Source organism: Rhodosalinus halophilus, from assembly GCF_003298775.1.
GTDB classification, from domain to species: Bacteria; Pseudomonadota; Alphaproteobacteria; order Rhodobacterales; family Rhodobacteraceae; genus Rhodosalinus; species Rhodosalinus halophilus.
In genome coordinates this window covers 443,722-499,515 of the sequence record NZ_QNTQ01000006.1, presented here as the reverse complement: position 1 = coordinate 499,515, position 55,794 = coordinate 443,722, and the positions used below count along the sequence as shown (strand labels likewise).

Here is a 55,794-nt window from a genome sequence, read left to right as displayed (position 1 = left end):
TGCACCGCCGTCTCCGGGCGCTCAAGATGGCGCAGCGCCAGATAGCCCGCGATCCACTCGAGTTCGGCATGGACGTAACCTGCCGCTGGCAGGGTGAAATGCGAAGCCGCGACGCGATAGGCGAGCGCGTGCCGGCCGTCCTGCATCAGCCGGCGCGCGAGCGTGCGCCGCGGGCCCGCCCAGACTGCGGGCTCGCCCAGGCGCTCGGCGCTGGCGCTGCGGTCGAGCAGCAGCTCTGCCGCGTCGTCGTCGCGTCCCCGGCGCAGGCGCCAGGCGAAACGTTCGTAGGCCAGGCCCGGATGATCCGCGAGCGCGGCTGGCACCGCCTCGATCCGCGCATCGACGCCCGCCGCATCGGCGTTGAGCGCGATCCGTGCCTCTGCAAGCTTCTGCCAGCCCTCGGACACCAGCAGCAGCATGGCCCGGGCGTTGTCCTCCCACTCACGCCAAAGCGCCATGTCGAGGCGCGCGGTGTGATGCGGCGCGAGCAGCTCGCCGTGATCCGAGAGAAAGGCGGCATGTTCCGCTTCGGAGAGCGGCAGGGTCCGCCAGGCGAGCACCAGACCGGCCTGCGCCGCGCCCGTTTCCCCCGCCGCCTCGAGCGCCTCGGCGAAGGCGAGCGCGCCCTCGCCCGTCTGCGGCAATTCCTCTTCGAAAAAAGCGCGAATCGTCTCGTCGTCGGCCTCCGCGATCGCCGGCTCGGAGCGGCGGCGCAGCCAGTCGAGTCCGGGCCAGTCGGGGTTGCGCGCGAGAAACGCGACGACATCCGCCGCCGCGCCCCGGCCATCGCGCAAGCGATGCCATTCGACGATGTCGGCCGCCACCGGGCCTTCCTGCGCGGCGCGGTCCGCGGCGCGCGCCCAGTCGCCGCCGCGGATCGCGTCCATGGCCTCCCCGAGGGGCCGTGCCGTCGCCGGCTGCGAGAGCATCATGACGAGCACGAAGATCAGCAGGACGAGTCCGGACAGCCGCCTGATACCGTCGGTTACGGCTTGCATTCCGGTCTCCGGCGAAACATAGACACGCGAAATCTATCGCGGCCGCGCCGCGCATCAAGTCCGGCGCGCGCCCGCAGGCGGAGCGCCGCCGGCCCGTCCGGCAGCCCCGGACAGAGCAAGAGGAGCGCGTCATGTTCCAGGGATCCCTGCCCGCTCTGGTCACGCCCTTCCGCGACGGCGCGGTGGACTATGCCGCGCTGGAGCGGATCGTCGAATGGCATGTGGACGAAGGCAGTCACGGCCTCGTCGCCGTCGGCACAACGGGCGAAAGCCCCACGCTGACCCACGCCGAGCACGAAGAGGTGGTGGCGGCGGTCGTGCGCTACGCCGCCGGGCGCGTGCCGGTGATCGCAGGGACCGGCTCGAACAACACGGACGAGGCGATCCGCTTCACCCAGCACGCCGAAAAGGTCGGCGCCGCCGCGGCGCTGGTGGTGACGCCCTATTACAACAAGCCCACGCAGGCAGGGCTGATCGCGCATTTCCGGGCGCTGCACGACTGCGCGGAGCTTCCGATCATCATCTACAACATTCCCGGCCGCTCGGCCGTGGACATGTCGGTCGAGACGATGGCCGAGCTCGCCCGACTGCCGCGCATCATCGGTGTGAAGGACGCGACGGGCGATCTCGACCGCGTCTGCCGGCAGCGCATGCACTGCGGGCCGGACTTCCTGCAGATCTCGGGCGAGGACGCAACCGCGCACGGCTTCAACGCGCAGGGCGGCCGGGGCTGCATCTCGGTGACGGCGAACGTGGCGCCGCGGCTCTGCGCCGAGATGCAGGAGGCCTGCCTTGCCAACGATTACGCCCGCGCGCTCTCGATCCAGGACCGGCTGATGCCGCTGCACAAGGCGATCTTCGCCGAGCCGGGACTCGTGGGCGCGAAATACGGGCTTTCGGTCCTGGGCATGTGCTCGGACGAGACGCGGCTACCGCTCGTCGGGCTCACGGAGGGCACGAAAGCGCGCGTGCGCGACGCCATGCGCCACGCGGGCCTCGTGAACTGACGCTGTCCTGTCGCCGCGCCGCCTGACGGGCGCCCGCCCGATCACTGCGCGGGCTCGCCCACCGAATCCAGCCCCTCGGGCTGACCGGCCACCACGAAGGTCAGGCGCTCCGGATCGAAAAGCTCCGAGGCCACGCGATTGACGTCTTCCAGCGTGACCGCGCGCACGCGGTCGTTGCGGGTCTCGACGTAGTCGATCGGCAGATCGTCCAGCTGCATCGCCACCAGGATGTTGGCGATCGGACCGTTGCCGTCGAAACGCAAGGGATAGGCCCCGGTGAGATAGGTCTTGGCCGACTCGAGTTCTTCGGCCGTCACGCCCTCCCCGGCGACCTTGCGCCACTCGTCACGGATCACCGCGACGGCCTCCGCGATCCGGTCGTTGGCCGAGGCGACACGACCGAGATAGAGCGCAGCGTGGTCCTTGGGCGCGAGATAGGAATAGACGCCGTAGGTCAGGCCGCGCTTCTCGCGGACCTCCTGCATCAGGCGGCTTTCGAAACCGCCCGCGCCGACGATCTGGTTCAGCACGAAGGCCTCGAAGAAATCCTCGTGGTCGCGCGGGATGCCGGCATGGCCGAAGACGGCGACAGACTGGGGGGTGTCGAACTCCACGACCTCGACGCCGCCCGGCATCTCGACCGAGACGTCGGCGGGCTGCTGCGCGCCTTCGGCCGGAAGATCGCCGAGCAGCCGGTCGAGCAGCACGCCCAGCTCTTCGGGGGTGATGTCGCCGGCAGCGCCCACATAGATGCGGTCGCGGGCCAGCGCCGCGCGGTGCGCCGCGACCAGATCCTCGCGCGTGAGCGCCGCGACGCTCTCCGGCGTGCCGTCCGGCGAGGTGCCGTAGGGGTGATCGCCGAAGGCCAGCCGGTCGAAAGCGCGGGAGGCGATGACCCCGGGATCCTGAAGATCCGACCGGATGGCCGAAATCGCCTGCGCCCGCACCCGCTCGGTCGCGTCCGCGTCGAAGCGGGGCTCGACCAGCGAGGCCCGCAGGAGCGTCACGGCTTCGTCCCGCGTCTCGGTCAGGAAGCGGGCCGAGACCGAGACCGCATCGTCGCCCGCGTCGTAGTCGAAATCCGCGGCGATCCCCTCCGTCGCTCGCGCGAAGGCCTGCGCGTCCAACTCGCCCGCGCCCTCCTCGAGAAGCGCGGTCATCAGACGCACGGCGCCGCGCTTGCCGGGCGCGTCGAGCGATGTGCCGCCACGAAAGCGGATCTCGAGCGCGACGAAGGGGATGTTCTGATCCTCCACCAGCCAGGCAGTGATCCCGCCGGGGCTGGTCACCTCCTGGATGTCCACCGCGGCCCGCGCGGGCAACGCGGCGGCGACCGCGATCGCGGCGGCCGCGGCGACGCGGGCGAAGGTTCTGGCGATCATTGCGTCACCTCCTCGGGAGAAACCGCGCCTGCCTCGCGCGGCACGCCGTTCGCCCCCGGCGCCCCGCCCTCTGCGGTGGTCAGCCAGCCCGTCACCGATCGTTCGGGCACCAGAACCTCGCGCGCCGCGGCGAGCAGATCCTGCTCCGTCACCGACTGGAGCACCTCGGGCCAGGCCGCGACGTCCTCGAGCGTGAGGCCCGAGGCCAGCGCGCGACCGTAGCGGTTGGCGAGCGCCTCGACATCGTCCTGCTCGTAGATCCGCGAGGCGCGGAGCTGGAACTTGATCCGGTCGAGCTGTTCGGCGTCCACGCCCTCCTCCAGAAACGCGGCGAGCGTGTCGTCGAGGGCCGCCTCCGCCTCGCCAAGCGTCACGCCCTCGGCCGGCACGACGACGAAGCTGAAGCGTGCGTCGTCACGCTTCGTCGCTCCGTAGAAGGCGCCGGCATAGACGGCGACCTGCTCCTCGAACTGGAGCTTGCGCGTCAGCACCGAGGTCTGCCCCCCGCCGAGCAGCTCCGCCAGGATCACGAGCGCCGCCGCGCGCGTCTGGTCGCCCGGGTCGCGCTCGGGCGCGAGATACTGCCGCTGCACGTAGGGCTGCGCGACGCGCGGATCCTCCATGACGAGCCGCCGGGGCGCGAGATGCGGCGGTTCCTGCGGCCGGGCGCGGGGTCCGACCTCGGGATTGGGCGGGATCGGCCCGTAGTGCTCTTCGGCCAGGCGCCGCACCTCTTCGGGCGTGGTGTCGCCGGCGACGATCAGGATCGCGTTGTTGGGCGCGTAGAAGCGGCGGTAGAAGGCCTTGGCGGCCTCCTTGTCCAATCCTTCGATCTCGTGCCGCCAGCCGATGACCGGCGTGCCGTAGGGGTGGTTGAGATAGAGCGCGGACGCCGTCTGCTCGCGAAAGAGCGCGCCCGGCTCGTTCTCGACCCGCTGGTTGCGCTCCTCGAGGATAACGCCGCGTTCGGTCCGCACGTCCTCGTCGGCGAGCGCCAGATCGGTCATCCGGTCCGCCTCGAGCTGCATCATGCGGCCCAGCCGGTCCGCGGCGACGCGCTGGAAATAGGCGGTGTAATCGTAACTGGTGAAGGCGTTGTCGGATCCGCCCTGCGCCGCAACGGTGGCCGAGAATTCGCCCGGCCCGAGCTCGTCCGTGCCCTTGAACATCAGATGCTCCAGGAAATGGGCGATGCCGGACTGCCCCGGAGGCTCGTCCGCGGCACCGGCGCGATACCACACCATGTGGACCACCAGCGGCGCGCGGTGATCCTCGATCACCACGACCTCCATTCCGTTGTCGAGCGTGAAGCCCGTGACCTTTTCCGCCGCCGCCGCAGCGCCGGTCCACACGATTGTTCCGAGCGCCAGGAGCGCGACCGCCAGCCGCCGCATGTCTCACCTCCGTTCCGGTCTGCTCCATAGCTGGGCAGGCGGGGCGCCGGGTCAAGCGCTTCTACGTCTTTGTGACCTCGCTCAGCGCAGCTCCGGCGGGGCCGAGGGCGTCCGCGCACCCGCCGCGCGATAGCGCCGGTGCGCCTCGAAAGCGTCGAGCGACTGGCTGCGGTAGGCCTGATTGTAGCGGTCCACCCGCACGATCCGCAGATTGGTGAAACGCGCCTTGCCGCGGCGGAACTCCGCGTCCTCGGCCGCGACCAGCGCGCGGATGTTGTCGGGCACGCCGAACCGCGAGGCGGTCGCGACCAGCGCGGCGTCGGAGGCAGGGATGCCGGCGGCCGTCAGCCGGGACGGATCGCCGCCCAGGGCCGCCACGGCATCCGCGCCGGGCGTCAGGTCCGTGCGGTTCGCGCGCCCCGGCGCCGGCGGCGGAAGCTCCGCAAAGGAGGGCGGCGTCTGCAGCGGCTTGTTCGGCACGATGGCGAACTCCTCGGGCCCGCCCGGCGGGTTCGACAGGTCGCGCAGCCGGCCGTCGCCGCTGCACCCCGCAAGGCCCAGAAGCGCCAGTCCGAACACCGTCGCGCGCATCGCCCGCATCGTCACCTCCGTCTCTGCGCGCAGATGTAGCCGATCCTCCCGCGCGCGTCACGGGGCCTTTTTCCGCGTCCCGTCGCCGGTGAACAGCACCAGCCCGAGGGCGCCCGCGAAGATCGAGATGTCGGCGACATTGAAGGAAAAGGGATTGTCGATCCCGCAGCAGGACATGTTGAGGAAATCCGCCACCGCGCCATAGAGCAGACGGTCCACGACATTGCCCAGCGCCCCGCCGACGAGCAGCCCGGCCGAGATCAGGCCCAGGCGCCCCGGCGGGTCGCGCCACATCCAGACCGCGACCGCCGCCGAGATCGCCAGCGCGAGGCCGATCAGAACCCAGCGCGCGGCATCCGAACCGCCCGCGAAGAGCCCGAAGTTGATCCCCGTGTTCCAGGCCATGCGCAGGTTCAGGAAAGGCGGCCAGACGTCGATCGCCCGCACCTGCGCCAGCGCCAGAACATGCACGACGTAGTATTTCAGTGCCTGGTCGATCACGAAGACCGCCGCCGTCACCCAGGCCATCAGCCGCACCGTTCAGCCCCTTCTCGCACCTTTCGGTCCTTCCTCTTGCCAAGAATACCCCAAGGGGAGTCCGGCGCAGCCGGGCGGGGGCAGCGCCCCCTTTGCCCGGCGCTCAGTGACGAAAATGCCGCTCCCCGGTGAAGACCATCGCGAGCCCGTGCGCCTCGGCCGCCGCGATCACCTCGGCGTCGCGCATCGAGCCGCCGGGCTGGATCACCGCGGTCGCGCCGGCCGCGGCGAGCGCCTCGATCCCGTCCGCGAAGGGAAAGAAGGCGTCCGAGGCCACCGCCGCGCCCACGGTGGGCGGCTCCGCGAGGCCCAGGCCCTCGGCCATGGCGCGCGCCTTCTCCGCGGCGATGCGGGCCGAATCCACGCGGCTCATCTGGCCCGCGCCGATACCCACGGTCGCGCCGCCCTTCGCGTAGACGATCGCATTCGACTTCACGTGCTTCGCCACGGCCCAGGCGAAGAGCATGTCGCGCATCTCCGCCTCCGAGGGCGCGCGCGCCGTGACCGTCTTCAGATCGCCGGGCGCGACCAGCCGCGTGTCCGCGTCCTGAACGAGCCAGCCGCCCGCCACCTGCCGCACCGCGAGCGACGGCGCGGCGGGGTCGGCCATGCCCGGCGCGATCAGAAGACGCACATTGGGCTTCTGCGCGAAGAGCGTCTGCGCCTCGTCGTCCACGCCCGGCGCAATGACGACCTCGGTGAAGAGTTCGAGGATCGCCTCCGCCGTCCGGGCGTCGAGCGGGACGTTCAGCGCCACGATGCCGCCGAAGGCGCTCACCGGGTCGCAGTCGCGCGCCCTTTGATAGGCCTCGAGCGCCGAGGCGCCGCGCGCCGCGCCGCAGGGGTTGGCGTGCTTGACGATCACGCAGGCCGCGCCGTCCCCGGGCGGGAATTCGGAGGCGAGCGCGAAGGCCGCGTCTGTGTCGTTGATGTTGTTGTAGCTGAGCGCCTTGCCCTGCAACTGCGACGCCGAGGCGACGCCGGGCGCGGGATGCGTCTCGGCATAGAAGGCCGCTCGCTGGTGCGGGTTCTCGCCGTAGCGCAATTCCTGCGCCAGCCTGCCGCCGACGACCCGCCGCCGCGGCGCGAAGACGCCCAGCGTCTCCGCCATCCAGCCGCTCACCGCCGCGTCATAGGCCGCCGTGCGGCCGAAGGCGGTCAGCGCCAGCGCGCGGCGGAAGGCGAGCGAGGTGGCGCCGTCCTGCGCGTCGAGCTCCGCCAGAAGCGCCGCATAGTCCTCAACGTCCACCACCGCGGCGACATGGGCGTAGTTCTTGGCCGCGGCGCGGATCATCGCCGGCCCGCCGATGTCGATCTGCTCGATCGCGTCCGCGTCGTCTGCGCCGGCGGCGACGGTCGCCTCGAAGGGGTAGAGGTTCACCACCAGAAGGTCGATGGGCGCGATGCCATGCGACTCCATCGCCTGCAGATGCGCCGGATCCTCGCGGAGCGCGAGCAGCCCGCCGTGGATCGCCGGGTGCAGGGTCTTGACCCGACCGCCCATCATCTCGGGCAGTCCCGTCACCTCGGCCACATCGGTCACGTCGCATCCCGCCTCGCGCAGCGCCTGCGCCGTGCCGCCGGTGGACAGCAGCTCCACCCCGCGTGCGGCCAGCGCCTGACCGAGGTCGGCAAGGCCGGTCTTGTCGGAGACCGAGATCAGGGCGCGGCGCAGGGGGACGAGGTCGGACATGGGCAGGCGTCTCCGGACAGTCATTCAAGGGCGTCCGCCGCACCGAAGGCGAGGTCTCGCACCGCCAGCGCGGTGTCCTCCGTCTTGGCCAGCGACCAGCGGACGCGCGAGGCATACTCCAGCGCGCGGCCGGATAAAACGATCTGTTGCGTCGCACGCGGCCGGAGCCGTCCGCGCTCGAGATATACCGACGGCTCGAGGGACAGTCGCGCCGCCGCGTCGCCGCGAAAGACCCAGACTTCGCCCGAGCGCAGCGCGATGGAGACCGCGGTGCCGCCGAGATCGAGTTCGGCATCGGTGTCGGGATGCAGATGAAACCGCGCCTGCCAGGCGATGCCGCGCAGCTTGCCGGCGTCGAGCGCCCGGTCGAAGCGGCGCTTGTCGGCATCTTCGAGCGCGAGCAGGAGATCCTGACCCCGAAGAGTTCGCCCGTCGGCCGACAGTTCGAGCACGCGCGCGTGGGTGAGGCCGAACTCGGCGACATAGCCGTCGTGGCCCGCCTCGAACATCCAGCCCTCGGGGGAACGCGTGGTCACGGCCGGCACACGTGCCGGCGCCACCCGGAGCGGCGCCCTGTCCGAGCGGCCGTCCGGCGCGGAGGTTTCGAGCCGCGCGCTCGACAGCCCCTCCAGGGTCACCGTCGAATGCGACGGTGTCGCGCGCCCGGCGCGTCGCCATCCGGGGCCGAAGCTCGCGCCGGAGCCGCAATTCACGATGACCGGCCGGCGGCCGGAGGTCAGTTCGAAGGCCAGCGTCGAGGCATGCGCGCCGATGCTCGCGTCACCGCGGGGCGGCGGCGCGGCGTCTATGATTGCGGTCGTGCGGCCGGCGGACAGCCGCGCGTATCCCATCGCCAGCCCGTCGTCCCGCCACCGGCGCGAGCCCGACGCGGCCAGCGCGGCGTCGAGACGCCCCTCCGCGCCGCCTCCGCCCCCGTGAAACCGCGCGAGCGCTCCGTCCGCGTGGCGCAGGCTGCGGAGGGTCGGCGCGATCCGGGCGATGGCTCCGCGATGCTCGGGACCGGCCTCGCGGTGAGCGGCACGCAGCGCAGCGTCGGTCCAGGTCAGCAGGCTGAGCACTTCCATCAGCTCTTCTGGGTTGCGGGTCGCAAGCCCCCCATCGGCGTCGATCTGCGTTCGGCACGCGCGCTCTAGCCCGCCGACCGCCGGAGCGAGAAGCCGTTGCAGACCGTCCAGCGCGAGCCCCGCCTGGACCAGCCCGCAGAGCGCCTCGAAGCGCGGCAGGCCCGGCGGCGTCTTGCGCCAGCGCCGGGCCAGGAAGCGCGCATGGGTCGCGAGCGCGCGGAAATACGCCGCCTGACCTTCGGGCGACTGCCCGTGCAGCAGGAAAAGCGCATGATGCAGCCATCGCGTCATGCGTCGGGCGGCCTGCTCCGGGCTCCAGCCCGGCCCGCGCCCGCGCCCGTAGCGCGCGATCCAGCCGTCGAGCCAGCGCTGCGCCAGTCGCCGCGCCGCGGTGTCTCCTGTCGCCGCCAGGTCGTCGAGCCAGCCGAACCCGTGCGTTTCGTCGATGAAGGCCGCGTCGGGCACCTCGATATCCCACAGATCGGCCTCCGGTGCCTCGACCAGATGCCCGGCGAACATCAGGTTCCCCGCGATCAGCTGCCGACCGCGCGACGGGTTCCCGATGGTGCGCGGCTCCGGCTGCGACACGAACCCCGTCGCCGGCCGGCCGAGGCTCGCCCGCCAGGCATGATAGCGGTTCGCCAGCCGCGCATATCGCACGGCCCGGCGCCTTGTCGGTTGTCTGCTCGTCTGCCCCATTCCCGCCCGCGCGGTCCGTTCCGTGCGATGATAGCTGCGGCGCGGCATGAAGTCACCGTCAGGCGAGTCGCCGCGGTGGCGCTGCGCGCCTCAGGCCACGCGGCGAAACGCGGCGATGAAGAAGCCGTCGATGCCCCCGCGCTGCGCCCAGTGGTCGGGGCGCAGGCGCAGGCCCTGCGGCACGCGCCAGTCCGTCTCGATCCCAGGCAGGTCGAGCGCCTCCGGATCGGGCCGCAGCCCCGGATGACGCGCCAGCGCCGCCTCTGCCTGTGCCTCGCCTTCGGCCGGCAGGAGCGAGCAGGTGCAATAGACCAGCCGCCCGCCCGGCGCGAGCAGCTGCACCGCGTGATCGACGAGCTCCGCCTGCAACGCACACAAGGCCGCGACGCCGCTGCCGTCGCGGATATGGGGCAGTTCCGGGTGGCGGCGGATGGTGCCGGTGGCCGAGCAGGGCGCGTCGAGCAGGATCGCCTCGTAGGGGCCGCCTTGGTGCGCGCGCGCGTCCTCGGCCAGCAACCTGGCCGACAGCCCGGTGCGCGCAAGGTTCTGCGACACCCGCTCGAGGCGCGCAGCCGAGAGATCCACCGCCGTCACCTTCGCGCCGGCCGCGGCGAGCTGCATCGTCTTGCCGCCCGGCGCGGCGCAGAGATCGAGCACCCGCTCGGCCGGCCGTGGCGCGAGCGCCAGCGCCGGCAGCGCCGCGCCCGCGTCCTGCACCCACCAGTCGCCCTCGGCGAAGCCCGGCAGCGCCGAGACCTGCGCCCCGCGCGGCAGCCGCAGCGACCCCGTGGGCAGCAGTTCGGCGCCCAGCCGCGCGGCCAGCGCCGCCGGATCGCCCTTCGCGGTGAGGTCGAGCGGCGCGCCGGCGAGATGCGCCGCCTCGATCGCCGCGGCCGCCGCCTCGCCCCAGGCCTCCGCCACCGGCCCGCGCAGCCAGGCGGGCATCTCCGGCACCGGCAGGGTCTTCCATCTCTCGGGCGCTTCTGCGGCCATCTTCCGCAGCACCGCGTTCACCATGCCGCGCGCGGCGGCAGGTTTGCGGCCCGCGCCCGCGACGATCTGAACCCAGTCGTTGACGACGCCATGCGCGGCCCCACCCTGCGCGAGCTCCACGGTGCCCAGCCGCAGGGCCGCGAGCGCCGCGGCGGGCGGCCTGCGCCGCAGGTGCGGCGCGAGCAACGCATCCGCCCGAGCAAGCCCACGGAAGGTCTCGGCCACCAGACGCCGGGCCCGCGCGCGCGCCTCCGGCGCGAGGCCCTGCAGCGCCGGCTCCGCCTCGTCGAGCGTGCGGCGCTCCTCGAGCACGGCGAGAAAGAGCGAGAGCGCCGCGCGGCGGGCCGGCTGGCCCTCGCGGCCGGCGGGGCGCGGGCGTCGGGACATGGGTGACCTGCTTGGCGTCGGAGCGGAGCGGCGCTATATCAGCCGGAGCAGAGCAGGGGAAGGCCATGACGGACAATACCCGCGAAGAGCTGCCGCCGGCAGCCCAGCGCGCACTCGCCGAAGCCGAGGAGCGGCGCAGGACGGCCAGGGCGCTGGAGCTGCCGCCAGAACTCGGCGGTCGCGACGGCCCCGAGCCGGTGCGTTACGGCGACTGGGAACGCAAGGGCCTCGCCATCGATTTCTGAAATCGCGCGGGGCCGCTCGTCCGCCCTTACGGGCGTCCTCGCGAGGAAGGCCGCGAGGCCTGATCGAGCATGCCGCGCAAGGAGCTGAGATGACAGACCGCCCGATCCGCGTGGCGATCAACGGCTTCGGCCGCATCGGCCGCACGCTCGCCCGCCAGATCCTGTCGGGCTCGCCGGGCGTGGAACTCGTGCACGTCAACGACATCGAGGCAGGCGACCTGCTCGCCTATCTCTTCGCTTACGACAGCGTCTTCGGTCCCTGGCCCGACCCGGTGGCGGCGGACGGGGGCGCCTTCGTCACCGGCCCGCATCGCATTCCGCTCACGCAGGCCTCCGACATCTCAGCGCTCGATCTGTCGCGCGTGGACGTGCTGCTGGAATGCACGGGCCGCGCCACCACGCGCGAGGTGGCCGGGCAGGGCCTCGCGGCCGGCGCCGGGCGCGTGCTGATCTCCGGCCCCTCTCCGGCGGCCGACCTCACGGTGGTGCTTGGCGCCAATGAAGACGCGCTGGCCGATCAGCCCGTCGTCTCCAACGCCTCCTGCACCACCAACGCGCTCGCGCCGCTGCTGCGCCTGCTCGACGAGACATGGGGTGTGGAAAGCGGGCATATGACGACCGTGCATTGCTACACCGGCAGCCAGCCCACCGTCGACAAGCCGCGCGGCACGCCCGAACGGTCGCGCGCGGCGGCGCTGTCGATGGTTCCCACCACCACCTCGGCAGGCAAGCTCATCGGCACGGTCCTGCCCCATCTCGAGGGCCGGGTGGAGGCGCGCGCGCTGCGCGTGCCGACCGCGAGCGTCTCCTGCATCGACCTGACCGTGGCCACGAGCGCGCCGGTGACGGCGGAGGCCGTCAACGATCGTCTGCGCACGGCCGCCCGGGAGGGGCCGGTCTTCGGCTGGACCGACGCCCCGCTCGTCTCGTCGGATCTGCGCGGGCGCTGCGAGTCGGTCGTGATGGCCGGACCCGAAACCTCGGTCAACGCGACCGGCCTGCTGCGCGTCTTCGGCTGGTACGACAACGAATGGGGCTATTCCTGCCGGATGCTCGACGTGGTGCGCCGCATGGCGGCGCGCGGCTGAGGTCTCAGCGCAGCCGGAAATCCGCGTGATCCCCTTCGCCCGCGTCCGAGGTGAAGCGGACGGTGTCGCCCCGCACCTCGACGGTCTGGCAGTTGTAGCCCAGTTCGCGCTCGCCCCAGTAGAGATCGCGGCAGAACAGGCCGTCCTGCCACTGCCACTGGCCCGAGACCTCGCGGCCGGCGCCTGTGCCGGTGATGCGGCCATCCGGCGTGACCCGCAGGCGGACCAGCGGATAGGCGAGCGTGCGCCCCTGGACGACCTCGCGAAACTGGGTCTCGTTCTGGATCCGCGCGAAATCGGCCGCGGCGGGCGCGGCGGAGACCGTCGTGGCGGCGAGCGCGGCGGCGGCGAACATGCGCATGGCGGTTCTGTCCCCTCGGTTAGCTCCAGCGGGGGAAGATGCGCCGCGCCTGCATCAAATCAAGACTTTCGCTCGAATGCGCGGGATTTCGCCGATCAGAGGCCCGACAGCCCCAGCACATCGACCATGTCGAACGCGCCCGGGCCCTGCCCCTGTCCCCAGAGCGCGGCCTTGAGCGCGCCGCGGGCGAAGATCGCGCGGTCGGTGGCCACATGGCGCAGCACGATGCGCTCGCCCTCGCCCGCGAAGATCACATCGTGCTCGCCCACGATGTCGCCCCCGCGCAGGGCGTGAAAGCCGATGGCGCCACGCTCCCGCGCGCCGGTCATGCCGTCGCGCGCGCGATCCGCGACTTCCGAGAGGATCGCCCCCCGTCCCTCGGCCGCGGCCGCGCCCAGCATGAGCGCGGTGCCCGAGGGCGCGTCCACCTTGTGCCGGTGATGCGCCTCGACGATCTCGATGTCGAAGTCGGCATCGAGCGCCGCCGCCACACGCCGCGTGAGCTGCACCAGCAGATTGACGCCAAGGCTCATGTTGCCCGCCCGGATCACCGTCGCATGCCGCGCGGCGGCCTTGATCCGCGCGAGCTGCGCCTCGTCCATGCCCGTCGTGCCGATCACATGGACGAGCCGCGCCTGCGCGGCGATGTCGGCGTAACCGACCGTCGCCTCGGGGGTGGTGAAATCGATCACCGCATGCGCCCGTGCGAAGGCCTCGAGCGCATCGTCGGTGACCGTCACGCCGAGCGCCGCGCCCCCCATCGCCTCGCCCGGGTCGCGGCCGATCCAGTCGTGGCCCGGACGCTCCAGCGCCCCGATCAGCCGCGCCTGTGCGCTGTCGCGCAGGGTCTCGACGAGCATCCGCCCCATGCGCCCCGAGACGCCCGTCACCACGATTCCCGGCAGATCCGCCATGTCGATCCCTCCGTTCCCGGCGCCTGCAGTAGCGCAGCCGCCGCCGCTTGGCAAAGCCTGCGCGCGGCCTTAAGTGGGGGGTATGGCGCGACCCCGATCCTCCGGCCAGAGCGGCCCCAGCCAGCGACAGCTTCGCGTCGGCGAGCTGATCCGGCGGCGTCTGTCCGACGTGCTGATGAAGGGCGACGTGCACGATCCCGATCTCAACCGCCTGTCGCTCACCGTGGGCGAGGTGCGCACCTCGCCGGACCTGAAGGTGGCGACCGCCTTCGTCCTGCCACTGGGCGGGCGCGACCGGGAAGAGGCGCTGGAGCTTCTCGACCGCAACCGCGGCGAGCTGCGGCGCCAGGTGGCCAAGGGGTTGGAGCTGAAATTCGCGCCCGAGCTGCGCTTCCGCATCGACGAGAGCTTCGACCGCATGGACGAGACGCGCCGCCTGCTCGCGCAGCCCGACGTGCGGCGCGACATCGAGGAGTAGGGCACATGCTGCGCGCCCTGCTCGCGGCGGCGCTGGCGCTCGGCCTGGCCCTGCCCGCGGGTGCGGCCGAGTGCCGGCGCATCGCGCACGAAGGCCGCCCCTACACGATCTGCGACGTCTATCCGGCGCGCGACGCGCTGCGGCTCTTCCACACCGATGCCGAGGGCCGGCCCTACGGGCATTTCGGCACGCTCGACGCGGCGCTCGCGGCGCAGGGCCTGCGGCTCGGCGCGGCGATGAACGCCGGCATGTATCACGAGGACCGCTCGCCGGTCGGGCTTTACGTCGAGGAAGGCCGGCAGACGATGCATCTCGTGACCTCCCCGGGCCCCGGCAACTTCGGCCTGCTGCCCAACGGGGTGCTCTGCCTGCGCGACGGCCGCGCCGAGGTGATCGAGACGCGCCGCTTCGAAAAGGCGGCGCCCGCCTGCCGCTTCGCCACGCAGTCGGGACCGATGCTGGTGATCGACGGCGAATTGCACCCGCGCTTCCTGCCCGATTCGACCTCGCGCTACGTGCGCAACGGCGTGGGCACCAGCGCCGACGGCGATCGGCTGGTGATGGCGATCTCCGAGGTGCCGGTCACCTTCCACGAATTCGGCCGTCTCTTCCGCGACGTGCTGCGGCTGCCGCAGGCGCTCTACCTCGACGGCAACGTCTCGCGCCTGCACGCCCCCTCCCTCGGCCGGTCGGACTTCGGCCGCCCGATGGGCCCGATCCTGGGCGTGGTCGAGCCGGCGGGCTGAGCCGCGGGAGCCGCGCGTCGCGCAGACCCCTCGCGGCGACCGCACGACCCGGTCCTTCTTCTTGGAGCGAAATATCCTCGGGCGGTGAGGCGGCGAAGCCGCCGAGGGGGCAGACAGCCCCCCTGCCGCCCCCCGCTGCCTGGCGCCGGCGGCGGGTCAGGCGCCGGCCACGGCCGGCGCACCCCGCTCCCAGGCCTCGGGCGGGGTCAGCCGGTCGCGCAGCAACGCCACCGGGTGCGCGCGCAGCGTGAGCCGCATGGCGACGTAATCCTCCACCACCTCCTCGCCCAGCGTCATGGCGGGCAGATGGGCGGCGGGCTCGTCGATGCCCTCGCCCTCCATCTGGCCTTCGAAGAGCGGCAGCGGCGCGGGCGCGCGCAGCGCCTTGGCCTCCCACAGCGCCTCGCGCCGGGGGATCCCCAGATCGGCGAAGACATCGGCCTCGGCCAGCCGGGCCAGAACGCCGGGCGCCACGCCCGCCCGGCGCCAGACGTCCTCGACCGTGCGGTAGCCGTTGCCGCGCGCCGCCGCGATCCAGGCCGCGTCCTCCTCCCGCAACCCGCGGATCTGGCGGAACCCCAGCCGCAGGGCGAGGCCGCCCTTCCCGTCGGGCTCCATCGCGTTGTCCCAGTAGCTCATGTTGATGCAGACGGGGCGCACCTCGACCCCATGCTCGCGCGCGTCGCGCACAATCTGCGCCGGCGCGTAGAAGCCCATGGGCTGCGCGTTCAGGAGCGCGCAGGCGAAGAGGCCGGGGTGGTGCCGCTTGATCCAGGCCGAGGCATAGACCAGCAGCGCGAAGCTCGCCGCGTGGCTTTCGGGAAAGCCGTAGCTGCCGAAGCCCTCGATCTGGCTGAAACACCGCTCGGCGAAGTCGCGGTCGTAGCCGTTCGCCGCCATGCCGCGCAGGAAGCGGGTGCGGAACTCGCCGACGTTGCCGTGCTTCTTGAAGGTGGCGAGCGCGCGGCGCAGCTGGTCGGCCTCTTCCGGGGTGAAGTTCGCGCCCACGATGGCGATCTGCATCGCCTGTTCCTGAAAGAGCGGCACGCCCAGCGTCTTGCCCAGCACCTCGCCCAGCGCGTCGGAGGGGAAGGTGACGGGCTCCTCGCCGTTCCGGCGCCGGATGTAGGGATGCACCATGTCGCCCTGGATCGGGCCGGGGCGGATGATCGCCACCTGGATCACCAGGTCGTAGAAGCAGCGCGGGCGCATCCGCGGCAGGAAGTTCATCTGCGCGCGGCTCTCCACCTGGAAGAGCCCGAGCGAATCGGCCCGGCAGAGCATGTCGTAGACGGCCGGATCCTCCTGCGGCAGGGTGGCCAGCGTGTAATCCGCGCCGTGGTGCTGACGCATCAGGTCGAAGGCCTTGCGCAGGCAGGTCAGCATGCCGAGCGCCAGCACGTCCACCTTGAGGATGCCCAGCGCGTCGATGTCGTCCTTGTCCCAGCAGATGACGGTGCGGTCCTCCATGCTGGCGTTCTCGATCGGGCAGAGCTCGTCGAGCCGGCCCTCGGTGATGACGAAGCCGCCGACGTGCTGGCTGAGGTGCCGGGGAAAGCCCACGATCTCGTCGATCAGCTCCATCGTCTGGCTCAGGCGCCGGTCCGAAGGGTCGAGGCCGATCTCGCGCAGGCGCTCGGCTTCCGTGCCGCTCATGCCGTAGAAACCCCAGAGCTGCGAGCTGAGCGCGGCGACCGTGTCCTCGGAAAGCCCCATGGCGCGGCCCACCTCACGGATCGCGCGCTTGCCGCGGTAGTGGATCACCGTGGCGCAGAGGCCCGCGCGGTGGCGGCCGTAGCGCTCGTAGATCCACTGGATCACCTCCTCGCGGCGCTCGTGCTCGAAATCCACGTCGATGTCGGGCGGCTCGTCCCGCGCCTCTGACACGAAGCGCTCGAAGACCATGGTGCCGATCTCGGGCGAGACGGAGGTGATGCCCAGGCAGTAGCAGACCACCGAGTTCGCCGCCGATCCCCGCCCCTGGCAGAGGATGCCGCGCGAGCGGGCGAAGGCCACGACGTCGCGCACGGTCAGGAAATAGGGCTCGTACTTCAGCTTGGCGATCAGGGCGAGTTCATGCGCCATCAGCCTTGTCACCCGCTCCGGCGCGCCGTCGGGGTAGCGCCAGCGCAGCCCTTCGCGGGCGAGACGGGCGAGCCGCTGGGAGGCGCTTTCGCCCTCCGCCACCTCCGAGGGGTATTCGTAGCGCAGCTCGTCGAGTGCGAAGGTGCAGCGCGCGGCCAGCGCCTCGGTCCGCTCCACCGCGTCCGCGTGACCCCGGAACAGGCGGCGCATCTCGGCCGGCGTGCGCAGCCGCTGCTCGGCGTTGGCGAGTGCCGCGCGGCCCAGCGCATCGACCCGCGTGCCGGTGCGGATCGCGGTCAGCACATCCGCCAGCCGCCGGCGGCGGCCGTGGTGCATCATGGGCCGCGCGGTGGCGAGCGTGGGCAGGTCGAGCGCCGCCGCCTCCGCCGCCCAGAGGGCGAAGCGGCGGGCGTCCTGCCCGTCATAGACCGGCGCGAGGGCGAGGTGGATCTGCCCGGGAAAGCGCCGCGCGAGCCGGGCCGCCTGTCGCCGCCAGTCCGCGGGCCAGTCGAGCGCGCGGGCCGGCGGATGCAACAGAAGCTCCAGCCCCTCCATCCCCTCCCGCACGTCCTCCATGCGGAGCGCGCAGTCGCCCTTGGGCGCGCGCAGCCGCCCGCGCGAGATGAGCCGGCAGAGCCGCGCCCAGCCCGCCCGCGTGGCGGCGAGCGCGGTGAAGTCCGGCCCGTCGGACAGCACGATCCGCGCGGCGGGGATCAGCCGCGGCACGTTGCGGATGTTGGCCGAGGGGGGCGGCGGCAGATCGGGCGGCGCGGGCGGGCCGATGAACCGGCCGTCATGTGCGCGCGCCTCGATCTCCGCCACCTCGCGGGCGATCCTGCGCGCCTCCGTATGGGCGCGGACGATGCCGGCGACCGAGTTCGCGTCGGCCACCGCGATGGCCGAAAGCCCCATGAGCGCGGCGCGCTGCATGTATTCCTCGGGGTGCGAGGCCCCGGTGAGAAAGGTGAAGTTCGAGGTGATCGAAAGCTCTGCGACCATGGCGAGTCGCGAGTATATTCACCTTTTGTTCTCATGTGGAGTCGAGCATCGCGAGGACGCCCGACCCGCGCTCATGCGGCCTTCATCATCGCGTTCACCTCTTCGGGCGGCTGATCGGCCACATGGCCCAGCTCGCCCTTGTCCACATGCATCTTCAGCAGGGTGAAGACGCCCTTGACGGCGGTCTCGGGATCGACGCTGCTGCCGTCCTGATCGAGCTTTCCGCGGACAAAGTCGAGATAGGCCTCGCGCGAGCGCTCCTTGTGCGGCGTCGCGGAGGGCTTCCAGTCCTCGTAGTAGATTCCGCGAATGAGCAGCGGCAACTGCTGGCCGAGATGCACGGCCTCGTCCGGCGTCATCCGGTCGCGCAGCGCATGCAGGCCGCCGCGCAGCGCATGGTAGGCCTCCTGCTTGTCGCCGCCGGTGGCCTGGGCCAGTTCGTTGAGCCACTCGTGCGTCTCGTGCATCGTCCGGTCGAGGACGGAGGGGGTATTGTCGGTCATCGCTCGGCCTCCCTTGCGTTCCTGTATCCGGCAAGGGCAACGCCCGCGGCGGCGGGGCCGTTCCCGGCGATCAGCCGCGCAGCGTGTCCGAGAACTGCGCCAGCACCTCCTCGTAGACCTGACGCTTGAAGGGCACGATCACGCCCGGCAGCGCCTCGGGCGCGATCCATCGCCAGGCGGAGAATTCGGGATGCTCGGTGGCGATGTTCACCTGGTCGTCGGTGCCGAGGAAACGCATCAGCACCCATTTCTGCTTCTGCCCCTTGTAGCGACCGCCCCAGATCTTGGGGACGAGGTCGTGGGGCAGATCATAGGTTACCCAGTCGGGGCTTTCGGCCTCGATACGCACCAGGTCGGGCGAGAGACCCGTCTCTTCCCCGAGTTCGCGCAGCGCGGCCTCTTCGACGCTCTCGCCGGGGTCGATGCCGCCCTGGGGCATCTGCCACGCCGGGCCGGGATTGTCGATGCGCTGGCCGACGAAGACCCTGCCCCCGGCGTCGACGAGCATGACTCCGACGCAGGGGCGGTAGGGGAGGCGTTCGATCTCGTCAGGGGTCATCGCTCGCTCCGTTCGAAAAATCTCCTTCGAAGATTTTTCCGCGCGGCGGCCGCGGACCGGCGGTTTTCCTGCCGAAAAATCGCCGGCCCCGATCCGTCACTCCTGCGCCGGTTCCAGCGCGGTGAGCCCCTTGAGGATGTCGATCGCGTAGGCGAGCTGATAGTCCTCTTCGCGCAGGCGGGCCGCGGCCTCGGCGCGCGCACGGTCCTCTTCGATCTGGCGGATCTCGTCCTCGGACAGGCTGTCGTTGTCGAGCCGCCCGCGCAGGTCAGCCTCGGAGCGCGAGGGCCTGCCGGCCGCGTCCTCCTCGTCGTCGGCGGGACGGCGCGGCGGCTGCGCCACGAGGATGTCGGGCGAGATGCCCAGCGCCTGGATCGAACGGCCCGAGGGCGTGTAGTAGCGCGCGGTCGTCAGCCGCATCGCCGCGTCGCCCCGGAGCGGCATGACCGTCTGCACCGAGCCCTTGCCGAAGCTCTTGGTGCCCACGACGATGGCGCGGCGATGGTCCTGCAGCGCGCCGGCCACGATCTCGGAGGCCGAGGCGGAGCCGCCGTTGATGAGCACCACGATCGGCTTGCCCTGCGCCAAATCGCCGGCGGTGGCGTTGTAGCGGTCGCCCTCTTCAGGGTTTCGGCCGCGGGTGGAGACGATCTCGCCCTTCTCGAGGAAGGCGTCGGAGACGCGGATCGCCTGGTTGAGCAGGCCGCCGGGGTTGTTGCGCAGGTCGAGGACGATGCCGTTGATGTTCTCCAGACCGCCCGCGGCCTCGATCTGCTCTTCCAGCCCCTCCTCGAGATTGGGATAGGTCTGGTCGTTGAAGGTGGTCACGCGAAGCACGACGCTGTCGCCTTCGAGGCGCGAGCGCACGGCGGTCAGCGTGATCGTGTCGCGGATGATCGAGACGTCGAAGGGTTCCGCCTCGCCCTCGCGGACGACCGTGACGATGATTTCGGAACCCACCGGGCCGCGCATCAGATCGACCGCCTCGTCCAGCGTCAGGCCAAGGACCGATTCGCCGTCGACATGGGTGATGAAGTCGCCGGCCTCGATCCCCGCCGCGTCGGCCGGCGTGCCGTCGATCGGCGAGACGACCTTGACGAAGCCGTCCTCCTGCGTGACCTCGATGCCGAGGCCGCCGAACTCGCCCCGCGTCTGCACGCGCATCGCCCGGGCATCCTCGGGCGAGAGGTAGCTCGAATGCGGATCGAGCGAGGTGAGCATGCCGTTGATCGCCGCCTCGATCAGATCGGCCTCGTCCACCTCTTCGACGTATTGCGCGCGGATCCGCTCGAAGATGTCGCCGAAGAGGTCGAGCTGCTCGTAGACGCTCGAGGCCCGGGCACCCTCCTGCGCGAGCAGCGGGCCCGCGATCTGGGTGGTGGCCACGATCCCGGCGAGCGTGCCGGCCGCGGCGGCCATGATGGTCTTCTTCATGCGGAACCTTTCCCTAGTCTGCGCGGAACCAGTCGAGCGGATCGACTGGCGTGGTGTCCTTGCGTATCTCGATATAGAGCGTCTCGGAGCGATCGCTGCCACCCCCCTCACCATTCCGTGACAGGAACGCATCGGCACCGGCCGCGGCGCCGCCCATAAGACCGACCGGGCTGCCCTCGGGCAAGACCTGCCCCGCCTCGCCGAATACGGTCTCGAGCCCCGCCAGGACGATGAGCATCCCGTCCTCGGGCTCGAGAATGCTCACCTGGCCGTAGTCGAGCAAGGGGCCGCGATAGCGCAGCGTGGCGGTCGCGGGCGTCGATACCAGCGCGCGCGGCCGCGTGGCGACGACGATGCCGGGCCGCTCGATGCCCGCCGCGTCCGCCTCGCCGGCGCGGCGCAGGATCGTGCCCTCGACGGGCAGCGGCAGTTCCCCCTTGCGGTCCGCGATCCCGGGCAGCGGGGGCGCGTCGGGCGCCGCCGCGCCGATCTCGGAGAGACCGCTGGCGAAGCCCTCGAGCGTCTCTGTCGCGGCGATCAGGATCTGCGTGCCCACGGGGTCGGCGATGAAGCGCCGCGGCAGGTCGGTGCGGTCCGCGATCGCGGCGCTGAGTTCGGCGCGCGCCGCCTGCACCCCCGCGAGCCCCTCGGTGAGCTGTTCCGCCGCGGCCTCCTGCAAGGCGCGCAGGGTGACCACCTCCTGAAGATCGCGGCGCAGCGCGCCCGCCTCGGCCTCGAGCGCCGGGGTCACCTCGGCCACCAGCATGCCCGCCCGTGCGGTGCCCAGGGGGCCGCCCGGGTGCAGGAAGAGTACCGGCGCGGGCGCCGTGCCGATGCTCTGCAGCACGCCGAGCAGTTGCGCGACCCCGGCCTCGCGCGCCTCGAGCCTGCGCGCGAGCTGCGCCTCGCGGATCGACACGGCGCGCAGGCCCTCGCGCATCGCGGCGAGCCCGGCCTCGAAGCCGCGCACGGTCTCGGTCAGCGCGGCCACGCGGTCGCGCGCGCCCTCCGCGGCCTCGAGGGCCTCCATCGCCGCCTCGAGGCGGGCCAGCGCATCTCGCGCCTGGGTCGCCGGGTCGGCGGCCACAGGCCCGGCCAGCGCGATCACGAGGGCGATCAGCCGCTTCATGTCTCGATGAGGCTTTCGCCGGTCATCGCCGCCGGCGGCTCCAGCCCCATCAGCTGCAGCACCGTCGGCGCAAGATCGGCGAGCCGCCCGCCGCCGCGAAGCCGCGCACCGCTCGGACCGCCGACGAGAATCACCGGCACGGGATTCGTCGTGTGCGCCGTGTGCGGGCCGCCGGTCTCGGGATCCACCATCGTCTCGCAATTGCCGTGATCGGCGGTCACGATCATCGCGCCACCCGCTCGCTCCAGCGCCTCGAGCGCCTGCGCCAGACCGCGATCGACCGCCTCGCAGGCGCGGATCGCCGCCTCCAGATCGCCGGTGTGCCCCACCATGTCCGGGTTGGCGTAGTTGACCACGATCAGATCATATCCCCCCTCGATCGCCGCGACGAGCTTCTGCGTGACCTCTTCGGCCGCCATCTCGGGCGCGAGATCGTAGGTCGCCACCCGCGGCGAGGGCGCCATGTAGCGGTCCTCGCCCGGATAGGGCTCTTCCCGGCCGCCGTTGAGAAAGAAGGTGACATGCGGATATTTCTCGGTCTCGGCGAGGCGGAACTGCCGCAGACCGTGTCGCGCGACCCAGGCGCCCAGCGTATCGGGGATGTCTTCGGTCGGAAAGACCGTGTCCATGTAGCGGTTGTGCGCCTCGGAGTACTCCACCATCCCGAGGCAGGCGGAGAGATCGGGGCGGCGGCCGGTGTCGAACTCCGCGAAACCGGGTTCGGCCAGCGCGCGAAGGATCTCGCGCGCGCGGTCCGCGCGGAAGTTGAGGCAGAAGAATCCGTCGCCGTCGGCGATACCGCCATACTCGCCGATCTCGGTGGGTTTCAGGAACTCGTCGGTCAGACCTTCGGCATAACCCGCCCGCACCGCGGCGAGCCCGCTCGTGGCGTGGCGCGCCCCCTCACCCTGCACGATGACCGAATAGGCCTCGGCGACGCGCTCCCAGCGGTTGTCCCGGTCCATCGCGTAGTAGCGGCCCGTCACCGTGGCGACATAGGCGCCGGCAGGGAGTTCGGCCTCGAGCCGCTGCATGTAGGCCTCGGCGCTCGAGGGCGGCACGTCGCGCCCGTCTGTGATCGCATGAATGGCCACTGCCACGCCCGCTTCGGTGATCACCCGGGCCGCGGCGAGGATATGGTCGATATGGCCGTGCACGCCGCCGTCGGATACCACGCCCATCAGATGCGCGATGCCGCCGGTTTCGCAAAGCCTGTCGATGAACCGCGTGAGCGCCGGCGCCGCGGCGAAGCTGCCGTCCTCGATCGCGAGGCCGATGCGCCCGAGATCCATCGCCACGACGCGGCCCGCCCCGATATTCGTGTGCCCGACCTCGGAGTTGCCCATCTGGCCCGCGGGCAAGCCTGCATCGCGGCCGTGGGTGACGAGCGTGGCATGGGGGCAGTCGGCCCAGATCCGGTCGAAGGCCGGCGTGTGCGCGAGAGCGGGCGCGTTCGCCTCGGTCGCCTCGCGCAGGCCCCAGCCGTCGAGGATGCAGAGCACCACAGGTTTTGCCGCCATCGACCGATCCCTCCACGCCGCGCGTGGCGCTCTTCTATCGCGGCTTTCGGCGGGATTGAACCGCCCGCGCGACGGTGCTTCGGTTCGAGACGCATTGATGCCCGGAGCCGGCAGCGCGGCGGTCGGTCAAGGGTGGGCCCTTGGGCAGCGCTCGTGAGCCGGGGGGCTCTACAGCACCGGTCCTTTGGAAGACCCGACAAGACCTCGGTGCGGCTGCACCGTTTCCGGCGGCGCCTGCCGTGCCGGACGACCTTGCCGCGCGACTTCGCAACCCCCAATCGCCGGGCAGACGGTCGACGGCCGGAGAGAGCCATCCGCCCCCCCCCCTGCGCCGACATAGCCGCAGAAGCTGGCCGGCCGTGACGAAGGACCGGAGCTCGCGGCCGACGCCTTTGGCGCGCCTCGGGAAAGGTCGCGTCAATCATCGCGCTCTTTCCCTCCGGCTCTGAGTACGTTGTTTTGTCAGGCCTGTTCAATGCGGCCGACACGGCGCAGCTGGCCGGGATGGTGATGCGCGGACCGGGGCCAAATCTCCAACAGCGAGCTCGAAGCTCCGAGAACGTCGCTGGTTTGCCCGACCCGCGTCTTTTCGATCATTTGCCCAGCCGATGACCCGTTGTCCCATCTTCGAGGTTTTGCCGACCTCTGCTTGCCACCGGTCGAATGCTGGCGTGGTGACCTTCCCCCGCGATTAGGGCCGGGGCGCAGGACCTGGCGGACTTCGTGGAGCGCGTTCGGCCGGCGTTCCCGCATGTCGAGATCCACGCGCTCACAGGTAGCTTCGAAGACAACGCGCCCCAGATCGACCGCCTAGCGACCCATCCTTTCCGCCTCGGGTTCGTAAATCCTACGGGATGGACAGGGTATCCGCTCGACGCCCTCAAGACCGTATGCAAGATGCGTTGCGCGCAAATACTCAACTTCATGCATGAGCATATACAGCGCCACCTCTACCACCCCTCCGAGGACCGCGAGCGCTGGCTGCGGGCGATCGTCGGCGACGGCAGCCGCCGAGCTCGCGGGCCGGGAGCTGCCGGCGGATGACATCAGGGCGGCGGTGCTCCGGATATTCAAGACGGAGCTGCGCTTCGTCTACGCCTGCCACTCGCCGATCGAGATGGTTGAAAAGCGGCGCCTGCACTTCAGCATGATCTACGGCACCTCCGCAGCGGACGGCGTGTTCGTGCTCAGGGAAGCGGAGAAGAGGGCGCTGCCGGACCACGAGTGGAAGGGGAAGGATCGCCGGGCGCGCGGCCAGCTCAGCTTGTTCGAGGGCGAGGAGTATTCCCCAGGGCGGTACGGCACCCTGAGAAGCAGGCACCTCGAAGACCTTACGGCACTGGTGACCGAACTTGCCAAACAGACAAAGGATGCCCCCGGAACATTCAATGAATTAGCAGCGACCATCATGGAGAAGCATTACGTCTCGCCGACGGAGATCAAGGAGAACGTCGGGGAGCTGGCGAAGCAGGGCCTGATCGAGCCACCCTGGAAGACGCGCAAGTATAAGGCCCGAGTGCCGGACGACGGAGACCGCGTCGTATGGCTTGCCGACGAGAACACCTAGCCTTGCTGCAATCATGGGTTCGACGCCGGTTCCATCACGCCGAGCGCCACCGGCGTCGAAGTGCTCAGGGCGAGCCCGGAAAAACAAACCAACGCCAGATGCTTGCAACCTATTCACCAAATCGGCGCAGTCTCGAGGTCCGGAGAATACCGGCCCTGAGAGACCGCTTTCCGACCTCTTGGCCCATAGGCCAGTGCTCAGCCCCTCCCGCATAACACTCCAAAACAACGAAAAAAAAATCCGGCCGCAGCCGGACCGGGAGAACGCTTTCGCGGGGGCAAGCGGCGGACAGGGCGGGTCTGGAACCCAACGTTCTCCACCTCGTAAGCCATTGTTGCCGTTTGGACAAAGACGGCTTTCGTTCTCTGCAGGCACCCGCATCCCGTCCTAGACGCAATTGAAGCCGTCATGTGATGCCCGCTCGCCGAGGCGCTTAAGTACGGCGTATGCCGCCGACTGGCGACGGCTCCGGATGGCGCGGGGCCAGCTTGAGGCGTTCATCTTTGAAGGCCCCTCGCGATATCGGGCTGCGCATCCCTGCCAGCTACCGCACCGGTTTCAGCCGGCGGGACCTCCCCAGCATTTGAGTGCCGAAGCCACCCGACGCGGTCCGGCCAGCCACTGCCGGTGCTCCGATCTGGTCCCTTCGGGGCGCACGTCTGGCCGACGGTGAACGGCCGCACGAACCCGAGAAACATGAAACTTCATATTTATGTTGACAGCATGACAGTGGCGGGTAGCGTCACCTCGTCGGATTGACGCACGATGAAAGGACTTGGCTTGGGACAAAGGCGTATCGCTGTTCTGGGGGGCGGCAACGGATCCTTCGCATCAGTCGCGGACATGACTGAACGCGGGCACGACGTGATCTGGTGGCGGCGTGACCGGCGCGCCTTCGGCCCGGTATGGGAGAGCCGCCGCATCCGGGTCATCGACCATGAAGGCAGCCGCGATATCGCCGTCACGCCCACCGACGACATCGCGGAAGCTGTCGCAGCGGCCGAACTGATTCTCGCCCCCACGCCGGCCAACGCGCAGCACGACCTCGCGGACCGCCTTGCGCCGCATGTCAGCGACGGGCAGGTGATCTATCTGCCGCCTGGCACCTTCGGCAGCTACATCATGCTCAAGCGGATGCGTGACGCAGGCTGCACCGCCGACATCGCGATCGCCGAGACCGGCACCTTGCCGTGGCTCTGCCGCAAGCCCGACGCCGAGAGCGTCCGCATCACCACGCGTGCTTCGCGCCTTCCAACGGGCGCCTTTCCCGCGCGGCTGAACGATCATGCGCTGTCAGTCATTGCCGATGCATTTCCGGGCGCCATCGAGCCAGTGGAGGATGCGCTGTCGGCCGCGCTGATGAACGCCGGGCCGATCATCCACCCGCCGCTGATCCTGATGAACGCAGGTCCGATCGAGCACTTCGACAGCTGGGACATCCACAACGAGGGAACGCAGCCCTCGATCCGCCGGGTGCACGACGCGCTCGACGCCGAGCGCATCGCGGTGCGCGAGGCGCTGGACTATGCGCCGCCGCATTTTCCTCTCCGCGATCACTACGAAACCAGCGACTGGATGTATGGCAACCTCGCGCACGACAAGCTCGTCGATTCCGGGGACTGGCACGAAAAGCTCGACCTGACTGGGCACCGCTACATGAGCGAGGACATCGCGCAGGGGCTCGCCTTTCTCGTCTCGGTGGGCGAATGGCTGGGCGTGCCTGTGCCCGTGGCACGCGGGCTTCTGGCGATCGGCGGTGCAGCGGCCGGCCATGACTGGCGCGCGGAAGGCCGCACACTGGAGTCCATCGGCCTGTCCGATCAGTCGCCGGCCGAGGTGCAGACCATGCTGCGCGAGGGGCTGTGATGGCGGGACGAATCGCCTGCCTTGGGGCTGGGCGCATGGGCCGCGGAATCGCCCATGCGGTCGCCTACGGCGGCCACGAGGTGGCGCTTCTCGATGCCAAGCCACGCGACGCGCAGCGGTTCGACCAGCTCCGGGGCGATGCGCTGTCCGAGATCGAGGGCAGCCTGTCGATGCTCGCCGGCCTGGGCGGATTCGATGCCTCCGCAATCCCGACGATCATGGGGCGTGTCTCGGTATACCCGCTGGATGCGGCAGAGCAGGCGCTCGCCGGTGCCGACATCGTATTCGAGGGCGTGCCCGAGACGCGCGAGGCGAAGGCCGACGCCTTCGCGCTTTTCGACCGGGCGGCGCCGGCGGAGGCCGTGCTGGCCTCGACCACATCGACGATGCTGTCGACCGATCTCGCGGCGCTGACCGCCACGCCAGAGCGCGCGCTCAACGCGCATTGGCTCAATCCGGCCTTCCTCGTGCCACTCGTCGAGCTGAGCCCGAACGACGCCACCTCCGACGAGGTGATCGCGCGGGTCCGCGCCATGCTGGAGGGGCTGGGCAAGGTGCCGATCCTGTGTCGTGCGGCACCCGGTTACATCGTGCCGCGCATCCAGATGCTGGCGATGAACGAGGCGGCGCGAATCGTTGAGGAGGGCGTGGCCAGTGCAGAAGACGTGGACCGCGCCGTGAAATACGGCTTTGGCCTGCGGTTCGGCGTGCTCGGCCTTCTGGAGTTCATCGACTGGGGTGGGGGCGACATCCTCTACTACGCCAGCCGCTACATGCGTGAAGCGACGGGCGAGCAGCGCTATGCACCCGCCGAGATCGTGGAACGCAACATGGAAGCCGGCCACGTGGGGCTGCGCAGCGGCCAGGGCTTCTACGATTTCTCGGAAACCGATGCCGAGGATTGGCGCCGGGCGCGGCTGTCGGCCTTTCTGGACATGGTCCGGCATTCCGGCTGCCTGAAACCGCCTGTGGTCTGAGGCGGAACGCGACGCGCTAGCGCGAAAAGAGAAACCAGCAACAGGGGAGAGAAACATGGCACATCAGAGTTTCAGGATCGCAGCGGCCGCCGCCGCGCTTGCGCTCGCGCCAGCGGTCGCCGCGGCGCAGGAGCAGACGCTGCGCGCGATCACCGCCTTTCCCTCCGGTCTTGCCTTCTCGCAGTCCTTCCTGGGCTTCGTCGAGATGGTCAACGAGCGGGGCGAAGGCGTGGTCCAGATCGATTATGCCGGTGGTCCCGAGACCGTGCCGCAGAACCAGCAGATCGACGCGGTGCGGCGTGGCATCGTCGACATGCAATACGGGCCGGCCAGCTTCTATCTGGGGCGAATGCCCGAGGCCGACGCCTGGGTGGGCTCGACCGTGACCGCAATGGAAGCCCGCGAGAATGGCGGTTTTGAGGTCATGCAGCAGGCGTTCAGCGACAAGCTGGGCGTGGAGTTGCTCGCGCACATCGACAGCGGCGTGCAGTTCCACATCTACACGCTGGAAGAGCCGCCGCGTGATGCCGAGGGCAATCTGGACCTTGACGGGCTGCAGATCCGGTCACAGCCGATCTATCGTTCGTTCTTCGAGGAACTGGGCGCGACTCCGATTTCGGTGAATGTGCCGGATGTCTACACCGGACTCGAGCGGAACACCTTCGATGGTGCCGGATGGCCCATTGTCGGGATCAAGGATCTGAACTGGGATCGCTTCCTGCGTTACCGCGTCGATCCGGGCTTTTTCCAGACCGATCTCGCCGTCGTGGTGAGTCCGGACAGCTGGGAACAGCTGAGCGAGGAGGCCCGGACGCTCCTTACCGAGGTCGCGGCGGAGTATGAAAAGATCTCGCACGACAATTTCCAGCAGATCGTCGCCGAGACGGACGCCACCGTGCGCGAGGAAGGCATGACAGTCATCGAGCTGGAGGGCGCCGCACGCGAGCGCTTCCTCGACCTCGCCTACGACAGCGCCTGGTCGCGGATGCGTGAGGCCGGCACCGAGCATTACGACGCTCTGCGTGACGCCTATTACGACCGTTGAGCGAACACCCTAGAAGGCAGAAAGAGGCCGGCGCCGCGCGAGGACGCGCCGCCGGTCCGCTGTCCGTTGCGTTACGCCTGTACGACCGCCTGATCGAGGGGCTCGCCGTGCTTGCAGCGGCAAGCTTCGTTTTCGTGACGGTCGCAATCGTGACCGACGTGACGCTGCGCAACCTCGGCATAACCTCGCTGATCTGGGTCAGCGCGGTGGTGGAATACTGCATGCTCTTCGCGGCGATGGCGGCCGGCCCCTGGTTGATACGCATTGGAGGGCATGTCGCCGTGACAAGCTTCGTCGACATGCTGCCCGGCTCGCTGCGCCGCGCGGTCGGCCTGTCGGTGATGCTCGTTTCTGTCGTTATCCTCGTCTGGCTGAGCTGGCGTGCCGCGGTGATCGGACTTGAAGAGGCGCGCTTCGGCAGCATCGACATGCGTTCGATCGATATCCCCGGCTGGCTGCCTTACGCGCTGCTGTCTGGCGGATTTGTCCTCATGGCAGCTGAAATCCTGCGCCAGATCGGCCGCGGTGCGCGCGACCTCGGAAGCCGGGCGCAACACTGAAGGGCGATCCATGGGCTGGGAATGGTATGAAAGCTTCGGGCTGATGATGGGCGGCATCATCTTCCTGATGATGCTCGGGATGCCGGTCGCCCTCGCGTTTTTCGCGATCAATCTCGTCGGCGTCTGGATATTCATGGGCGGTGCGGTCGGAATAGACCAGTTCATCACCAATGCAACTGCCTCGATCACCAGTTTCGCGCTGGTTCCGGTGCCGCTCTTCCTGCTCATGGGCGAGCTTTTCTTCCATACCGGTCTCGCGATGCGGGTCTTCGATGCGCTCGACCGCGGGCTTGGCAACATGCGTGGTCGGCTGTCCTATCTCACCGTGGGTGGCGGCACGCTCTTTGCAACGCTCTCGGGCTCTTCGATGGCCAACACCGCGATGCTCGGCGCCTCGCTCATGCCTGACATGCTGTCGCGCGGCTACAAGCCCAAAATGATTCTGGGTCCGATCATCGCCACCGGCGGACTGGCCATGATCATCCCGCCCTCGACGCTGGCGGTGCTGCTGGGCTCGCTCGGGCGGATCGATGTGGGTGCGCTTCTGATCGCGGGTCTTCTGCCGGGACTTATCCTCGCGCTGCTCTATGTCGTCGTCATCCGGCTGCAGGTCGCGCTCGACCCGGACGCAGCGCCCGGCGATGTCGAGACGCGCGCCCCCTGGCCGGAGATCCTGCGCGGGATCGCGATCGACGTGCTGCCGATGGGGCTGGTGATCTTCTGCGTGATCGGCCTGATCCTGCTGGGATGGGCCACGCCCACCGAGGCCGCTGCCTTTGGTGCGATGTCGGTGGTCGTTCTGGCCGCGCTGAAGCGGTGCCTGACGCGCGAGGCAATCGTGAAATCGCTGCGCGGCACGCTGGTCGTTTCGGTCATGATGCTGATGATCATTCTCGGCTCGACCACCTTTTCGCAGGTTCTCGCCTTTTCGGGCGCGTCGAACGGCATGATCCGCTGGGCGACCGGCTACGAGATCGATCCCTATCTGATGCTGGCATGCATGATCCTGGTGCTGATCGTGCTCGGGATGTTCATGGATCAGCTCTCGATCATGATGCTGACCCTGCCGATCTTCATTCCGCTGGTGAACGCTCTGGGCTTCGATCCGGTGTGGTTCGGCGTCATCATGCTGCTCGCGCTGGAACTCAGCCTTGCCACGCCGCCGTTCGGCCTCCTGTTGTTCGTTATGGTCGGCGTGGCCCCACCCGGCACGACGATCGGCCAGGTTGCGCTCGCAGTGTTGCCTTTTCTCGCCTGCTCGGTGCTGCTGATCGTGCTGATGATGCTGGAGCCCGGCATCGCCCTGTGGCTACCCGATAGAATACTGAACTGAGGGGGATCCATGCGCCTTTGGTATCAAAGCTTCGTCGACGAAGAGAACGGCGCCACCTACTGGAAGTATCTGCGCGCGCATCTGGCCCAGATCGCCGATCCGGGCACCGAGATCGAGGTTCATGGTATCACGCCCTATGACAGCTATGCGCATCCCATCGTCGAGATGCGCTGCGCGCGCGAGGTGATCTGCAACGCCGTGCGCGCCGAGCGCGCGGGGTACGACGCCTTCATCATAGGCCATTTCCAGGATGCCGGGCTCTACGAGTGCCGCTCGGTCGTCGATATTCCTGTCGTGTCATTGGGCGAGGCGACGATGCTCCATGCCTGTACGCTGGGTCAGCGTAGCGGCATCGTGACGATCAATCGCCGTTTCATCCCCTGGTTTCGTCACCAGATCGGCAAATATGGCTTGGGCGAACGGGTCACCAGCGTTCACGCGATGCAGTTCGAGCCGGGGCAGGTCCTGGCCGCCTTCGGCAGCGAGGAGCGGCTGGAGGCGGTGCGCGCGCTGTTCGAGGAACAGGCCCGTCCGCTGGTCGATCAGGGTGTGGAGGTCCTGATCCCCGGTGGTGGCATCCCTATGCTGCTGTTCTCGCAGCTGATCGAGCACCGGGTGGGCGAGGCGCCGGTGATCAATGGCATTCCGATCACCGTCAAAGCTGCCGAGACGGCGGTCAAGCTGAAGCGGCAGAACGGCCTGAGTGTCAGCCGCGTCGCCGAATACGTCAAGGCGCCCGACGAGATCATCGAGGAATTCATGAGTCATCCCAAGGGGCTGTAAAGGGCACGCCACCGGGCCCGAAGAGCGCGGTCCCTATCTCGAGAACCAGCCGGCCTCGGCTGATCTGGCCGAATTCGAGCCGACGCTGTGCTTCGCCCGCCTGCACGAGCGGCATGCGCGCGGCGATCTGGGCGCGAAGGATGCCCCGTGCAGCGAGATCGAACACGGCCGCCACCGGGGTGCGTTCGTCGCGGATCGGAGCTCGGGTGACGCGGACATTGTATTCTGCGCCGCGCTCGACGATCGGCGCGGCGGTCAGCCAGACCAGATGGCCGCCAGGTCGCAGCACTTCGTACGAGCGATCGTGAACCGTCCCGCCGATCAGATCGAAGACGACATCCTGCGCCGGCAGAGTGGTAAAATCCTCGGCGTCATAGGCGACGGCGCGGGCGGCGCCGAGACCTCTGACATAATCCCGGTTCGTCGCGCGACAGGTGGCACTGACCTCGGCACCCAGATGTGCGCAGAGCTGCACCAGCACGCCACCCACCGCTCCGGCGCCGCCATGCACGAGGACGCGCTGGCCGGGCTGCACATCGGCGCAGCGAACGGCCGCGATCCAGGCGGACAGGCCGGCGTTGACCAGCGCTGCCGCCTCGAGCGTCGGCAGCGCCGGAGGCAGGAGCACCAATTCCTCCTCGCGCGCAAGGACCGCGCCGGCGTAACTTCCCCGTGCCACCGGGGGCGGCACCATGACCCCGACCCGATCGCCGGGGCGGAAGCCCGAAACTTCCGCGCCGCAGGCAAGCACGCGTCCGGCACCATCGCGGCCGGGTACCTTTGGGAGTTCTGGCGAGAAATACGCCGCCAGCCGACCGGCCCGCAGCTTCCAGTCGAGCGGCACGACGCTTGCCGCCGCCAGCGCCACCAGAGCTTCGCGGGGGCCGGGGCGCGGCACCGGCAGCAGCCCGGATTGTATCAGTTCGGGGCCGCCATGTGCGGCATAGCGCATGGCCAACATCTGCTCCGGGAGATGATCTCCAGCTTTCATGGCGCGCCTTCTCCCGGTCCGGAATTCAACCGCTCTCGATTTGTGCGGGTCGCCGGCAGCTACCGCTAGAGTGTCCCCGATGACATTTGAAGTCGTCACGTCATCATCTGCGCTGACCTGCTCGATCAACCGCACCGGACGGCCGAGTTTGCATAGAGTTTGCGTACCAGCTCGGCGTACAAGATGCGAGGTTGCCTCGCGTTTGCGTCACTCACGCTCAGCGCGGGATGCCCTTTCGGCTACGACGTCTGTCAACCCCGCAGGCGCCCGGACATTGCACCGCGCGAGCGATCCCGTGGGCCGCAACGGACGTGGCAGACATGCATATGGGGGCTGTTGAAAAAGGCGCGATCAGCCGACTCCGACGGGATGTTGACATCTTGTGGAGGCTGGCATGATCGGCAGCCGGACCCGAGACCAGTTGGAGTTCTTCGTCTGCGGACCGCTGCGTGATCACGTTCCGGATGATCACATACTGGTACGGGTCTATCCCGTGCTCGATCTAGGATGGCTCCGCGCCGAGGTCGTACACCTGTATGCGCCTGGCGTCGGCCGGCCGGGCATTAACCCCGAAATGGCCGTGCGCCTCATGCTGGCCGGGTTCCCGGTGGGGATCGTCCACGAAGCGGTTCCGCCGCCTTTTCGAGGGCACCGTGCAGGATTACGTGGTGGCGGGGATCGCGAAGGGCGAGATCGTGCATGTCGATGCCTCGCTGATCAGGGCGGACGTCTCACGGGACAGCCTGATCCTGCGCCATGTCGATATGGTCAAATCCGCGCGCGACCGTTCTGGCCGTGCCGGAAAGATCTGCACCGTTCTGGCGCGGCTGCAACTCAAGATCGGACGTGTCCGCGCTCAGGGTATGATCCGGCAATCCCCGACGGCGTAAGTCATCAAGGCTCCGGTCTGGCAGGCAGGTTCTCGATTATGTCGCGCAGCGTTTCCAGGAGCATTGCATGTCGTTCGTGACCTATGATCTCGGTGAGGCGCGACACATGCAGTAGCGCCTTGTCCTGGAGTTTGGCCTGCAGTTCGGCGCCTTTTTCGGTAACTTCGCTCACATAGGTCCGGCGGTCGTCGTCGAGACGGGTTCGGCGTATCAGGCCCTCGTCTTCCATGCGGCGCAAGGCCTTGGTCACCGCGGATTTGTCCCGGTGGGCCTTGCGGCCGATCTGGGTCTGACTGATGCCGGGATTGTGCGCGATCAGCGTGAGGATCGAAAGGTAGCCGGGGGGAACGGCGTTGTCGCCGAGCAAGGCCTCGAAGTCGGCATAGGAGGCTTCGTAGGCGGCGCGAAGATAGGTCCCGACAAAGCGATCAAGCATACCGATGTCGATTTCGTCCTCGGCCAGCCGCCGGGGCGTGGACGTTTTCGGATTGGAGATCGGGCGCGCGCGATCCGTTGCGGTCATCGTCTCACTCCTTGCGGCGCCTCATGCCTTGCCACGCCCTGCCGAGAGTGGCAGCCCGGCCAAGTCGCGCAGCTTGTCCCGATCCAGCCCGAAGCCGAGGCCCGGCGCCTCGGGCAGTGGAAGCTCCCAGCCATCCGGCGCGGGCAAGTGTTCGAAGACCGCCTGTCCCATTGCAACAGCGGCGAGGTGCCATTCCACCAATCCCCCGTTCGCGAGGCCAGCATTCAGGTGCATGTTGTGGAACGGAAAGGCTCCGCCATTCGCCATGGCCACGTTTCTGGCCTGGGCGATCGCACCGACCTTCGCTGCGGCAGTGAAGCCCCCGCAGATCACGGCATTGGGCTGGATCACGTCCACAGCCCCCGCAGCCATCAACTGTTCGAACCGGAAGAGTTGGCCCTCGTTCTGCCCGGCGGCGATCGGGATGCCGGCGGCGCGTCGCAACTCCGCCATGGCGCTGGGGGCGTTGTCGCGGATCGGCTCCTCGAAAAAGGCGATGCCGTATTCCGCGATACGTTCGGCCAACCAGCGTGCCGAGAAGGGATCGAGCGAGCAGTTGGCGTCGACGTACAAGTCTGGGCCCTCGCCTAGGGCCTCGCGCACGGTGCGGACCCTTGCGATATCCTCTTCGAGCTGCGCGCGCAGATCATTGCCCTCGTTCCGCCTGGCGAGTGCATGATGTCCGACAACCATCTTGAAGCGCGTGACGCCTTGCGCCTTCAGGTGACGGGCAGCATCGCTGAGTTCTTCGCGCGAGAAGCCCCCGAAGCCAAAGGTCACATAGAGCGGAACCTGCTGCCGGGCGCCGCCCAGAAGGCGCCAGCAGGGCAGACCTGTTGCGTGACCCAGAATGTCCCAAAGCGCGAGGTCGATGGCAGAGATGGCGTGGCTGGCGTAGCCCGTCTGGCCGCGCGGGGTCAGAAGCCAGTAGAGCCGTTCGGCAATGTGTTCACGGTGCAGCGCATCGGCACCGACGAGGTTGGGGGCGGCGACCGCGTTTACGGCGGCAGCCACGATCTCCTCCTCGGTGATCGCCGTGAAGCCGTGTCCTACTATCCCTGATTCGGTCGTCACCTCGACCACGACCCCCGAAAGGTTGCTGCGCGCCGAGACCGGGCCAACCTCGATCGTGAGCGGTATGTTTATCGCGGTCGCGACGACCTCTTTGATTTCATGCTTCATCTTGGACTCGCTGGCTGTCGACGGCGGGCTGGCGCTGAGCCAACCAATCGCGAGCTTAACGCCGGAACGGGTTGGGAGCCAGCAAGAATGTTGACATGGAAACTTTCTCCTCAGAGAGTATATTTCTGGCTCAAGCAGGGAGGTAGCCATGCGTGGAATTCTCAGGACTCTCGCCATCCTGCCGTTCATGGCAGGTGCAGCGGTCGCCCAGGACTATCCGACCAAACCGGTCACAATGGTCGTCGGCTTTTCTGCCGGTGGCGGAATGGACACGCTGGCGCGCATGGCGGCGGAGCCCGCCGGAGAGGCGCTCGGCCAGCAGATCGCGGTGGAAAACCGGCCGGGCGCGGGCGGCACCATCGCCCCCGGCTACGTCGCCAATGCCGAGCCGGACGGCTACACGATCTGGCTGGGCGAAACCGCCGCGACCATCGGACCGGTGGTGCATGGCGATGTCGGCTACGACCCGATCGACAGCTTCGTTCCGATCGCGCAACTGGCGGTGGCGCCGCTCGCGCTCGTGGCCGGCGCCGATGTGGAAGCCTCGAACATCCAGGAGTTCGTCGACCTGGTGAAGGCGAACCCCGGCCAGTATTTCTACGCCTCTCCGGGCGTCGCGACGCTTCAGCACCTGGCAGTCGAGGCACTGGCGGATGAAGCCGGCCTCGAGCTCGACGCGATCCAGTTCCAGGGCGGCTCGCCCTCGATGCAGGCGCTGCTCTCGGGGGAGGTTTCCTTCGCCGTCGTTTCGCTGAACGCGGCACGCTCGCAGGCCGAGGGGGGCAACGTCAAGATCCTGGGCGTCACCACCGCAGAACCGGTGCCGGGTTTCGAGGAGATCCGCCCGATCAGCGACGTGATCGAAGGGTTCTCCGCTGCACCTCGGCAATTCGTCATGGCACCGGCCGGCACGCCCGATGATGCCGTGCAAGCGCTGCGCGATGCATTTCGCACCGCCATGGAGAATGAGCAGTTGCGCGAGGATCTCTCCGCACGTGGCCTGGTGCCGACCTACATCGACGGTCCTGACCTGGCCGAGGAGCTGCCGGGCGTGATCGAGACATGGTCCGAGACGGCACGATCGGTGCTGGACAACTGAGACTGTCGGCGCCGCCCCGGCCCGGCCGGGGCGGCAGCTCTCGCAAACGCATCGGCCGGCCCGCGACCGCCCGGCCTGAACGACCGAAAGGAAGCAACATGCCAGCGCCCGTCGTCGGAATGATCGTCCCGCCCGCCGAAGGCCGGGTCCCGCCCGAGGCACGCGCGCTCTATCCTGACGCCGTTCGGTTCGTCGCGCGCGGGCTCGGCCTCAAGGCGCTGACCATGGACGACTACGCCATCGCGATCGAGCGGGTCGCGGCGCTTGCCCGTGAACTGCGCGACGATGAGGGCATCGACGCGATCTCGCTCATGGGCACGTCGCTCAGCTTCTTTCGCGGGGGCGCCTACAACGACGAGTTGGTCGCGATCATGGAGCGTGAAGCGGGCGTTCCCGCGACCACGATGAGCAATTCGATACGGGATGCGCTGAACGCGGTGGGCGCTCGCCGGGTGGCAGTCGGCACCGCCTATACCGACGAGATCAATGCGCGGCTGCGCGGATTTCTCGAGCGATCGGGTTTCGAGCTGGCGTCGCTGACCGGCATGGGGCTGGAGGCCATCCAGGACATTCTCGCGGTGAAGGAAGAACAGGTGACGGCTCTCGCGCTCTCGGCTTTCGAGAAGGCCGGCGGCGAGGCCGACTCCATCTTCGTCTCCTGCGGCGGCCTTCCGGCCCTGCACCTCGCGAATGCGATCGAGCCGCGGACCGGCGTTCCCGTGGTGGCAAGCTCGACCGCAGGTGTCTGGGGCGCGGTGCGTCTTCTCGGGGGCGTAGATCATCCGGACGCGCTCGGCGCACTAGCCGCTGCCGGTCCGCTGCGCGCACGCGCAGCCGGCTGAGCCGGGAAACTGGCGCCGGGCAAGGGATCGACGACATCCTGATCCTGCAACGTCGTGCTGTTTTCGGAGAAACGACATGGCCAGAGATACCCCGAAAGGCGTCGACTTCACCGACCTCGTGGTGGGCCTCGCAGCCATGGCAGGCTGCGCAATCACAGCCTGGATCTCGACGGGCTATGAACTCGGCACGCCACGCCGGATGGGCGCGGGCGCGTTTCCCTTCGTGCTGTCGCTCCTCGGGCTTTGTTTCGGCGCCGCGATCGCAGCGCGGGCCGTGCTCGCCCCGGAGCATATGGGCGCGCCCGTCCGCTGGCGCCGCCTGGTTTTCGTCTCTGCCGCGTTCCTGCTGTTCGCTGCCGCCATCGAGCCGCTCGGCCTTCTTCTGACGATCCCCGTCGTCACCATCCTCGGCGCCAGGGCCGATCCCGAGGCCAGGCTGGGCGAGAGCCTGCTTCTGGGCCTTGGCCTCGCGGCGGGGATCTGGGTCGTTTTCGTCAAGCTTCTCGGTCTCGGCATCCCCGTGCTTCCCGGCGAGGCATGATGGAACTCCTCGCCGATCTCGCAGGTGGCTTCGCGGTCGTCCTGACCATCGAGAACCTGTTGTTCTGCTTCGCCGGGGTGGCGATGGGAACCTTCATCGGCGTCTTGCCCGGCCTCGGCGCCATGCTCGGCATCGCCCTGCTCCTGCCGGTGACCTATTACCTGACGCCCGAGGCGGCGATCATCATGCTCGCGGGAATCTATTACGGCGGCGAGTACGGTGGATCGATCGCCGCCATTCTCATCAACGTGCCCGGCACGCCGAGTTCCGCCGTGGCGACGATCGACGGCCACGCAATGACCAAGCAGGGCCGCGCCGCGGTGGCGCTCTTCGTCTCGGCGGTGGCGTCCTTCGCGGCAGGCTCGGTGGGCATCGTGCTGATGATGCTCTTCTCACCGCTCATCGCCGATTTCGCACTCTCCTTCGGCTCGGTCGAGTATTTCGCGGTCCTGCTTCTGGGTCTCGTCGGGGCCGCGTCGGTGGGCCGGGCCTCGGTCATCAAGTCGCAACTGGCGGTGATCCTGGGCGTGCTGTTCGGAACCGTCGGCACGGACGTGAGCACCGGCGTGCAGCGCTTCACCTTCGGTTTTCCGGAGTTCATCACCGGGATCAGCCTCGTGGCGCTGGCCATGGGGATCTTCGGCTTCGCCGAGATCGTCAGCTCCACCGAGGGCAGCGCGGGCGCGCAGGGCAAGGCGCGCATCCGTCTGCGCGACATGCTGCCCGCGCGCGGGGAGATCCGTGCGAGTTTCGCGCCCTTTCGCCGCGGGACCGCGCTGGGCGCGCTCCTCGGCGCGCTGCCGGGAACCGGCCCCACCATCGCGAGCTTCATGGCCTATTCGCTGGAGAAACGCGTGGCGCGCGACCCGACGCGTTTCGGCGACGGCGCGATCGAGGGGCTGGTCGCGCCCGAATCCGCGAACAACGCCGCAGCGCAGACCGCCTTCATCCCGACGCTGACGCTCGGCATCCCCGGCACCGCGACGATGGCGCTTATCCTCGGCGCGCTGATCATCCAGGGTATCCAGCCGGGCCCCCGTCTGATGGGCGAGAACGAAGAGCTCTTCTGGGCGCTGATCGCGAGCTTCTGGATCGGCAACCTGTTCCTGCTCGTCCTGAACATCCCGCTGGTCGGCCTTTGGGTGCGGCTCGTGCGGATCCCGTATCGTTTCCTGTTTCCGTCGATCGTTTGCCTGATCTCGCTCGGGGTCTATTCGATCGAGCTCAACATCTTCGGCGTCTTCGTGGTCGTCGGCACCGGGATCGTGGGCTATGCGATGCGGGTCTCCGGCATCCCGGCGGCCCCCTTTCTCATGGGCTTCATCCTCGGCCCGCCGATGGAAGAAAACCTGCGGCGCGCCTTGATGCTGGCACGGGGGGACTTCACGGTGTTCGTGACCTCGCCGATATCGGCGATCTGTGTCGCGCTCGCCGCTGTCGCGCTGGCCTGGCCTGTCGCGAGCTGGTCGTATCACAAGCTGAAGTATCGTGCGCGCGCGACGTGAGCCGCGCCAAGGTCATCGAAGGAGAACTTGAAACGATTGCAAAACGGACCGTGAGGGACCAGCAGGAAGATCGGCGCGGTGACCTGATTACGGCCGGTCTTCGAGTGCGACGCTACCTCCTCGCCCCTTTTTGTCGATGCGAGCCTGATCGGCGACGAGCAGGCTCGGTCCGCGCCGACGGTAGACGAAGCGCAGGCGCAGGCCGCAGCGGCGCTCCTATTCGCAGAGGTGATCTTGGCGCCGCAGAGATCACGCCTTCACTATACCGACTCCAGCGCCTCGATCCGCTCCAGCAGCTTCCCGACGTTCGACACATGCCACCGCCCGCCCCACCGGGTCCGGACCCCGCGGGCGTTGAGCTCCGCCGCGATGGCGCGCAGTTAGGTGTGGCCCGCCTTCTGGATCTCCGCCACCACCGGGGCCAGCTCGGCCGCGAAAGCGTCGGCGTTTTTCCGAACCGTGGCCTGCAGCGCGGCCCCGCCCTTGCCGGCGCGCCGGAGAGCGGCTGCGCCGTTCGGGTCGCCGAGTTTGCCGGGCTTGCCCTGCGCGCGCTTGACCGCCGTGGGCTTTGGCTTGCGGCCTGTCATGGCGCCGCTCCGTTCCGGTCGAAGAGCCGCCGCAGCAGGTAGCTCCGGACCAGCGAGACGGCGGTGAAGATGCCCGCCAGCGCGGCGTTCTGCGACAGCGTGGCCGCGATGCCCACGCGCGGGAAGACGCCCAGCTGCACGATCAGCGCGACCGCGAAGCCCGCCGCCACGTTCGCGACGGCCTCGAGAGCCGAGAGGAGGCGCGACTGGCTCATGCCGGGACCTCCTGCCGCTCACGGGCCAGCTCCGCGAAGCTGCGCCCGTCGCCCTCCAGCAGGGCCGTCTCGCCGGTGAAGGCCTCCCAGCGGCGCACAGCGACGTCCACGTAGGCCGGATCGAGCTCGATCGCCTGGCACGCTCGCCCGGTGGTCTCGGCCGCGATCAGCGTGCTGCCCGAGCCGGCGAAGGGCTCGTAGACCGCCTGCCCGGGGCTGGAGTTGTTGAGCATCGGCCGGCGCATGCATTCCACGGGCTTCTGCGTGCCGTGCACGGTGGCGGCGTCCTCGTCGCGGCCGGGGATCTGCCAGAGCGTGCTCGGCTTGCGGTCGCCCGACCAGTGCCCTTTCCCCCGCACCGCGCACCAGCAGGCGGCTGTCGATGGCGGCGTCAATTGCGTCCGCGGCTGTCTCGGTTCCGAGCTCGAGGGCTCGCGCTTCCTCGAGAGCGAGTTGCGACGCGTCAGCGTCGACTTCTGACCAGTCCGGTTCAGGAGCGTTCCGCTCGTGTCCCACGATGTGGTGTAGCTCTTGGTGGCCTGACTGGTTTCGGCGGGCTCTGCACGCACGCGGGTTCCGCTACCGGCTTCACTCGAAGAACGTCCGCGGTAGGCCCGACCTCGTCCTCCCGAAGCACCGCGCGGTCATCTTTGTGCACGGGTGTTTCTGGCATCGGCATGATGGGTGCCGCGACGCTACCACTCCCGCGACGCGCTTAGCGTTCTGGCAGGCAAAGTTCGACGCGAACGTCGCGCGAGACAGCGCCGTTCGGGGCGCGCTGCTTGCTGCGGTCCGGGGCGTAGCGACGATCTGGGAGTGTGCCCTTGGAAAGCCGGAAAAGGTCGCGGCAGCGGCCGATCAGCTTTCAACATGGTCGCTCTCCGAAACGGAGACGCTCGAGCTCTGGGAACGCGAGATCTCGCCATCTACGAGAGAAGGCGAAGATGTCAGCTCGTCCAGCTGATTGGTTCAGCCCTGCAGGGTATGATGCGCCTGTTGAATGTTCGATCTGAGTGTCTTCCTACGCACGCCACTGGCGTCGAAGTGTTTAGCCCGGAACTCCAAAGAGTCATTTTATTTCCGCGGCTTGCAACCTTCTCACCAAAATCGGCGCAGTCATGAGGTCCGGAGAATACCGGCCCTGAGAGACCGCTTCCGGTTAGTGTCCGAGGAGGTGGTGGAAATTCCGCGCGTCGTCGCGGTGTAAGCGTGGTGGCCATCGAGGTGTAAGGTCGCGGTGTAGTTTGCCGACTTCGACCACGCTCTCACGGAGACCCCGATGACCAAGTCCAACATGTCCCTCACCGAGCTGCTTGAGAAGCACGACGAGGGTGATTTCCTCCGCGCCGTCGCCGAGGCAGTTCTTCAGCTTATCATGGAAGCGATGTCGAAGGCGTCATCGGCGCCGGCCGGCACGAACGGGCTGAGGCTCGGACCACCTATCGCAATGGTTATCGCGACCGAGCGCTCGACACTCGGCTCGGAACCGTGAACCTGCGCGTGCCGAAGCTGCGGCAGGGCTCCTACTTTCCCGGCTTTCTTGAGCCGCGCAGGACCTCCGAGAAGGCCTTGGTCGCGGTCATCCAGGAGGCGTGGATCGGCGGCGTCTCGACCCGGCGCGTGGACGAACTGGTGCAGGCCATGGGCCTCAGCGGCATCTCGAAGAGTACCGTGTCGAAGCTCTGCAAAGACATCGACGACCGCGTCGGCGAGTTCCTCAACCGCCCTCTCACCGGCGACTGGCCGTATCTCTGGCTCGATGCCACCTACCTCAAGGTGCGCCAGGGCGGCCGGATCGTCTCGGTGGCGGCAATAATCGCAGTGGCGGTGAACACCGACGGCCGTCGCGAGATCATCGGTTTGGGTACGGGACCTTCGGAGGCCGAGACCTTCTGGACCGACTTCCTGCGAGATCTGAAGTCGCGCGGGCTCGATGGTGTGAAACTCGCCATCAGCGACGCTCACCTCGGCCTCAAAGCGGCGATACAGCGCGTCTTCGAAGCGACCTGGCAGCGCTGTCGCGTTCACTGGATGCGGAACGCCCTGGCGCACGTCCAGAAGGGCCAGCACACCGTCGTGGCCGCGGCCATCCGCCAGGCCTTCGATCAGCCCGACCGCGAGCGCGCCGGAGAAACATGGCGCCATGTCGCGGACCAGGTGCGGCCGCGCTGGCCGAAGCTCGCGACCCTGATGGACGACAGCGAGCACGACGTGCTGGCCTACATGGCCTTCCCACGCCAGCACCGCACGAAGCTGCACAGCACGAATCCCATAGAACGTCTGAACAAGGAGGTGAAACGCCGGGCCGATGTCGTCGGGATCTTCCCCAACGAGGCCTCGATCTCGCGTCTGATCGGCGCGGTCCTGTTCGAGCAGAATGACGAATGGCAAACCCAGCACCGCTACATGCAGGTCGAGGCCTTCGCTCAGATCGACGCCGCCGACACCGATCCCATCCTCAGCATTGCAACCGAAGCCGCCTGATCATGCCCTCAGGCCACCCCGCTTTTTCCACCACCTTGACGGACGTGACCCCGCTTCCGGGCCTCCTGGCGCCGGGGCCAGTGCTCAGCCCCTCCCGCATAACCTTCGAATACAACGAGAAAATCCGGTCGCAGCCGGATCGGGAGAACGCTTTCGCGAGGGCAAGTGGCGGAGAGACAGGGATTCGAACCCTGGAGACCCTTTCGGGCCTACACGCGTTCCAGGCGTGCGCCTTCGACCGCTCGGCCACCTCTCCGCGGCTTTCGTATGTGCATCAGAGGGCCGCGCGATGCAAGGGGCATGCGGCGCGCCGGAGGGCGGGGCGAGAGAGCGCGGCTGCCGGGAGCGACGGAACGCCTGCGTCATGCCTTCTGAACGGCGACGAGACGTCGCCGGCGTTGCTGCGCGGGGGGCGGGGGTTCGTGGCGGACGGCGAGGCCTCCCGCGTCGGCGCCGGGCGCGACCGGCCTGGACTGCGCCGCTCTCCGGAGACCCCGGAGAAAGGCGCGGGGCTGTCCGCGCGGCTCACGCCGCGAGATGCAGTGTCACGCGCCGGTTCTGCCGTCCCTTCTTCTCGATCTTGCCGAGGCGGAGGGGGCCGATCTCGGCGGTGCTGCGGACATGGGTGCCGCCGCAGGGCTGCAGATCGACCTGCTCGTCGCCCTGCCCGATCCGGATCAGGCGGACCCGGCCGGCGCCCGTCGGCGGCGCCACGGACATCGTCTTGACCAATGCGGGATTGGCGGCGAGCTCGGCCTCGGTGATCCAGTCCTCGGTCACCGGCAGATCGCGCGCGACGAGCGCGTTCAGCGCGTCTTCCAGGGTCGATTTGTCTTCGGGCGCCTCGGGCATGTCGAAGTCGAGCCGGCCCTTGCCCGCGCCGATCGCGCCGCCCGTGACCGGCAGCGGCAGAACGACAGAGAGCAGATGCAGCGCGGTGTGCATGCGCATGTGCGCGAAGCGACGTTCCCAGTCGAGCGCCTGGATCACCTCGCTTCCCTCCGGCGGCGGGGCGTCGCCCTCTTCCGGGAGCAGCACGATCTCCTCGCCCTCGCCCTTCGCCGCAGTCGCCACCGCCATGCTGCCGCCCTCCCACTCGAGGCGGCCGGAATCTCCGGGCTGGCCGCCGCCCGTCGGGTAGAAAAGACTCGCGTCGAGCACGACGCCGCCCTCGGGCGTGACGCGGATCACGCGGGCCGGCGCGCTGCGGGCGTAGGGATCCTCGCGAAAGAGCATGCGGGTCATCGGCCGTCTCCGTCGGACTCCGCGTCGGTCTCGGGCCTGTCGAGATAGGGGTCGGGCGCGCGCGGCGGCGGCGCGGCTTCGGGGGCGGCGGCGGCAGCCTTTGGCGGCGTCGACCGGTCGGGAAACAGCGTCTCGGGGTTGCGCAGCCAGACGTCGCGCTGGGCGAAGGGAATCTCGACGCCCTCCTCCGCGAAGCGCCGGGCGATCGCGTGGTTCATGTCGGAATGCACGTTGAGCACCCAGTTCACGTCGCGCAGGATGGCACGGATCTCGAAGTCGAGCGAGTCCGCGCCGAAGCCACGGAAGAAGACGGAGGGCGGCGGGTCCATCAGCACCAGCGGATGATCCTCGGCGACCTCGCGCAGGATGCGCTCGACCTTGCGGGTGTCGGTGCCGTAGGCCACGCCGACAGGTACGATCACCCGCCCGATGGTGTTGCCGCGCGTCCAGTTGGTGACGACGCCGGAGACGAAGTCGCCGTTGGGCACGATCACGTCGGTGCGGTCGAAGGTTTCGATTCGCGTCGACCGAACCGAAATCTTGCGCACGATGCCCATCTGTCCGCCGACCTCGATCCAGTCGCCCTCGGACACCGGCCGCTCGATCAGCAGGATGATACCCGCGACGAAGTTCGAGACGATGTTCTGCAGGCCGAAGCCGATGCCGACGGAGAGCGCGCCGGCGACGATGGCGAGCGACGACAGATCGAGACCGGTCGCCGATATCGCGATCAGCGCCGCGAGGAAGATGCCGACGTAGCCGGTGCCCGAGACCAGTGCCGTCTGCGCGCCCTTGTCGAGCCTGGTGCGCGGCAGGACCGAGTTGCGCAAGCCGTTCTGCAAGGCGCGCGTGGCCGCGTAACCCGCCGCGAAGACGACGACGAGCACGAGGAAGTCCGTCGGGGAGATCCGCGTCTCGCCGACCACGAAGCCCTCGCGGAAGCGGGCCCAGATCTCGGTCAGCTCGGCGGTGCGCGCGCCCCAGACGAGCGCGAAGAAGGGCAGCGCGGCGATGGTCAGGGCCATGCCGATCAGCACCGGAAGCAGCCCCTCGCCCGCGGTCTCGCGCCCGGTGAGTAGCTGGTCGACGTCGCGCACGAGGCGCTGCAGGATCAGCACGAGCCCGGCGATGGCCAGGGTCACGACCCACGGCCGGATCAGCAGCGAGGCGTTGAGATAGCCCACCGCCGCCAAGAGCGGCGCGAGCACCGCCACAAGGATCGAAAGCCGCCCCATGAAGCGGGTCACGCGGTTCACGAAAGCATTTTCGGCGAGCTCCACCCCGCGGAAGCGGGACAGGATCACGCCCATGCGGAACAGTACGAGCCCCAGCAGCACCGTCACCGGGAACTGCAGGACCGCCTCGGTGGCCTGCGACAGCGAGGCGAGATCGACAAAGGCGCCGATCACGAGCTGGACGACCAGAAGGCCGGCGAGCAATGTGCTGTAGTTGCGCGCCTCGCGCCGCGTTCCGCCCTCCAGGGGGATCACTGCTTCGGCGTCCAGCGGGCTGTAGAGCCTCTGGCCCAGCCAGCGGTAGCCCAACAGCAGCGCGAAGGCCACCGGCAGGAAGGTCAGCAGTTGCGACAGGCGCGGCCCGGCGAGTCCGCTGAGCGCCGCTGCCCAGACGATCGCCGAGAGCCCGGCGAAAGGCAGCGCGATATGTCCGACGGAGATAAGGAGCGACCAGACGCCGGTTCCGCGCCTTGTGCGCCTTCGCATCAGATCGCCCAGGTTGTTCACCCAGCGGTGGCCGCGCAGCAGCAGCAGGGCGCCGGCTGCCAGCAGAAGCACGATCACCGGCAGACGGTCGCGCGCCTCCGCCACCCGCGAGGGGGTTCCGATCGCGGTCTGGACCTCCGTTTCGAGCGAACGCGCCGCGTGGCTCGCTTCCCTCAGGGCCGTGGCCCAGTTCGCCGGCACCAGCGGCGACGGGCCATGCGAGAGCAGTTCATCGACCTGTCGCGTTCGGATGATCTCGTCGATCTCGTCGATCAGGCCGTTGGCGCGCGTGAAGGCCTCCTCGGCATTGCGCACGGGCGCGCGAAGACTCTCGAGCCGCGCGCGCAGCTCGGCCCGTCGCTCCGCGATCTCCGGCGGCTCCTCGGCGCCCTCTTCCGGCGGCGGGCCGAGCGCCTCGAGCTGATTTTCCAGAGTCTGAATACGCGTGGCGTTCTGGCTCTGCGCAGCGAGAAAGCGATCGCGCCATTGCGCGATCTGCGCGCGAAGCTGTTCCAGCGCGTCTTCAGAGGCCTGTCCACGCTCGACCACCTGCTCGGCGCGCTCGGCGATCCGGCCCCATTCCTCGTAGTCCGGGGGCTCAGCCGTCGTCTGGGCGAGCGCCGCGCCGACGACGAGCCAGAAGGAAAGAACGATCGCGGCGAGGTTTGCGAAGCGAGGCAGGTGGCGGCTCATTCAGGCGCCACCGTCACGTCGGGCATGTCCACCGCGTCCCGCTCCATCCAGCGCGGCACGGGCAGCCCCTTCTCGCGCAGGAAGGCGGGGTTGAAGAGCTTCGACTGATAGCGCGTGCCATAGTCGCACAGGATCGTGACGATGGTGTGCCCCGGTCCCATCTCGCGCGCCATGCGCATGGCGCCGGCCACGTTCACCCCCGACGACCCCCCGAGGCAGAGCCCCTCGCGCTCGAGCAGATCGAAGACGACGGGCAGCGCCTCGTCGTCCGGGATCTGATAGCAGAAGTCGGGGGTGAAGCCCTCGAGATTGGCGGTGATCCGCCCCTGACCGATGCCTTCGGTGATCGAACTGCCCTCCGCCTTGAACTCTCCGGTCGTGTAGTAGCTGTAGAGCGCCGCGCCCATCGGATCGGCGAGACCCATCTTCACGCCCTTGGGCTGAAGCGCCTGCGCCACCCCCGCCAGCGTGCCGCCCGAGCCCACGGCGCAGATGAAGCCGTCGACCTTTCCCTCGGTCTGCGCCCAGACCTCCGGCCCGGTGCTCTCGACATGGGCCTGCCGGTTGGCGACGTTGTCGAACTGATTGGCCCAGATCGCGCCCTGCGGCTCCGACTGTGCCAGCCGCTCGGCCAGCCTTCCGGAATAGCGCACGTAGTTGTTGGGATTGCGATAGGGCGCCGCCGGCACCTCGACGAGCTCGGCGCCCGCGAGGCGGATCATGTCCTTCTTTTCCTGGCTCTGCGTTTCCGGGATCACGATGACCGTTCGGAAACCCATCGAGGAGCCCACCAGCGCCAGGCCAATGCCGGTATTGCCGGCCGTGCCCTCGACGATCGTGCCGCCGGGCCCGAGCGCGCCCCGCTCGACCGCGTCGCGGATGATCCAGAGCGCGGCGCGGTCCTTGACCGACTGGCCGGGGTTCATGAACTCCGCCTTGCCCCAGATCTCGCAGCCCGTCACCTCGCTGGGACCGTTGAGGCGGATCAGGGGGGTGTTGCCGATGGCTTCGGCCAGGTCTTTCGCCACGCGCATCTGGGGCCTCTCGTCAGGGTGCATGTCCTGTCTAGGCCCCGCCCCGGCTCAACTCAACCCGCGGTGCGGAGCCGGTCACGATGGCGTGCGAGCCAATGCACGGATAGTTCGAGCGGCCCGACGTCCAGAAGGCCCGCGTCCGCCCATTCCACGACTTGTTCCAAGGGCAGCACGTGGCGCCGGATATCCTCGGCTTCCTCCTCCAGCCCGCCGGTCTCCGCCGGCGGCCGGGACAGATCCGCAAGTCCGAGATAGATGTAAAAGAACTCCGTCGAACAGCCCGGTGAAGGGTAGCTGCGCGAGATCGTCTCGAGCCTCTCGAGCGTGACGCCCGCCTCTTCCTCGGCCTCGCGGCGCGCCGTGGTCTCGGGCGCCTCGCCCGGGTCCACGCGGCCGGCCACCGGCTCGAGGCACCAGGGGCGCGGATCACCGCGCAGGTAGGGCCCGGGCCGGAACTGTTCGATGAGCAACACCTCGTCGCGGCGCGGGTCGTAGGGCACGACCAGCGCCGCATCGGTCGCCACCAGCGCGGCCCGCGTCACCGCCTCGCTGTAACCGCCGCCGAAGAGCGGAAAGCGCAGATCCTGTTCCTCCATCGCGAAATAGCTCGCATAGGGGCGGCGGTGCGCGAGAAGCTCGACGGAGCCGCGATCGGCGCTCGCCACGATCGGCGCCCGGGGCCGCGGCGTCGCGCCCAGCACACGCGAATGCGCCCGCGACCGGATCATGCCGAAGATGTCACCGATCGCGCCCGGACTGAGGCGGCCGTGATGGGCCATCACCTCGCGCGCGGCTTCTTCGCTGAGGCGGCCCCATGCGGCCTGCCAATCCCCCAGCGACCAGGGCCCGTCCGTCTCGGGCGGCACATCCGGGAGGAAGACCTGCGCCGGTTTCGGTCCCGCATCCGTCTCTACGGTCACCGGCGCGGCGGCATAGCCGAACGCGGCTTCGTAGTGGCACAGCCGACCAAGGGCGCGCGGGCCCTGATCGCGCAGGAGGATGCCCTCGGCGGATTCCCCGGGCGCGGGAACCAGGGCGGGATAGGGTGCGCCCGCCACCGCGCGCACCGCATGCCCGCTCAGCCGGGCCGCCTGCTGGCCCGGGGGCGTCTCGCCCAGAACGATCGCCAGCAGCGGCGCGTGCCGGAGCGTGCCGTAGAGGAAGACGTCGCGCAATCGGCCCCCCTCAGCGCCAGCGCCGTGCCGCGTACTCCGAGCTCACCCCGGCGACGATGGCGCCGGCGAACAGCGCGACGAGCATCTGCGCGTCGAGCAGGTAGGCGCCGTAGTCCACGATGAGTTCGAAGACGGCGGCGATCGCCTCTATCGGACCATCGTAGCGGCGCGCGAGGGAGAGCCTTACCATTTCCGACACCGCCTGCACGAAGAGTCCCCAGAACACGAGCGCCGCCGTGCCGGTGATGCCGTTTCCGATCGCGGCGGAATAACCGCGCCCGGCGCGCTTGCCGATCACGATCCATCCGCAGACAGCGCCGATCACCAGATTGATCGCCGAAAAGGCGCCGAACTCCGTGCGCCCGGTCTGCGCCTCGATCAGCGGCTTGATCAGCTCGGAGGCGAACCAGCCGAGCGCGGCAAGCGCGATAGCGGCGACCAGGCGCGCGGCCGTAGGCATCAGGCAGGCCTTTGCACTGTAATCTGCGTCACGTCGCACATTCCGCTTTGAAACAGAGACGCGCAAGAGGTGAGGTAATAACTCCACATCCGCCGGAAGCGCTCGTCGAAGCCCATGGCCTGCGCCTTGGGCCAGCTTTCGGCGAAGCTGTCGTGCCAGCGGCGCAGCGTCTGGCTGTAGCTTTCGCCGAACTCGTGGCTGTCCTCGAAGGAAAGCCCCGCCCGCTCGGTCTCGCGCCGCAGGGCAGAGGGCGAGGGCAGCATTCCGCCGGGAAAGATGTACTTCTGGATGAAATCGACGTTCCTGCGGTAGCTCTCCCACCGCTTGTCCTCGACGGTGATGACCTGCAGCGCGCCCTTGCGCCCCGGCTTCAGCCGCTCGCGCAGCGCCGCGAAGAAGACCGGCCAGTAGCGCTCGCCCACTGCCTCGAACATCTCGATCGAGGCCACCGCGTCGTATTGCCCGCGCTCGTCGCGGTAGTCCTGAAGCTTGAGGTCCACCCGGTCCGATAGCCCGGCCTGCGCGATACGCGCCTGCGCGAAATCGAACTGCGCCTGGCTGATCGTGAGGCCGGTGACGCGAAGCCCCCGCTCGCGCGCGGCATATTCCGCGAAGCCGCCCCAGCCGCAGCCGATCTCCAGCACATGATCGCCCGGCTTCACGTCGAGCTTGTCGGCAAGGGCCGCGTATTTCGCCTCCTGCGCCTTCTCGGTGCTCTCCTGGCCCGTCTCGAAGAGCGCCGAGGAATAGGTCATCGTGTCGTCGAGCCACAGGCGGTAGAAGTCGTTGCCGAGGTCGTAGTGCGCGGCGATGTTCTTCTTCGCCTGCCGCCTGGTGTTCGACTGCAGCCAGAAGCGCACGCGCTCCAGCGCGCGCACCAGCGCCATGCCGGGGAAGCCCTCGTAGATCTCGTCGTTGCCCGCGTGCAGCAGATCCATGAAGGCCTGCAGGTCCGGCGTGCTCCAGTCGCCGTCCATGTAGGCTTCGGCGAAGCCCACGTCGCCCTCGCGCAGGAGCCGGGCGAAGACGTCGTCGTCGTGGATGTGCATCTCGGCCACGGGTCCGGGCGCGCGGCCCTCGGCGCGAAAGCGCCGCCCGTCGGACAGCACGAAATCCACGCGGCCGGCATTCATCCGCGACGCCATGTCGAAAATGCGCGCGAAGTAGCGCGGCAGACCGGACTGGCCTTCGGTCGAGGTCAGGATCATGCGCGATCTTCCATACTTGCGTTGGCGTTAGCTATGCGGAAACCGCCCCGGGCGGCAAGCCCGGGCGCGGCGTGCCCTCTCAGAAGTCCCTCGATTCATAGGCGTCGAGCGCGATCTTTCGGCCTTCGTCCGGCGCGACGACCGGCGCGGGGTAGGCGTCGGTCGGCGCGAGGCCCCAGCGCCGCGGGATCGCCTCGAAATAGGCGCAGGCGCTCTCCGGCGGGTCGCGCTGCCCCTCCGCGATCCAGCGCCGGCGGTATGCGGCGTCCGGGTCGAAGCGCTTGGCCTGCGTGACCGGGTTGAAGACGCGGAAGTAGGGCGTGGCATCCGGCCCCGAGCCCGCCGACCACTGCCAGCCCAGCGCGTTGGAGGCCGGATCCCAGTCGATCAGGTGGTCCTCGAACCATTTCAGCCCGATCTTCCAGTGCGTCATCAGATGCTTGGTCAGGTAGCTCGCCACGATCATGCGCGCGCGGTTGTGCATCCGGCCCGTCACATACATCTCGCGCATGCCTGCATCGACCATCTCGATGCCCGTGCGCCCCTGCTTCCAGGCGTGCACGGTCGCCGCGCTCTCGTCCTCCGACCACGGGAAGGCGTCCCAGTCCGGCCGCCAGTTGGCCGAGGTCAGCCGCGGCGTGTGGTGCATCAGGTGGTAGGCGAATTCGCGCCAGACGAGTTCCTGCAGGAAGGTCTGGGCGCCCGCCTTGCCTTCCTCCATCGCGCGGACCCCGGCGTGCCAGCACTGGTGCGGGCTGATCTCGCCCAGGCTCAGGTTCTCGCTCAGGCAAGAGGTGCCGTCCTCCGCCGGCCGGTCGCGGCTCTCTGCGTAGCCGTCCACGACATGCGCCATGAAATGCCCCAGCCGGCCCTGCGCGGCACGCTCGCCGACGCGGGCGTAGGGCGCGACCACCGCCGCGCCCCGGTGCATCGCGGCATCGAGCCGCCAGTCCGCCAGCCGCTCGCTCTCCGGCCAGCTCGCGGGCGCGGGGATGCGGCCGGGCGCGGGCAGCGGCGCATCGACCTCGCGGTCGCGCACCGCGCGCCAGAAGGGCGTATAGACCTTGTAGAAGCCGCCCTCCTTCGTCGCCACGGTCCAGGGCTCGAAAAGCAGATGGCCGCCGAAGCTGCGCGCCTCGATCCCCTCGGCCTTGAGCGCGGCCTTCACCTCGGTGTCGCGCGCGACGCTGTCGGGATCGTAGGCCCGGGTCCACCAGACCGACCGCGCCCCCGTCTCCGCGACCAGGGCGCGCAGCACATCGAGCGCCGCGCCCGAGCGCAGGATAAGCCGGCTGCCCTGGTCCTCCAGCGTGCGGGCGAGCGCCTCGAGCCCCAGCCCGAGCCGGAACTTCGGCGCCGCCCCCAGCCCGTCCGTCACCGGATCGCGCAGCACGATCGGGATCACGGGCGGTCCGGCCTGCGCCGCGGCATGCAGCGCCGGGTGGTCGCTCAGCCGCAGGTCGCGGCGGAACCAGAGCAGGATCGGGGCGGTCTCGGGCACGGCGGCGGCACTCGCGGGTCTTGCGTCGAGGCAGGAGCTAGCGCGAATGCGCCGTGGTCAAAGCGCGGCGTCCATCGCGGCGATCGCGCGTTCCACTTCGCCGGCGGTGGTGTAGTGCACGAAGCTCAGCCGCAGCACGCCATGCGCGGGATCGATCCCCATCGCGCCGAGCGGACGGTGGGCGTAGAAGTCGCCGCCACCGGCCATGATCCCCTCCCCGGCAAGCCGCTCCGCCGCCTCCGCCCCCGGCCGGTCGAGCGCGACGGCCACCGTGGGCGCGCGGCCCTCGGCCCTGCGCGGCCCGAGCAGGCGCAGGTCGTTGCGCCCGGCGAGATAGTCGAGCAGCGGCTGCAACAGCGCCGTCTCGTGCGTCCGCATGAGCGCGCCCACCTGCGCGGCGCGCGTCGCCGCGTCGGGCTCTTCGGGGAAATGTCGCGCATGGAGCGCATCCCAGTAATCGGCGATTCCGGCGCAGGCCGCGACCTGGGCATGATCCGGCCCGGCCGGCACGAACCGCTTGGATGAACGCCCGGCGTTGAACTCGTGGCCCTGCGCCGGCAGGAGCTCCGCGAGTTGCCGCCTGATCGCCATGACGCCCTGGTGCGGCCCGTAGGTCTTGTAGGTGGAGAAGAGGTAGATGTCCGCGCCCAGCGCGCCGAGGTCCGGCAGCCCGTGCGGCGCGAGGCTCACGCCGTCCACGCAGACGAAGGCGCCGGCCGCATGCGCCATCGCCGTGATCTCGACGGCAGGGTTGATCTCGCCCACCACGTTCGAGCAATGCGGAAAACAGACGAGGCGCACGGTCTCGTCCAGGAGCGGCGCGAGATCGGCTGGATCGAGATGCCCCGTCTCGGGGTCGATCTTCCACTCGCGGATCTCGATCCCCTCCCGCGCCAGCCGCCGCCAGGGCCCCGAATTCGCCTCGTGATCCTGATCGGTCACCACGATCGCCTCGCCGGGCGCCATCATCTCGGCGAAGGCGCGGGCGAGGACATAAACGTTCTGCGTGGTCGATGGACCGAAGGAAAGCTCGTCCGCGCCGATCCCCAGGAGCGCCGCGAGCCGCGCGCGCGCCTCGTCCATCTCCGCGCCCGCCTCCCGGCTCGCCGAGAAGGCGCCGTGCGGCTGCACCTTCCGCGCGCGATAGAAGCGTTCCAGCCGCGCGATCACCGGCGCGCAGGCATAGCTGCCGCCGGCGTTCTCGAAATGCGCCTGCCCGGCGAGCGACGGCTCGGCGAAGGCGGGAAACTGCGCCCGCACGAAGTCCAGATCCAGATCCATGACGGACACTGAAAGCGCGCCGGGCGCACGCCGTCAAGCGCGCGCCCGGTCCTTCTTCTTGGATCGAAATATCCTCGGGGGGTGAATGCCGCGCGAGCGGCAGAGGGGGGCAGACAGCCCCCCTCTTCAGCGGCTCGGCTCAGGCGCGCTTCTCCGCGATCAGTCCCCTCACGATGGCCCAGCAGATCAACAACAGGATGATCGTGAAAGGCAGGCCCGTGGAGATCACCATGGCCTGCAGCGCCGTCAGGCCGCCGCCGATCAGCAGCGCGATCGCCACCAGCCCCTCGAAGGTGCACCAGAACACCCGCTGCGTGACCGGCGCGTCCACCTTGCCGCCGGCCGTGATCGTGTCGATGACCAGCGAGCCCGAGTCCGACGAGGTCACGAAGAACACGATCACCAGGATGATCCCGAGGGTCGAGGTGATCGCCGCCAGCGGCAGGCTCTCCAGCATCGCGAAGAGCGACAGTTCCGGCGAATAGGTGTCGATCACGTTCGCCTTGACCGCACTCGTCTGGGGGTTGGCGATCATGTCGCTGATCGCCGAGCCGCCGAAGACGGCCATCCACAGGATGCAGACGATCGAGGGAATGATCAGCACGCAGGTGATGAACTCGCGCACCGTCCGGCCGCGGCTGACGCGCGCGATGAACATGCCCACGAAGGGCGACCAGCTGATCCACCAGGCCCAGTAGAAGGCCGTCCAGCCCTGCATGTAGCCAAGGTCTTCGCGCCCGAAGGGATTCGACAGCGGCACCACCTCCCGCGCATAGGCGCCAAGGCCCGCGACGAATTCCGAAAGGATGGTGCCGGCCCCCGCGGCGAAGAGCACGAAGAGCAGCAGCAGGAAGGCGAGGATCATGTTGATCTCGGACAGCCGCTTCACGCCGCCGTCGAGACCGCGCAGAACCGAAACCAGCGCCACGGCCGTGATCGCGATGATGAGGATCACCTGCACCGTCACGTTGTTCGGGATGCCGTAGATGTAGTTCATGCCGGCGTTGGCCTGCTGCGCGCCGAAGCCCAGCGAGGTGGCGAGGCCGAAGAGCGTGGCGAAGACGGCCACGGTGTCGATGATGTGGCCCCACCAGCCCCAGACGCGCTCGCCCAGGATCGGGTAGAAGGCCGAGCGGATCGAGAGCGGCAGGCCCTTGTTGTAGCTGAACAGCGCCAGCGCCAGCGCGACGACCGCGTAGATCGCCCAGGGGTGCAGCGCCCAGTGATAGGAGGTCGCCGCCAGCGCCATGCGCCGCGCCTCTTCCACGTTCGCCTCGATCAGCTGGCCGTCCTCGGTGAAGGGCCGCACGGTGCCCAGCGGCGCGTCGCCCCAGGGCGTGGCGAAGTAGTAGGCCGGCTCCAGCACGCCGAAGAACATCAGCCCGATGCCCATGCCGGCCGCGAAGAGCATCGCGAACCAGCCCGCATAGCCGTAGTCCGGCGTCGCCTCCGCCCCGCCCAGGCGCACGGAGCCCCAGGGCGAGACGATCAGGAAGAGGCAGAAGATCACGAAGACGTTCGCCGAGAGCAGGAAGAACCAGTCGAAGCTCGACGTCAGCGCCGGCCGCAGCCACCCGAAGAAGTCGGACGCCTGCTGCGGCGCGATCAGCGCATAGGCCACGAAGGCCACGACCACGAGGCCCGAGATCACGAAGACCGGGTTGTGGATGTCGAAGCCGAACGGGCCGACTTTTCCCTCGATGTTGTCCTGACCGATTTCGTATTCGGTGTCGATGATATCCGCTTCGCCCTCTGGGGCGGGGATACCCGGGCTGGTTTCGTCGGCCATCTGCGGCCTCCCTCTTGTTGGTTTCGTTCTCGGTCTCGCAGCCGCGCGCCGCGGCCGTGCCGCCGTCTTAGCGGACGAGCAGGACGGAGACCTTGGAATGCTCCGCCACATAGCCGCCGTTGGACGGCCAGATGTAGTCGCTGAAGTTCGGCGGATGGGTCGCCATCACCACGAGGTCCGAGCCGGTCTCTTCCACCGCCTTGAGCAGGGTGGGATCGAGGTCGATCGTCGGGTCGTGACTCGTCATCGCGTGCGACCCGGTCTCGATGCCGTGCTTTTCGCCCTGCTCCTTCGCGAAGGCCTCGAGCTTCTGCGCGAATTCCTGCGGCGTGTGGGCGATCTTGCCCGGCTGTGGCGACGTGACGGCGACGTAGACCACGGGCGCCTTGAAATGGGTGGAAAGATCGGCCGCGCATTGCAGCGTCTTCTCCAGCGTGCCGACGTGGGCCAGGTCCACCGGCGTCATGATTTTCTTGAACACGCACGTCCCTCCTGTCTCGCGCCACGGGCCTTCACGGCCTGCGGCACGCCGCGAGAACGGACCCGGGGGACCGAACCGGGACGCGCCGCGAGGCGCGGCGCCTCGGTTGTGGCCGACAGCCTAGACCTTTCGCCGGACCGGATGCAACGAAGCTGTGCGTTTCCCACCCCGCGAGGACACAACGCGCGGGGCGGACCGAGGTTCCGGGTCAGGCAGGCGTCAGGCGTTCACGTCCACCACGACGCGGCCGCGCACCTTGCCGGCGAGGATGTCGGCGCCCAGCGCTGGCAGATCCGAGAGCGTCGCGGGCTGCACCATCGCCTCGAGCTTCTCCATCGGCAGATCGCGCGCGATCCGCTCCCATGCGCGGACGCGGTTGGCGTAGGGCTGCATCACGGAGTCGATTCCCAACAGGTTGACCCCCCGCAGGATGAAAGGCGTGATCAGCGCGCCCTCGATCGCAGCCCCCCCGGCAAGGCCCACGGCCGCGACCGAGCTGCCGTATTTCATCTGCTTGAGCACGCGGCCCAGCATCGCGCCCGCCACCGCGTCCACGCAGCCCGCCCAGCGCTCGGACTCCAGCGGCTTCTTCGTGACCTCCGTGAGCTCCTCGCGCGGGACGATCTCGGTCGCGCCCAGCCCCTCGAGATACTCCGCCTGCTCCGGCCGCCCCGTGACCGCGGCAACCTCGCGGCCGGCCTGGGCGAGAATCGCGGTCGCGACCGAGCCCACGCCGCCCGCGGCGCCCGTGACGAGAACCGGCCCGTGATGCTCGGCGAGCCCCTGATCCTCCAGCGCCTGCACCGCCAGCATGGCGGTGAGCCCCGCGGTGCCCACCGCCATCGCCTGCCGCGTCGTCATGCCCTCGGGCAGCGGCACGAGCCATTCGGATTTCACCCGCGCCTTCTGCGCGTAGCCGCCCCAATGCGCCTCGCCCACGCGCCAGCCGGTAAGGATCACCTTGTCGCCCGGCTTCCAGCGGTCGTCGTCCGAGGATTCGACCGTCCCCGCGAAATCGATTCCCGGGACGTGCGGGTAGTGCCGCACGAGACCGCCGCCCGGCCCGATGCAGAGCCCGTCCTTGTAGTTCAGCGTCGAATACTCGACCGCCACCGTCACCTCGGCGTGCGGCAGGTCGTCCTCGCCGATCTGCTGCACGGCGGCAGAGGTCTTGCCGCTTTCCGCGTCCTTCTCGACCACAAGCGCGTTGAACATCGTCTCTCCCTCTCGCTCCGTGACGGGCGCCCTGCGCGCCCTCGTCCTTTCATTCGCCCAGCCCCCCAGGCGTCGGCCGCAGGCCGACAGGGCGCCGCCCCGTCTCAGTGGCGGTGCCAGTCCTCCGGCATCAGGAACAGGTCGGTGTCCTCCGTGTCCACCCCGGAAGCGGTG

51 protein-coding genes, 1 tRNA gene and 4 pseudogenes (2 of these 56 cut by a window edge) are annotated in these 55,794 nt (G+C 69.1%); 19 read left to right on the top strand and 37 right to left on the bottom strand.

Annotated elements, in window-relative coordinates:
• Positions 1-998, bottom strand: partial view of a lytic transglycosylase domain-containing protein gene (locus DRV85_RS09020; RefSeq protein WP_113289108.1) — the 5' portion only. The gene continues 976 nt to the left of window position 1, outside the view; the window shows 998 of its 1,974 coding nt (coding positions 1-998); its start codon is at positions 996-998; its stop codon lies off the left edge, out of view.
• A gap of 131 nt (positions 999-1,129) precedes the next feature.
• Here DRV85_RS09020 and dapA point away from each other — a divergent pair, with 131 nt between their 5' ends.
• Entirely contained in the window at positions 1,130-2,005 is an 876-nt protein-coding gene (gene dapA, locus DRV85_RS09015; protein ID WP_113289107.1) for a 4-hydroxy-tetrahydrodipicolinate synthase, read from the top strand.
• 41 nt (positions 2,006-2,046) lie between these two features.
• Here dapA and DRV85_RS09010 read toward each other — a convergent pair whose 3' ends face one another.
• From DRV85_RS09010 to DRV85_RS08980, 7 genes are all read right to left on the bottom strand, one after another.
• A complete protein-coding gene (locus tag DRV85_RS09010) occupies positions 2,047-3,387 on the bottom strand; it encodes a M16 family metallopeptidase (protein ID WP_113289106.1) in 1,341 nt (446 codons plus the stop codon).
• Positions 3,384-4,781 (bottom strand): M16 family metallopeptidase, encoded by a 1,398-nt coding sequence (locus DRV85_RS09005; RefSeq protein ID WP_113289105.1) that lies wholly within the window; start codon positions 4,779-4,781, stop codon positions 3,384-3,386. The genes DRV85_RS09010 and DRV85_RS09005 overlap by 4 nt, the downstream gene beginning before the upstream one ends.
• Positions 4,782-4,862: 81 nt before the next feature.
• Positions 4,863-5,381, bottom strand: coding sequence for a DUF3035 domain-containing protein (locus DRV85_RS09000; protein ID WP_113289104.1), 519 nt, complete (start codon positions 5,379-5,381; stop codon positions 4,863-4,865).
• Positions 5,382-5,429: 48 nt separating this feature from the next.
• A complete protein-coding gene (gene lspA, locus DRV85_RS08995; RefSeq protein ID WP_113289103.1) occupies positions 5,430-5,909 on the bottom strand; it encodes a signal peptidase II in 480 nt (159 codons plus the stop codon).
• 103 nt (positions 5,910-6,012) lie between these two features.
• Complete coding sequence (gene purH / locus DRV85_RS08990; protein WP_113289102.1) at positions 6,013-7,602, bottom strand: bifunctional phosphoribosylaminoimidazolecarboxamide formyltransferase/IMP cyclohydrolase; 1,590 nt, start codon at positions 7,600-7,602, stop codon at positions 6,013-6,015.
• A gap of 20 nt (positions 7,603-7,622) precedes the next feature.
• On the bottom strand, positions 7,623-9,386 hold the full coding sequence (locus DRV85_RS08985; protein ID WP_233495450.1) for a heparinase II/III family protein: 1,764 nt from the start codon (positions 9,384-9,386) through the stop codon (positions 7,623-7,625).
• Between the two features lie 90 nt (positions 9,387-9,476).
• The gene (locus tag DRV85_RS08980; protein WP_113289100.1) at positions 9,477-10,766 is read right to left on the bottom strand and encodes an RsmB/NOP family class I SAM-dependent RNA methyltransferase; all 1,290 of its coding nucleotides are present in this window, start codon (positions 10,764-10,766) and stop codon (positions 9,477-9,479) included.
• A 65-nt stretch (positions 10,767-10,831) separates the two neighbouring features.
• Between DRV85_RS08980 and DRV85_RS08975 the strand changes: the two genes are divergently transcribed.
• On the top strand, positions 10,832-11,011 hold the full coding sequence (locus tag DRV85_RS08975; protein ID WP_113289099.1) for a DUF1674 domain-containing protein: 180 nt from the start codon (positions 10,832-10,834) through the stop codon (positions 11,009-11,011).
• Positions 11,012-11,100: 89 nt separating this feature from the next.
• Positions 11,101-12,099, top strand: coding sequence for a type I glyceraldehyde-3-phosphate dehydrogenase (locus tag DRV85_RS08970; protein WP_113289098.1), 999 nt, complete (start codon positions 11,101-11,103; stop codon positions 12,097-12,099).
• A gap of 4 nt (positions 12,100-12,103) precedes the next feature.
• Here DRV85_RS08970 and DRV85_RS08965 read toward each other — a convergent pair whose 3' ends face one another.
• A complete protein-coding gene (locus tag DRV85_RS08965) occupies positions 12,104-12,460 on the bottom strand; it encodes a dihydrodipicolinate reductase (protein ID WP_113289097.1) in 357 nt (118 codons plus the stop codon).
• A 95-nt stretch (positions 12,461-12,555) separates the two neighbouring features.
• Entirely contained in the window at positions 12,556-13,374 is an 819-nt protein-coding gene (gene dapB / locus DRV85_RS08960; RefSeq protein WP_113289096.1) for a 4-hydroxy-tetrahydrodipicolinate reductase, read from the bottom strand.
• An 82-nt stretch (positions 13,375-13,456) separates the two neighbouring features.
• On the opposite strand from dapB, the gene rbfA reads away from it, so the two are divergent.
• Together rbfA and DRV85_RS08950 are read left to right on the top strand one after the other, a co-directional pair.
• Positions 13,457-13,852 carry a 30S ribosome-binding factor RbfA gene (rbfA, locus tag DRV85_RS08955; RefSeq protein ID WP_113289095.1) on the top strand — a complete coding sequence of 132 codons (396 nt, stop codon included), beginning with the start codon at positions 13,457-13,459 and terminating at the stop codon, positions 13,850-13,852.
• A 5-nt stretch (positions 13,853-13,857) separates the two neighbouring features.
• Entirely contained in the window at positions 13,858-14,598 is a 741-nt protein-coding gene (locus DRV85_RS08950) for a phosphodiester glycosidase family protein (RefSeq protein ID WP_113289094.1), read from the top strand.
• 156 nt (positions 14,599-14,754) lie between these two features.
• Here DRV85_RS08950 and DRV85_RS08945 read toward each other — a convergent pair whose 3' ends face one another.
• The 6 genes from DRV85_RS08945 to gpmI form a co-directional block, all read right to left on the bottom strand.
• Positions 14,755-17,682, bottom strand: a complete 2,928-nt coding sequence (locus DRV85_RS08945; RefSeq protein ID WP_113289093.1) for an error-prone DNA polymerase — start codon at positions 17,680-17,682, stop codon at positions 14,755-14,757.
• Positions 17,683-17,753: 71 nt separating this feature from the next.
• A complete protein-coding gene (locus tag DRV85_RS08940) occupies positions 17,754-18,185 on the bottom strand; it encodes a DUF2267 domain-containing protein (RefSeq protein WP_113289092.1) in 432 nt (143 codons plus the stop codon).
• Between the two features lie 70 nt (positions 18,186-18,255).
• Positions 18,256-18,744 carry an RNA pyrophosphohydrolase gene (locus DRV85_RS08935; RefSeq protein ID WP_113289091.1) on the bottom strand — a complete coding sequence of 163 codons (489 nt, stop codon included), beginning with the start codon at positions 18,742-18,744 and terminating at the stop codon, positions 18,256-18,258.
• Positions 18,745-18,840: 96 nt separating this feature from the next.
• Positions 18,841-20,178, bottom strand: coding sequence for a S41 family peptidase (locus DRV85_RS08930; RefSeq protein WP_113289090.1), 1,338 nt, complete (start codon positions 20,176-20,178; stop codon positions 18,841-18,843).
• A gap of 13 nt (positions 20,179-20,191) precedes the next feature.
• Positions 20,192-21,307 (bottom strand): murein hydrolase activator EnvC family protein, encoded by a 1,116-nt coding sequence (locus DRV85_RS08925; RefSeq protein WP_113289089.1) that lies wholly within the window; start codon positions 21,305-21,307, stop codon positions 20,192-20,194.
• Positions 21,304-22,827, bottom strand: a complete 1,524-nt coding sequence (gene gpmI / locus DRV85_RS08920) for a 2,3-bisphosphoglycerate-independent phosphoglycerate mutase (protein ID WP_113289088.1) — start codon at positions 22,825-22,827, stop codon at positions 21,304-21,306. Before gpmI ends, DRV85_RS08925 begins: the two co-directional genes overlap by 4 nt.
• Positions 22,828-23,755: 928 nt before the next feature.
• Here gpmI and DRV85_RS08915 point away from each other — a divergent pair.
• The 7 genes from DRV85_RS08915 (at position 23,756) to DRV85_RS08885 (ending at position 30,958) form a co-directional block, all read left to right on the top strand.
• On the top strand, positions 23,756-24,394 hold the full coding sequence (locus tag DRV85_RS08915; RefSeq protein ID WP_113289087.1) for a hypothetical protein: 639 nt from the start codon (positions 23,756-23,758) through the stop codon (positions 24,392-24,394).
• 843 nt (positions 24,395-25,237) lie between these two features.
• Entirely contained in the window at positions 25,238-26,260 is a 1,023-nt protein-coding gene (locus DRV85_RS08910) for an NAD/NADP-dependent octopine/nopaline dehydrogenase family protein (RefSeq protein WP_233495449.1), read from the top strand.
• Entirely contained in the window at positions 26,260-27,237 is a 978-nt protein-coding gene (locus tag DRV85_RS08905; RefSeq protein ID WP_113289085.1) for a 3-hydroxybutyryl-CoA dehydrogenase, read from the top strand. The genes DRV85_RS08910 and DRV85_RS08905 overlap by 1 nt, the downstream gene beginning before the upstream one ends.
• A gap of 55 nt (positions 27,238-27,292) precedes the next feature.
• Entirely contained in the window at positions 27,293-28,282 is a 990-nt protein-coding gene (gene dctP / locus DRV85_RS08900; RefSeq protein ID WP_113289084.1) for a TRAP transporter substrate-binding protein DctP, read from the top strand.
• Positions 28,279-28,842 (top strand): TRAP transporter small permease, encoded by a 564-nt coding sequence (locus tag DRV85_RS08895; protein WP_199525875.1) that lies wholly within the window; start codon positions 28,279-28,281, stop codon positions 28,840-28,842. Before dctP ends, DRV85_RS08895 begins: the two co-directional genes overlap by 4 nt.
• Positions 28,843-28,852: 10 nt before the next feature.
• Positions 28,853-30,175 carry a TRAP transporter large permease gene (locus tag DRV85_RS08890; RefSeq protein WP_199525873.1) on the top strand — a complete coding sequence of 441 codons (1,323 nt, stop codon included), beginning with the start codon at positions 28,853-28,855 and terminating at the stop codon, positions 30,173-30,175.
• 9 nt (positions 30,176-30,184) lie between these two features.
• Positions 30,185-30,958, top strand: coding sequence for an aspartate/glutamate racemase family protein (locus DRV85_RS08885; RefSeq protein ID WP_113289083.1), 774 nt, complete (start codon positions 30,185-30,187; stop codon positions 30,956-30,958).
• Here DRV85_RS08885 and DRV85_RS08880 read toward each other — a convergent pair.
• The gene (locus DRV85_RS08880; protein WP_199525871.1) at positions 30,933-31,910 is read right to left on the bottom strand and encodes an NADP-dependent oxidoreductase; all 978 of its coding nucleotides are present in this window, start codon (positions 31,908-31,910) and stop codon (positions 30,933-30,935) included. The two genes, DRV85_RS08885 and DRV85_RS08880, sit on opposite strands and share 26 nt — an antisense overlap.
• A gap of 433 nt (positions 31,911-32,343) precedes the next feature.
• On the opposite strand from DRV85_RS08880, the pseudogene DRV85_RS19510 reads away from it, so the two are divergent.
• Positions 32,344-32,761 (top strand): annotated as a pseudogene (locus tag DRV85_RS19510) (transposase); the annotation flags it as partial.
• Positions 32,762-32,843: 82 nt separating this feature from the next.
• Here the strand turns inward: DRV85_RS19510 and DRV85_RS08870 are convergent.
• Together DRV85_RS08870 and DRV85_RS08865 are read right to left on the bottom strand one after the other, a co-directional pair.
• On the bottom strand, positions 32,844-33,362 hold the full coding sequence (locus tag DRV85_RS08870; protein ID WP_113289080.1) for a MarR family winged helix-turn-helix transcriptional regulator: 519 nt from the start codon (positions 33,360-33,362) through the stop codon (positions 32,844-32,846).
• A gap of 21 nt (positions 33,363-33,383) precedes the next feature.
• Positions 33,384-34,544, bottom strand: coding sequence for a mandelate racemase/muconate lactonizing enzyme family protein (locus DRV85_RS08865; protein ID WP_113289079.1), 1,161 nt, complete (start codon positions 34,542-34,544; stop codon positions 33,384-33,386).
• Between the two features lie 148 nt (positions 34,545-34,692).
• Between DRV85_RS08865 and DRV85_RS08860 the strand changes: the two genes are divergently transcribed.
• From DRV85_RS08860 to DRV85_RS08845, 4 genes are all read left to right on the top strand, one after another.
• Positions 34,693-35,643: a Bug family tripartite tricarboxylate transporter substrate binding protein gene (locus tag DRV85_RS08860; RefSeq protein ID WP_113289078.1), complete on the top strand. Its 951-nt coding sequence runs from the start codon at positions 34,693-34,695 to the stop codon at positions 35,641-35,643.
• A 98-nt stretch (positions 35,644-35,741) separates the two neighbouring features.
• Positions 35,742-36,485 (top strand): arylmalonate decarboxylase, encoded by a 744-nt coding sequence (locus DRV85_RS08855; RefSeq protein ID WP_158540131.1) that lies wholly within the window; start codon positions 35,742-35,744, stop codon positions 36,483-36,485.
• Between the two features lie 76 nt (positions 36,486-36,561).
• Positions 36,562-37,026 (top strand): tripartite tricarboxylate transporter TctB family protein, encoded by a 465-nt coding sequence (locus tag DRV85_RS08850; protein ID WP_113289077.1) that lies wholly within the window; start codon positions 36,562-36,564, stop codon positions 37,024-37,026.
• Positions 37,023-38,531, top strand: a complete 1,509-nt coding sequence (locus DRV85_RS08845) for a tripartite tricarboxylate transporter permease (protein ID WP_233495447.1) — start codon at positions 37,023-37,025, stop codon at positions 38,529-38,531. Before DRV85_RS08850 ends, DRV85_RS08845 begins: the two co-directional genes overlap by 4 nt.
• Here DRV85_RS08845 and DRV85_RS19505 read toward each other — a convergent pair.
• From DRV85_RS19505 to DRV85_RS08830, 5 genes and pseudogenes are all read right to left on the bottom strand, one after another.
• Positions 38,498-38,747, bottom strand: a pseudogene (locus DRV85_RS19505) (hypothetical protein); the annotation flags it as partial. The gene DRV85_RS08845 and the pseudogene DRV85_RS19505 overlap by 34 nt on opposite strands.
• Positions 38,748-38,791: 44 nt before the next feature.
• Positions 38,792-38,902 (bottom strand): hypothetical protein, encoded by a 111-nt coding sequence (locus tag DRV85_RS19815; RefSeq protein WP_476705476.1) that lies wholly within the window; start codon positions 38,900-38,902, stop codon positions 38,792-38,794.
• A 9-nt stretch (positions 38,903-38,911) separates the two neighbouring features.
• The gene (locus tag DRV85_RS08840; protein ID WP_113289075.1) at positions 38,912-39,118 is read right to left on the bottom strand and encodes a hypothetical protein; all 207 of its coding nucleotides are present in this window, start codon (positions 39,116-39,118) and stop codon (positions 38,912-38,914) included.
• On the bottom strand, positions 39,115-39,333 hold the full coding sequence (locus tag DRV85_RS08835) for a DUF7220 family protein (protein WP_113289074.1): 219 nt from the start codon (positions 39,331-39,333) through the stop codon (positions 39,115-39,117). The genes DRV85_RS08840 and DRV85_RS08835 overlap by 4 nt, the downstream gene beginning before the upstream one ends.
• A pseudogene (locus DRV85_RS08830) lies at positions 39,330-39,704 on the bottom strand (DNA methyltransferase); the annotation flags it as partial. The gene DRV85_RS08835 and the pseudogene DRV85_RS08830, both read right to left, overlap by 4 nt.
• 11 nt (positions 39,705-39,715) lie before the next feature.
• Between DRV85_RS08830 and DRV85_RS08825 the strand changes: the two are divergent.
• Both DRV85_RS08825 and DRV85_RS08820 read left to right on the top strand, forming a co-directional pair.
• On the top strand, positions 39,716-40,297 hold the full coding sequence (locus tag DRV85_RS08825; protein ID WP_338066965.1) for a very short patch repair endonuclease: 582 nt from the start codon (positions 39,716-39,718) through the stop codon (positions 40,295-40,297).
• Positions 40,298-40,612: 315 nt separating this feature from the next.
• Positions 40,613-41,817 (top strand): annotated as a pseudogene (locus tag DRV85_RS08820) (IS256 family transposase).
• 166 nt (positions 41,818-41,983) lie between these two features.
• Here the strand turns inward: DRV85_RS08820 and DRV85_RS08815 are convergent.
• The 13 genes from DRV85_RS08815 to DRV85_RS08755 form a co-directional block, all read right to left on the bottom strand.
• A tRNA-Ser gene (locus tag DRV85_RS08815) sits at positions 41,984-42,073 on the bottom strand.
• Positions 42,074-42,342: 269 nt separating this feature from the next.
• Positions 42,343-43,062: an alanyl-tRNA editing protein gene (locus DRV85_RS08810; RefSeq protein WP_113289071.1), complete on the bottom strand. Its 720-nt coding sequence runs from the start codon at positions 43,060-43,062 to the stop codon at positions 42,343-42,345.
• On the bottom strand, positions 43,059-45,476 hold the full coding sequence (locus DRV85_RS08805; RefSeq protein WP_113289070.1) for a DUF3772 domain-containing protein: 2,418 nt from the start codon (positions 45,474-45,476) through the stop codon (positions 43,059-43,061). Before DRV85_RS08805 ends, DRV85_RS08810 begins: the two co-directional genes overlap by 4 nt.
• The gene (locus DRV85_RS08800) at positions 45,473-46,510 is read right to left on the bottom strand and encodes a cysteine synthase A (RefSeq protein ID WP_113289069.1); all 1,038 of its coding nucleotides are present in this window, start codon (positions 46,508-46,510) and stop codon (positions 45,473-45,475) included. The genes DRV85_RS08805 and DRV85_RS08800 overlap by 4 nt, the downstream gene beginning before the upstream one ends.
• Before the next feature lie 53 nt (positions 46,511-46,563).
• Positions 46,564-47,685 (bottom strand): NUDIX domain-containing protein, encoded by a 1,122-nt coding sequence (locus DRV85_RS08795; protein ID WP_113289068.1) that lies wholly within the window; start codon positions 47,683-47,685, stop codon positions 46,564-46,566.
• A gap of 10 nt (positions 47,686-47,695) precedes the next feature.
• Complete coding sequence (locus DRV85_RS08790) at positions 47,696-48,145, bottom strand: TrgA family protein (protein ID WP_113289067.1); 450 nt, start codon at positions 48,143-48,145, stop codon at positions 47,696-47,698.
• Positions 48,145-49,353 carry an SAM-dependent methyltransferase gene (locus DRV85_RS08785; protein WP_113289066.1) on the bottom strand — a complete coding sequence of 403 codons (1,209 nt, stop codon included), beginning with the start codon at positions 49,351-49,353 and terminating at the stop codon, positions 48,145-48,147. Before DRV85_RS08785 ends, DRV85_RS08790 begins: the two co-directional genes overlap by 1 nt.
• A 79-nt stretch (positions 49,354-49,432) precedes the next feature.
• On the bottom strand, positions 49,433-50,854 hold the full coding sequence (locus DRV85_RS08780) for a cryptochrome/photolyase family protein (protein ID WP_113289065.1): 1,422 nt from the start codon (positions 50,852-50,854) through the stop codon (positions 49,433-49,435).
• A 57-nt stretch (positions 50,855-50,911) separates the two neighbouring features.
• On the bottom strand, positions 50,912-52,135 hold the full coding sequence (locus tag DRV85_RS08775) for an aminotransferase class V-fold PLP-dependent enzyme (RefSeq protein WP_113289064.1): 1,224 nt from the start codon (positions 52,133-52,135) through the stop codon (positions 50,912-50,914).
• A 139-nt stretch (positions 52,136-52,274) separates the two neighbouring features.
• The gene (locus DRV85_RS08770) at positions 52,275-53,924 is read right to left on the bottom strand and encodes a BCCT family transporter (RefSeq protein WP_113289063.1); all 1,650 of its coding nucleotides are present in this window, start codon (positions 53,922-53,924) and stop codon (positions 52,275-52,277) included.
• 67 nt (positions 53,925-53,991) lie between these two features.
• A complete protein-coding gene (locus tag DRV85_RS08765; protein WP_113289062.1) occupies positions 53,992-54,405 on the bottom strand; it encodes a universal stress protein in 414 nt (137 codons plus the stop codon).
• 219 nt (positions 54,406-54,624) lie between these two features.
• Positions 54,625-55,620 carry an acryloyl-CoA reductase gene (acuI, locus tag DRV85_RS08760; protein WP_113289061.1) on the bottom strand — a complete coding sequence of 332 codons (996 nt, stop codon included), beginning with the start codon at positions 55,618-55,620 and terminating at the stop codon, positions 54,625-54,627.
• A gap of 104 nt (positions 55,621-55,724) precedes the next feature.
• Positions 55,725-55,794, bottom strand: partial view of a DinB family protein gene (locus DRV85_RS08755; RefSeq protein ID WP_113289060.1) — the end only. 446 nt of this gene lie beyond the right edge of the window; the window shows 70 of its 516 coding nt (coding positions 447-516); its start codon lies off the right edge, out of view — the gene reads right to left on this strand; its stop codon occupies positions 55,725-55,727.

Coding starts and splice junctions, on each gene's coding strand:
- dapA (WP_113289107.1), top strand. CDS start 1,130: ATGTTCCAGGGATCCCTGCCCGCTCTGGTCACGCCCTTCCGCGACGGC.
- acuI (WP_113289061.1), bottom strand. CDS start 55,620: ATGTTCAACGCGCTTGTGGTCGAGAAGGACGCGGAAAGCGGCAAGACC.
- DRV85_RS08800 (WP_113289069.1), bottom strand. CDS start 46,510: ATGCGCGTGGCGAAAGACCTGGCCGAAGCCATCGGCAACACCCCCCTG.
- DRV85_RS08940 (WP_113289092.1), bottom strand. CDS start 18,185: ATGACCGACAATACCCCCTCCGTCCTCGACCGGACGATGCACGAGACG.
- rbfA (WP_113289095.1), top strand. CDS start 13,457: ATGGCGCGACCCCGATCCTCCGGCCAGAGCGGCCCCAGCCAGCGACAG.
- DRV85_RS08870 (WP_113289080.1), bottom strand. CDS start 33,362: ATGACCGCAACGGATCGCGCGCGCCCGATCTCCAATCCGAAAACGTCC.
- DRV85_RS08855 (WP_158540131.1), top strand. CDS start 35,742: ATGCCAGCGCCCGTCGTCGGAATGATCGTCCCGCCCGCCGAAGGCCGG.
- DRV85_RS08945 (WP_113289093.1), bottom strand. CDS start 17,682: ATGGTCGCAGAGCTTTCGATCACCTCGAACTTCACCTTTCTCACCGGG.
- DRV85_RS08985 (WP_233495450.1), bottom strand. CDS start 9,386: ATGGGGCAGACGAGCAGACAACCGACAAGGCGCCGGGCCGTGCGATAT.
- DRV85_RS08880 (WP_199525871.1), bottom strand. CDS start 31,910: ATGCGCTATGCCGCACATGGCGGCCCCGAACTGATACAATCCGGGCTG.
- DRV85_RS09000 (WP_113289104.1), bottom strand. CDS start 5,381: ATGCGGGCGATGCGCGCGACGGTGTTCGGACTGGCGCTTCTGGGCCTT.
- DRV85_RS08770 (WP_113289063.1), bottom strand. CDS start 53,924: ATGGCCGACGAAACCAGCCCGGGTATCCCCGCCCCAGAGGGCGAAGCG.
- DRV85_RS08845 (WP_233495447.1), top strand. CDS start 37,023: ATGATGGAACTCCTCGCCGATCTCGCAGGTGGCTTCGCGGTCGTCCTG.
- DRV85_RS09010 (WP_113289106.1), bottom strand. CDS start 3,387: ATGATCGCCAGAACCTTCGCCCGCGTCGCCGCGGCCGCCGCGATCGCG.
- gpmI (WP_113289088.1), bottom strand. CDS start 22,827: ATGGCGGCAAAACCTGTGGTGCTCTGCATCCTCGACGGCTGGGGCCTG.
- DRV85_RS08905 (WP_113289085.1), top strand. CDS start 26,260: ATGGCGGGACGAATCGCCTGCCTTGGGGCTGGGCGCATGGGCCGCGGA.
- DRV85_RS08790 (WP_113289067.1), bottom strand. CDS start 48,145: ATGCCTACGGCCGCGCGCCTGGTCGCCGCTATCGCGCTTGCCGCGCTC.
- purH (WP_113289102.1), bottom strand. CDS start 7,602: ATGTCCGACCTCGTCCCCCTGCGCCGCGCCCTGATCTCGGTCTCCGAC.
- DRV85_RS08825 (WP_338066965.1), top strand. CDS start 39,716: ATGGCGGCGTCAATTGCGTCCGCGGCTGTCTCGGTTCCGAGCTCGAGG.
- DRV85_RS08970 (WP_113289098.1), top strand. CDS start 11,101: ATGACAGACCGCCCGATCCGCGTGGCGATCAACGGCTTCGGCCGCATC.
- DRV85_RS08980 (WP_113289100.1), bottom strand. CDS start 10,766: ATGTCCCGACGCCCGCGCCCCGCCGGCCGCGAGGGCCAGCCGGCCCGC.
- DRV85_RS08975 (WP_113289099.1), top strand. CDS start 10,832: ATGACGGACAATACCCGCGAAGAGCTGCCGCCGGCAGCCCAGCGCGCA.
- DRV85_RS08950 (WP_113289094.1), top strand. CDS start 13,858: ATGCTGCGCGCCCTGCTCGCGGCGGCGCTGGCGCTCGGCCTGGCCCTG.
- dctP (WP_113289084.1), top strand. CDS start 27,293: ATGGCACATCAGAGTTTCAGGATCGCAGCGGCCGCCGCCGCGCTTGCG.
- DRV85_RS08925 (WP_113289089.1), bottom strand. CDS start 21,307: ATGAAGCGGCTGATCGCCCTCGTGATCGCGCTGGCCGGGCCTGTGGCC.
- DRV85_RS08865 (WP_113289079.1), bottom strand. CDS start 34,544: ATGAAGCATGAAATCAAAGAGGTCGTCGCGACCGCGATAAACATACCG.
- DRV85_RS08930 (WP_113289090.1), bottom strand. CDS start 20,178: ATGAAGAAGACCATCATGGCCGCCGCGGCCGGCACGCTCGCCGGGATC.
- DRV85_RS08850 (WP_113289077.1), top strand. CDS start 36,562: ATGGCCAGAGATACCCCGAAAGGCGTCGACTTCACCGACCTCGTGGTG.
- DRV85_RS08840 (WP_113289075.1), bottom strand. CDS start 39,118: ATGACAGGCCGCAAGCCAAAGCCCACGGCGGTCAAGCGCGCGCAGGGC.
- dapB (WP_113289096.1), bottom strand. CDS start 13,374: ATGGCGGATCTGCCGGGAATCGTGGTGACGGGCGTCTCGGGGCGCATG.
- DRV85_RS08805 (WP_113289070.1), bottom strand. CDS start 45,476: ATGAGCCGCCACCTGCCTCGCTTCGCAAACCTCGCCGCGATCGTTCTT.
- DRV85_RS08915 (WP_113289087.1), top strand. CDS start 23,756: ATGAGCATATACAGCGCCACCTCTACCACCCCTCCGAGGACCGCGAGC.
- DRV85_RS08835 (WP_113289074.1), bottom strand. CDS start 39,333: ATGAGCCAGTCGCGCCTCCTCTCGGCTCTCGAGGCCGTCGCGAACGTG.
- DRV85_RS08910 (WP_233495449.1), top strand. CDS start 25,238: ATGACTGAACGCGGGCACGACGTGATCTGGTGGCGGCGTGACCGGCGC.
- DRV85_RS08935 (WP_113289091.1), bottom strand. CDS start 18,744: ATGACCCCTGACGAGATCGAACGCCTCCCCTACCGCCCCTGCGTCGGA.
- DRV85_RS08785 (WP_113289066.1), bottom strand. CDS start 49,353: ATGATCCTGACCTCGACCGAAGGCCAGTCCGGTCTGCCGCGCTACTTC.
- DRV85_RS08965 (WP_113289097.1), bottom strand. CDS start 12,460: ATGCGCATGTTCGCCGCCGCCGCGCTCGCCGCCACGACGGTCTCCGCC.
- DRV85_RS08860 (WP_113289078.1), top strand. CDS start 34,693: ATGCGTGGAATTCTCAGGACTCTCGCCATCCTGCCGTTCATGGCAGGT.
- DRV85_RS09005 (WP_113289105.1), bottom strand. CDS start 4,781: ATGCGGCGGCTGGCGGTCGCGCTCCTGGCGCTCGGAACAATCGTGTGG.
- DRV85_RS08885 (WP_113289083.1), top strand. CDS start 30,185: ATGCGCCTTTGGTATCAAAGCTTCGTCGACGAAGAGAACGGCGCCACC.
- DRV85_RS08810 (WP_113289071.1), bottom strand. CDS start 43,062: ATGACCCGCATGCTCTTTCGCGAGGATCCCTACGCCCGCAGCGCGCCG.
- DRV85_RS08775 (WP_113289064.1), bottom strand. CDS start 52,135: ATGGATCTGGATCTGGACTTCGTGCGGGCGCAGTTTCCCGCCTTCGCC.
- DRV85_RS08890 (WP_199525873.1), top strand. CDS start 28,853: ATGGGCTGGGAATGGTATGAAAGCTTCGGGCTGATGATGGGCGGCATC.